The sequence below is a fragment of the Pseudomonas sp. HP_14 genome, from assembly GCF_055283875.1.
Map to the genome: position 1 here is coordinate 1 of NZ_JBTOQI010000033.1, position 57,671 is coordinate 57,671.

The window sequence follows — 57,671 nt, forward strand, 5'->3', positions numbered from 1 at the left end:
GCGGGGCCCGGCCTGGCCCCCCTCCCCTCCCCAACCCACTCGGGCCCCCCCCCCCCCCCCGCCGCCCCCCCCCCCGCTCCTACAGGTACAGGTTTGGCTTCAACGACGCTGAGTCAGAGCGCGGCGCTCGAACTCGACGATCCGCTGACGATAATGCTCGATGGTCTGCGCGGTCATGACGCTGCGCTGGTCATCCTTGAGTTCACCGTTCAGCTCATGGGCCAGCTTGCGAGCAGCGGCAACCATGACATCAAAGGCCTGCTTCGGATGACGCGGACCCGGCAAGCCGAGGAAGAAACTCACGGCACGGGTGCTGAAGTGGTCGATGTCGTCCAGATCAAACACGCCGGGCTTGACTGCGTTGGCCATGGAAAACAGGACTTCGCCGTTGCCTGCCATGCTTTCGTGGCGATGGAAAATGTCCATCTCACCGAAACGCAGACCGCTTTCCAGAATGTTCTGCAACAACGCAGGCCCCTTGAAGCCACTCTCGTCGCGACAGATAACACTGATAACCAGCACTTCTTCGACCGGCGCCAGGTCCTTGTCTTCAGTAATGCGCTGCGCAGGCTTGTCGTCCTGGAAATCATCGTCACGGCCGGTGAACAGGCTCGGGCCGTCCATGTCCAGGTTGAGGTCGCCTTGCTGCGGCTCATCCTTGCGTTTGTTACTGCGTTTGCCTTGCCGCGGTGTTGCGCTCATCGACGGCAGATCTTCCTCGTCGATTTGCGGCTCTTTGTGCGTATCCAGTACACGCGGCGGTCCCAACAACTCGGCGGACGAGCTTTCGTCGTCGTCCGGCAGGTTCGAGAAGCTGCGGTCCAGCCTGAATTTCAATTTCCCCTTGCCGCCGCGCATACGGCGCCAGCCGTCAAAAAGAATACCGGCAATGACAATTATGCCGATGACGATCAGCCACTCGCGCAGACCGATTTCCATGTAATCCAGTGCCTCTAGTAAAGAATGCTGAAAATAAGGGCCTAAACCCCTTTAAAACGTGGTGCCAAGTCTATGTTCTGACTAGCAATTTGCCCACGCGAAAAGAAAAAGTGGACATTAAACTAGCACGACCAAAGGTAACTTTACACCGTCTGTTACATCTGGTTCGCGCGCAAAGCGATATCTACCGCACAGAGTTGTTCACAGGGAGCCCTTAATCGGCCATTTCTGCCCCGTCCAACCGCTCATGATCAAGCATCAACCAACGCCATTGCCTCTTCGACATCAACCGCCACCAGCCTTGAACAACCTGGCTCATGCATCGTAACCCCCATCAACTGATCAGCCATTTCCATGGCGATTTTGTTGTGGGTGATGTAGATGAACTGCACGGTCTGCGACATCTCCTTGACCAATCGCGCGTAGCGTCCAACGTTGGCATCGTCCAGCGGTGCATCCACCTCATCGAGCATGCAGAACGGTGCAGGATTGAGTTTGAAGATGGCGAAAACCAACGCCAACGCAGTCAAGGCTTTCTCGCCACCTGACAGCAAATGGATCGTGCTGTTTTTCTTGCCCGGCGGGCGCGCCATGATTGTTACCCCTGTATCGAGTAAATCTTCGCCCGTCAGTTCCAAATAAGCTGAGCCACCACCGAAAACTTTTGGAAAAAGTGCCTGAATTCCACTATTTATCTGATCGAAGGTCTCCTTGAAGCGATTTCGAGTCTCTTTGTCGATCTTGCGAATAACGTTTTCGAGGGTTTCCAGCGCTTCCACCAAATCAGCGTTTTGCGCGTCCAGATAACGTTTGCGCTCTGACTGTTGCTGGTACTCATCAATGGCGGCAAGGTTGATCGCGCCCAGCCGCTGAATACGTCCGGCGATGCGCTCGAGTTCTTCTTCGGCGTCCTTTTCACTGGCTTCAGCAGTCAGTGTCGCCAGTACGCCATGCAGGTCATAGCCGTCTTCCAGCAACTGATCCTGCAAGGTGGTACGACGCACCGTGAGGGACTGCCATTCCATCCGCTGCTGTTCCAGTTGACCACGCAACAGCTGCGATTGCTGCTCGGCCTGGGTACGGCGCTTTTCGGCATCGCGCAATTCGCGATCAGCATCTTCCAGCGCATTCTTCGCGGTACGCATTTCATCGTCCACCGCCATGCGCCGCTCAAGTAATTCTTCAAGTTTCAGACGCAGCTCCTCCAGCGGAGCTTCGCCCTCCTCCAGATTCAGATCGAGCTGCTCACGCTTTTCGGTCAGGCGCTCGGCCTGCATCTCCAGACGCTCAAGGGCCTGCCGAGTGGAATCGTGCTGCGCCTTGAGAGAACCCAGGCGTACGGCCAACTGATGGGCGTGATCTTTATGTTGGCGGGCCTCCTGACGGACCCGGTCAAGCTGTTCGCGCAGGCTGTCACGTTGAGCCTGAAGCAGTTCACGCTGCTCGGTGTCCAGCGCCATGCTGTCCAGCGCGTCCTGCAGTTGCAGGCGTGATTCGCCCAACTGCTCGTGTTCCATGGCACGTTGCTCGCCCAGTTCGGCGAGTTCTTCATCCAGACGAGTGCGACGCAGCGTGAGCTGTTCGACCTTGACCTTGGCGGCAGACAACTGCGCCCGAAGCTCGCTTTGCTGACGGGTTTCATCCTGCACCCGGCGCCGTAGTTCTTCCCGGGCTTCTTCCTGTTTCGATTGCTGTTCGCGCAGGGTCAACAGTTGCTCTTCAAGCGTGGCCAGTGTGGCTTCACGCTCATCGCGCTCCTGCTCCAGCCGCTGCAACTCCTGACCACGCGCCAGCACACCGCTTTGCGCTTCACTGGCACGGCGCACCCGCAGGAAGTGCCGCCCCACCCAGTAACCGTCGCGACTGATCAGGCTCTGCCCGGCAGCCAACTGGCTGCGCTGGGCCAATGCTTCGTCGAGGCTTTCCACGGGGCGAACCTGGCCGAGCCATGGGGTCAAATCCATGTCGCTGTCGACTTTATCCAGCAGACTGCCTGGGATCCGTGCGCCCTCAATGCTGGCGCTGATCAGGCGCAGATCGCCCTGTTGAAAACCGGCCAGATCCAGACCGTTGAGATCATCCACCAACACCGCTTGCAGATCGGCGCCCAGCACCGCTTCCACGGCCAACTCCCAGCCTGGCTCAACCCGCAAGCCTTCAGCCAGGCGGGGACGCTCCGCCAGATCATGATCGCGCAGCCATTCGGCCGTGCCGGTGTCGGGGTCAAGCGCGGCCTGCTGCAAGGCTTCAAGAGAAGCAAGACGTCCGTTTAACCGTTGCAATTCGCCCTGAGCCTGCTGCTGCGCCTGATTGGCCTGCTGCAGTTCGTGGCGCAGTTGCTCCAGACGCTCGATCGCTTGCTCCTCGCCAAGATGCAGCTCTTCGAGAGACATTTCCCGGGTAGCCAGGTCTTCGTCCAGTTGCAGAATCGCCGCGTCTTCCGGGTCCGCCTTGAGCAATTGCAATTCTTCGCCCAACCGTCGCTGGCGTTCAGCCAGGCGCTCAAGGCTTTGTTCCAGTTGCTGGATGCGCGACTGCTGAACTTCTGCCTGACGGCGAGGCTCGGCGGACTTCAGGTTGAAGCTGTCCCACTTCTCCTGCCAGCCATGCATCGCGTTTTCAGCATCTTCCAGCGACGCAGCGGACTCCTCGGCGGCGGCGCTGGTCATCTCCTGCTCCGGCTCAAGCATTTCCAGCTCTTCGCCCAACGTCGCCAGCAGTGTGCGGTCGTGGCCCAGATGCGATTCGGTTTCCTGGCGGGCACGCTCGGCTTCACGCAGGTCGTCCTGCAATTGCCGCAGCCGTTGCTGGCCGTGCTGGATACTCTGCTCGACACGGGCAATATCACCGCCCACCGAATAGAAGCGCCCCTGAACAACATTGAAGCGTTCCGACAGATCGTGATGACCGTCGCGCAAGCGCTCGATGCTGGCGTCGGCATTACGCTGATCAGCAACCAATGCTTCGAAACCGATTTCCTGATTGCCGATCACCGCTTCGCGCTGACCCACTTGCTCGTTCAGCGCCTGCCAGCGTAACGCCGACAGCTGGGCCTTGAGCTGACGCTCTTCGGCTTTGTATTCCTGATACTTCTCGGCAGCCTGAGCCTGACGATGCAAGCGCTCCAGTTGACGTTCCAGTTCTTCACGAAGGTCGGTCAGGCGTGCGAGGTTTTCGTGGGTACGACGGATACGGTTTTCAGTCTCACGACGGCGCTCCTTGTACTTGGAGATGCCCGCCGCCTCCTCGATGAAATTACGCAAGTCTTCAGGCTTGGCTTCGATCAGCTTGGAGATCATGCCCTGCTCAATGATCGAATAGCTGCGCGGGCCCAGACCGGTGCCGAGGAAAATATCGGTAATGTCGCGCCGACGGCATTTGGTGCCGTTCAGGTAATAAGTGTTCTGGCTGTCGCGGGTGACTTTGCGGCGAATTGAAATCTCCGCATAGGCGGCATACTCGCCAACCAGGGTGCCGTCGGAGTTGTCAAAGACCAACTCGATGCTCGCCTGGCTGACCGGCTTGCGGCTGGTGGAGCCGTTGAAGATGACGTCGGTCATCGACTCGCCGCGCAGGTTCTTGGCCGAGCTTTCGCCCATGACCCAGCGCACGGCGTCAATAATGTTGGATTTGCCGCAGCCGTTAGGGCCGACAACGGCCGCCATGTTACTGGGGAAGTTCACCGTGGTGGGGTCGACGAAGGATTTGAACCCCGCCAGCTTGATGCACTTCAGCCGCATGGGATCAGCCCGCTTCCAGAGCCGAGAGCACCAACTGACAACTGCGTTGGCCGTAATCGGTCAGTACGCTGCGAACCCGCGCCGTATCACGAGCAACCACCGCCTCAAGCAGTTGCTCGAACAACGTCAGGTAGTCGCGCATCTCGGCTTTGCGCTGGTCGAGCGCCAGATAGTAGCTGCGGCTCATGGACGGCTGCAGGTTATCGACGGTTTCTTGCAGATACGGATTGTCGGCAAACGGATAGGCCGCACGCATTACGTTGAAGCTGTCCTCAACGAAGGCTTTTACGTCCTGACGATCATAACTGCCAATCAGACGCTGCTGGATTTGCAGGAAGGTGGCCAGATCGCTCTGATGCTGCCACTTTTCAGCCACCGCAATGCCCAGCAGCACATACAATTCCGTCATCAGCGTGCACAGGCTTTGCACGTTGTGCGCGTTGAGCACTGTAACCTGCGCGCCACGACGCGGCAGGATCGCCACCAGATGACGGCGCTCGAGAATCAGCAATGCTTCACGCACCGAGCCACGGCTGACGTTCAACGCCTGCGTGACTTTTTGTTCCTGAATGCGCTCCGCGGGCTTGAGTTCGCCACGAATGATGCGCTCGGCAAGGTGGTGAGCAATTTGCTCGGCGAGGCTGTCCGGAGCCTTGAACGTCATGTTGATCCCAAATGCTGGTTATAACCAAGCGGCGCAGTGTATCTCAACGAAGGCCAATGGCGCAGGGCCATACGGGTGGAAACTGGCACGAAATAAGCAAAACGTTCAACAGATCATGTCAGTTCGTCGCATTTTCAACGCGTTATAACCGGCACCCGATCTAAAAACGACACTTCCTGACCTAAGAGTCAGAAACAAATTGACCGAAAAGTCAGACCTGATAAATTCGACCTTATGTTCGATGACAAGCAGTAACGCGTAGAGGACCTTCCGTGATCCAATTTCTCTTGAACAATGAGCTGCGCACCGAACATAACCTGGACCCTAATCTGACGGTTCTGAACTACCTACGCGAGCATCTGCACAAATCCGGCACCAAAGAAGGCTGCGCCAGTGGCGATTGCGGTGCCTGCACGGTAGTTATTGGCGAACTGCAAACCGCGCAGAACGGTCAGGACAGCTTGCGTTATCGTAGCTTGAACTCGTGCCTGACCTTTGTTGCGTCATTACACGGCAAGCAGTTGATCAGCGTTGAAGACCTCAAGCATCAAGGCAAGCTGCACAGCGTTCAGCAAGCCATGGTCGATTGCCATGGTTCGCAGTGCGGCTTCTGCACGCCCGGCTTTGTGATGTCGTTGTTCGCCCTGCAGAAGAACAATGAACACGCTGACAGTCATAAAACCCATGAGGCACTTGCCGGGAATCTCTGCCGCTGCACGGGTTACCGCCCCATTCTGGAGGCTGCCGAGCAGTCGTGCAGCCAACGCCAGCCCGACCAGTTCGATGCGCGCCAGGCACAAACCATCGCCCGGCTGCGCAGCATTGCCCCCACGCAAACCGGCGAGTTGAACGACGGCGACAAGCGTTGCATGGTGCCGCAGACCGTCGCTGACCTCGCGCAGTTATATGAAGCCAACCCGCAGGCGCGGCTGCTGGCTGGCGGTACTGATCTGGCACTTGAGGTCACGCAATTTCATCGTCCCTTGCCGGTGATGATATACGTCGGCAACATTGCCGAGCTGAAACGCATCGAGCATTTCGACGATCGACTGGAAATCGGCGCAGCCACGCCGCTGACCGATTGCTACGCGGCCTTGAACGCGCAGTACCCGGACTTTGGCGAACTTCTGCAGCGCTTCGCCTCTCTGCAGATCCGTAATCAAGGCACGCTGGGCGGCAACATCGGCAACGCATCACCGATTGGCGACTCTCCTCCCCTGTTGATCGCATTGGGCGCGCAGATCGTGCTGCGCAAGGGCAACACTCGCCGCACCCTGGTGCTTGAAGACTACTTCATTGATTACCGGGTCACGGCACGCCAGCAAAGTGAGTTCATTGAAACCGTTATTGTGCCCAAACCTGGAGTCGGTCGAACGTTCCGCGCCTATAAGCTTTCCAAGCGCCTGGATGACGACATTTCAGCCGTGTGCGCAGCCTTTAACCTGCAAATAGAGGACGGCATTGTTGTCGACGCGAGGGTTGCCTTTGGTGGCATGGCGGCGACTCCCAAACGCGCATCGGCCTGCGAACGGACACTGATTGGCGCACCCTGGACATCTGCAACCATCGAAGGCGCGTGTAAAGCTCTGGCCGAGGATTTCACGCCCCTGTCTGACTTTCGCGCCAGCAAGGAATATCGCCTGCTCAGCGCGCAAAACCTGTTGCGCAAATACTTCATCGAGTTGCATACACCCCACCTCCAGATGCGGGTGACGGCTTATGTCTAATCATTCAGTCATCAAGTCACAGGCCGAAATGATCGCCCTGTTTCAACAGGACCTGACCACTGGCGTCGGCCGCAGCGTCAAACACGACAGCGCCGATAAACACGTGTCCGGCGAGGCTGTGTACATCGACGACCGTCTCGAATTCCCTAATCAGTTGCATGTGTACGCGCGCCTTTCGGACCGTGCTCATGCCCGGATCATCCACGTCGATACTGCCCCTTGCTACGCGTTTGATGGCGTACGGATTGTCATCACTCACGAAGACATTCCCGGCCTGAAAGACATCGGCCCTTTGTTGCCCGGCGACCCACTGCTGGCCATGGACAAGGTGGAATTCGTGGGCCAGCCGGTGCTCGCCGTCGCGGCTCGCAGCCTCGACATCGCGCGTCAGGCAGCCATGGCCGCCGTGATCGAATACGAAGACCTGGAGCCGGTGCTTGATGTGGTTCAGGCACTGCGCGCCAAACATTTCGTGCTCGACAGCCACACTCACAAACGTGGTGACTCATCTGCTGCACTGGAGACTGCCGAGCATCGCCTGCAGGGCAATTTGCACATCGGCGGCCAGGAACACTTTTATCTGGAAACCCAGATATCGTCAGTAATGCCCACCGAAGACGGCGGCATGATCGTGTACTGCTCGACCCAGAATCCCACTGAGGTGCAGAAACTGGTCGCTGAAGTGCTGGACGTTTCGATGAATAAAATCGTCGTCGACATGCGCCGCATGGGCGGCGGTTTTGGCGGCAAGGAAACCCAGGCGGCGAGCCCCGCCTGCCTGTGTGCAGTGATCGCGCGCCTGACCGGGCAACCGACCAAAATGCGTCTGCCGCGTGTTGAAGACATGCTGATGACCGGTAAGCGCCACCCGTTCTACATTGAGTACGACGTCGGCTTCGATGACGATGGCCGTTTGCACGGGATTGAGCTGGACCTGGCAGGTAATTGCGGTTACTCGCCGGACCTCTCCGCCTCGATTGTTGACCGCGCGATGTTTCACGCGGACAACGCTTATTACCTGGGTGAGGCGACGATCAATGGCCATCGCTGCAAGACCCACACAGCGTCAAATACGGCCTATCGCGGCTTCGGCGGCCCGCAAGGCATGGTCGCTATTGAAGAGGTCATGGATTCCATCGCCCGCTACCTGGGCAAGGATCCGTTGGCTGTGCGCAAAGCCAATTACTACGGCAAGACCGAGCGCAACGTCACCCACTACTACCAGACTGTCGAGCACAACCTGCTGGAAGAAATGACTGCCGATCTGGAAGAAAGCAGCCAATACAACGAGCGCCGGGAAGCAATACGGGCCTTTAACGCCAGCAGCCCGATCCTGAAGAAAGGCCTGGCGCTGACCCCGGTCAAATTCGGCATTTCCTTCACCGCCAGCTTTCTCAATCAGGCTGGGGCGCTGATCCATATTTACACCGATGGCAGCATCCATCTGAACCACGGTGGCACCGAGATGGGTCAGGGCTTGAACGTCAAAGTCGCACAAGTAGTCGCCGAGGTGTTTCAGGTCGACATTGAGCGAATTCAGATCACCGCGACCAATACCGACAAAGTGCCCAACACCTCGCCAACGGCGGCTTCCAGCGGTGCAGACCTGAACGGCAAGGCAGCGCAGAACGCGGCAGAAATCCTCAAGCAGCGCCTGGTGGAATTTGCTGCAAAGCACTTCGAGGTCGAAGCGACAGACATAGAGTTTCGCAACGGGCACATTCGGGCTGGCGAACAGATTGTGTCGTTCCAGGCATTGGCACAACTCGCATGGATGGGGCAGGTGTCGCTGTCCAGTACCGGTTACTACAAGACGCCAAAAATCTTCTATGACCGCAGTCAGGCACGGGGTCGGCCGTTTTACTACTTCGCCTTCGGCGCCGCCTGCAGTGAAGTGATCGTCGACACGCTGACCGGCGAGTACAAGATGCTGCGTACGGACATCCTCCACGACGTGGGCGCATCCCTGAACCCGGCGATTGATATCGGCCAGGTCGAAGGCGGCTACATTCAGGGCATGGGTTGGCTGACGACTGAAGAGCTGGTGTGGAACGATAAAGGCAAGCTAATGACCAACGGTCCTGCGGGTTACAAGATTCCGGCAGTCTCTGATATGCCGCTGGACCTGCGCGTCAAACTGGTGGAAAACCGCAAGAACCCGGAAGACACCGTGTTCCACTCCAAGGCTGTGGGTGAACCGCCGTTCATGCTCGGCATCTCGGCCTGGTGCGCGATCAAGGATGCAGTGGCAAGCCTGGCTGATTATCGCCATCAACCGCAGATCGACGCGCCTGCCACGCCGGAACGGGTGTTGTGGGGGTGTGAGCAGATGCGTAAGACCGAGTCGCCTCAATCGCGAGCAAGCTCGGCTCCCACAGGGGACCGTATCCCCCTGTGGGAGCCGCCGGGGTCGCGCTCGACCTTGCTCGCGATAAGTTCGACACCGGTGGTAAGCCCGGAGGTAAACCATGAATAACTGGATCAGCGCCCTCGCGGACCTGCAAACCCGGGGTGAAGCCTGCGTGCTGGTCACCATCATCGAAGAGCGTGGTTCAACGCCGCGCAATGCCGGTTCGAAGATGGTGGTCAGTGCAGAGCAGATTTTCGACACCATTGGCGGCGGGCATCTGGAATACAAAGCCATGGAAATCGCCCGTGAAATGCTGGTCAGCGGTAACCAGAATACTCGACTGGAGCGCTTCAGCCTCGGAGCGAGCCTTGGCCAGTGCTGCGGCGGCGTAAACGTGTTGCTGTTTGAGCCCATGGGCCAGCCCCAGGCGCAGATCGCGGTGTTTGGTGCCGGTCATGTGGGCCGGGCGCTGGTGCCTTTGCTGGCCAGCCTGCCCTGCCGGGTGCGCTGGATCGACTCCCGGGAGCAGGAGTTTCCCGCGCAGCTCCCCGCTGGCGTGCGAAAGGTCCTGGCAGAAGACCCACTGGATGAAATCGATGAACTGCCCAGAGGCAGTTATTGCATCGTCATGACCCACAACCATCAACTGGATCTGGAACTGACTGCCGCGATTCTCAAGCGTGGCGACTTTGCCTACTTCGGCCTGATTGGCTCGAAGACCAAGCGGGTCAAATTCGAGCATCGACTGCGGGATCGCGGCATTGATCCAGCATTGGTCCAGCGCATGCGTTGCCCGATGGGCCTTACCGAAGTCAAAGGCAAGTTACCCATCGAAATCGCGGTATCGATTGCCGCCGAAATCATCGCCACCTACAACGTCAATTTCGGCCAGCACGGCGCGAGCGCCGAACCCGTTGCCAAACTGCTGCCGGTTTCACGCCGCAGCCAGGCGCAATGACAGCCGTGCTGTTGCGCTGCACGCTCCCCTGTAAGAGCGCACGAGCAGCGCGAGGCCGCAATTGCGTTCTACCTGACACACCGCCATCGCGGCCTCGCGCCGCTCGTGCGCTCCTACAGAAAGTATTTCAAATCAAGATCGCTGCGTTTTGTTTGACAGGACCTCTATGAACCCGAGTAAAAAAGCCTACCGCGCCGCCATCCTGCACAGCATCGACGATCCGGCTGAAGTCGGCATCGAGGCGTCTTACCAGTACTTCGCTGATGGCCTGATGCTGGTCGAGGACGGCAAGATTTGCGCCCTTGGAGACGCAACCGAACTGCTGAAAACACTCGGTGACGACGTCGAAGTGACTGAGTACAAGGACGCGCTGATCACCCCGGGCTTCATCGATACCCACATCCATCTGCCCCAGACCGGCATGGTCGGCTCCTACGGCGAGCGCCTGCTGGACTGGCTCAACACCTACACCTTCCCCTGTGAGAAACAGTTTGCCGACCCGGTCCATGCAGCCGAGGTCGCGGACATTTTCCTGAAGGAACTGCTGCGTAACGGCACCACCACCGCACTGGTGTTTGGCAGCGTGCACAAAGAGTCGGTCGAGGCATTCTTTCAAGCCGCAGAAAAACTCAACCTGCGGATGATCGCAGGCAAGGTGATGATGGATCGCAACGCCCCGGACTACCTCACCGATACAGCAGAATCAGGCTACGCCGACAGCAAGGCACTGATCGAGCGCTGGCACGGAAAAGGCCGTTTGCACTATGCGGTCACGCCCCGTTTTGCGCCGACCAGCACCCCGGAGCAACTGACGCTGGCGGGGAAACTGCTCGCCGAGTATCCCGACGTGTATATGCAGACTCACATCAGTGAGAACGTCGAGGAAGTGCAGTGGGTCAAGGCCCTGTTCCCCGAGCGCAGCGGCTATCTGGACGTGTATGACCATTTCAAACTGCTGGGCGAACGCTCGGTGTTTGCCCATGGCGTACACCTGTGCGACGCCGAATGCGCACGCCTTGCCGAGACCGGTTCAGCCATTGCCTTCTGCCCTACTTCAAACCTGTTTCTGGGCAGTGGTCTGTTCAATCTGCCCATGGCGGAAAAACACAAGGTCAACGTCGGCGTTGGCACTGATGTCGGCGGCGGCACCAGCTTCTCGATCCTGCAAACCCTCAACGAAGCCTACAAAGTCATGCAGATGCAGGGCGCCAGACTGAGCCCGTTCAAATCGCTGTATCTGGCCACTCTGGGCGGCGCTCGGTCGCTGCGTCTCGATGATAGGGTTGGCAACTTGAAAGTGGGCAACGAAGCGGATTTTCTGGTGCTGGATTACCACGCTACGCCGCTGCTGTCCTACCGCCTGAAACAGGCCACGGACATCGCCGAGACGTTGTTTGTGCTGATGACACTGGGGGATGACCGAACGGTACGCGAAACGTACTCGGCCGGGGAAATGGTGCACAGCGCACGAACGTCCTGAGTAGCGAGGGGCTGACATCGCGCCGGCACGACGCGATGTCCCGTACCTCAGGTCATTCAGCGTGTGCTTATCGAGAAGTCATCGGACAGGCGGATGACGAAAACCTGCGTGCCATGGCTGGACTGGCTGACAACATTGGTTCCGCCCATGAGTTTGATGACTTTGCCTTGTTGCGCAGCCTGCTCAAGGGTCTGCGCGATGGGTTGACCGGCGTAACTTGCCGTCAGGAGCCCCACCAGACCGTCTCCTTGCGCGGAGCTGAAAGGCTCTGCGGCTGAGACTGTCGTCAGCGTCGAGTTTTGCGCGCGGCGAAGATAAAGCAGGTAAACCTCATCCTGCCCGGCTCGCCGAAAGGCAATGAAATCACGTCCACCCGCTTTCAATTCGTTGTGAAGAATTGCGTAGCCGTTACGGCCCAATACGTCGCTCATCAACCCCCTAAGCCCCGTCGAACCTGCTCCGGGTCCCGAATCGGAAATGAGCCTGATCAGCCACTCGACGGTCACGGGATTATCGGTCGCAAAATCAAGACGCTCAAAAGTATGCAGCGAGCTCTCGTAGCTGATATTCCAGCGCCAACGCACGCCACTGTCCACGACCGGCTGGGCTTTGTTAAGCATCAGCAGCGGGTCGTTCAAATGCGCCAGTGGGGCGCCATGGCCTGCTCGCCAGGCATTCAGGGTTGCCTTCAGGTTGATCATCCGCGTTGCAGTGATAGCCGAGGTGGAAGTGTCGGCCAGTTCGTACAGCTTTTGCGCCAGGACAACATTTGTTATGTCGGTAAACCCCGGGCGCGCTTCAGCGACGTAGGTCTCGATTTTCCTGTTGAACAGCGGCCCTTCAACCGCCCACTGGCCAGTCGTGGGCTGATACTTTGCCATTAATGGCTGAGCGTTGGGGTTACGCCGAATAACTTCACCGAGTTCCGCAAAGTTGCGGCAAGGAGCCTGAGTGGACGGGTTACGAATGAACGCGGTGTTAGTCCGGCGTTGCCCGCCTGCTGGGAGTATTTCGTAGAACTTCTGGCCGATACGGATCAGGTCATAGTCGTGAGTGAAGTCGAGCCGATAAATAGGCGGGTTGAAGCTGACCTGGTCCATGAGACTCATGTTATCGACTGTTTTTTCCCAGCCCTTCCATGCATCCACGCTGGTGTCAGGCCGCGACGGGCCGGCAACAGGTTGTGGCGGACGACGGTCAGGTTCGACCTGCGGTGAATCAGGCTCCTTGCGCTTGACCGGTGCAGTGGCTGCAATGGGCTCTGGCGGTCGGCGGTATGGCTCAGCCCAGTCAGGCAGGGCCTTGGTCTTGCGGTAATGCTCAGCCACCAGCAATTCCATACGCTGTTGTTGATCGGCAGGAAAAGCAAACTGATCCAACAGTTCTCGGGCACCCTTGCGGTTAGAAACGTCACCACGGGCTTCGACAAGCAGTATTTCAGCGACGAACGAACGTCCGCCCGCCCTGAGGCCGACATCGGTGTGGTAGACCCATTGTCCCCCAAGCTGCCGCACAGGCGCTTCGTAGCCATGCGCCGCGCTTTTCTTGAGGCGCAATGTCTGTTCGCCCGGTCGTCGGTAGACCTGATAGGCCTTGCCCTGGCGATAGATAAAAAGCTCACCGTCTTTCAGCCAGGTACCGGCATCGCGCCCCCCTTGAGGCACTGCGTTGAGCAGGGATATATCAGTTTCGTAGCCGATGAAGGGTTTGACGACATAAGAGCGGCGGGCCATTAAGGGCAGCGGGCGGGTCAGCCCGGCGGCCTGACGCAAGCGGGTGGCACGACGCGCCAGGGTTGCGAGCGCGGTCACGGTAGAGCCTGCCGGGATGACTGAAAGCAACACGTCCAGCACTGAAATCAAGGTGCTCCCTGCCAGCAGCAGGCCCTCATCAAGATGGCCTTCACGAAAAGCCTTCGCCGAGGCGTGACCATCGCTCCAGCCGTCCTGCACGCTGAACAGCACACCAAGCCCCGGAACGAAGGAAATCACGCCTCTGAAAAACAGCAGATACACCCCGTTGCGGCGCTCGTTGGCCTCGCCCTTGAGATCATGATTGCTGCGCGCTACCCGGCGGGAGTGCTCATACAGCAGGTCTTCACGTAAATGCAGCTGCTGTTCACTGAGCAACAGGTCGAGGGCAGGCACTATCGCGATGAAACCCTCGAAGCCGCGCCGCAATGCCTCATGGATGTAGCGTTCTGCGGCCTTATGCTCGCTGGCCTCTTCAACGCAGGAGGCCAACCATGCGACCCGGGCAGGCAGACGTAGCAAGCTGCTGATCAGACGTTGGCGAGCATCCTGCACACTGTCGGTCTCTATGAAGCATTCACCGTCCGGCACGTTCGGCAAATAGACCAGAACCTTGCCGCTAGCCGGATGTTCGATGACGCTCAAGCCTTGCAATGTCCGGGTGCTGCGCGCTCCTGTGACGGCCTGACCGGGCTTGAACACCAATCGACTGACATAAACCCCGGCAACGCTCAGTGCCGACGTGGATCTGGCACGCGCGGCCTGGGTCAGTAGCGCATACCCCGCCACACTCAAACGCCCGCGCTGTCGGGCGCAAAAACCGTCAAGCACGATTTGCTGCTCGTACGCGTCGAGCATCAATCCAGCATCGCTGGCAGAGGCCGGTGAACGCAGGCGGAACACAGAGCGGAGCAACGTGCGGTATTGCCCGGCGACGTCAAGCTGCGGCACGACCCTGAGCAGGTAATCACCGTTGATTCGTTGCAAGCCTGACAGTGTTGGCGACGGCGGATAAGACACTCGTACCATGCTCATACGGGCTTTGGTGTATTCGTCCTTGCCATCGAAATTCTGAAGGGCCAACTCTGACAGGCTCGACTGAACCCGTGCCTCGCTGGCCGTCCAGGGCTTGTGATGCAACGGGCTGCCATACTGCGGATCGATGTCGACTTGCTTGTAGACGCTTTTCGGGAGATCGATCACCAGTAGATCCGAATCGATTTCCAGCCCCAGATCCTCTTTGACTCGCGCATTCAAGCACCGCGCGGTAAACACCTCGAAGGTCGGCAATCGCGACTCGAGAGTGGATTCCAGCCGCGCCGCAGCAGCGTGAAATGCGACCAGCTTCTGTGCATAGTCCTGCCGGACGTCCAAAGATGCGTTGAGCAACCAGGCGGGTAACTGCGCCACCAGCTCGGCCGTTCTCTGCTGCTCGGCAACCAGGTCGATGGCTCGCTCGCGCGTTTCATCGAGCGCAACGCCCATGGTGTGGACCAGCTCCCGATGCAAGCTGGCCAGCGTCATCGTGCCTCCCTCCTGATGCTGCTCTGACTGCTGAGCGCCCTGGACGCCTGCTCCAGCCACCTTGAGTTGGCGGCTCACGCCATAGAGAACAGGCTGCATCGTAATGACTCGGGTAGTCAGCTTGATCGGGGCGGCCATCGCCGATGCACGCTGTGCGTCACTGACATGCTGCCAAAGACTGACTTCATCGCCCGCCCCCAACGTGAATACCAGTTGCTCCTTCAAGCCTTGCAACGAGGCAAATTTTTGCAGCCCACCCTCCAGCCCCGGCACGAACAACAAGGCAGGCTCGTCAAGCGCGGGATTCTTCAGGGACTGTTCTGTGCTGACAATAAACGCACCATTAAAAACGACAGGTTCCTCCGGATCACCCAGGCCGACCTCAAGGTGTACCACGTTGTCTTCGGGCTCATCGGCAAGCCCCAGCGCATATTGAAGCGCCTGCAAATCAACCGGGCTCAGTGTGCCCTCGCAGACCTGCAATTGCGCTTGAGCCAGCAACGCGGCCTGACGCTGTTCAACCAGTTGTGGTGTGACTGCCAGGAGCCCTTCGCTGCCGATGTGATCCGCTCGATCCAGCGCCTCCAACAGACTGTTGACTGCCCGAGCAGCGGCGTGAAAGCGGCTGCGCCAGCTTTGGTAGGTATCAAGGGCATCGAGCTGCTCACACGCGCTCCCCACGTAGTTCAAAATACGCTGAAGATGCTCAGTAATCCGGGATTGATTCAGGTCTTCGGAGAAGCTCGGCGGGAGGCTGTCGAACACCACCAGGTCGCGGACCAGGCCGGTCCATTCGTCACTGGTTACAGGGCTGGCTGTCGTTTGTGAGTCATTCACTGGGTCATGCTCCATTGATCAAAGTCGCTGGAGCTTGAAGAAGCGCGGGCCTGCAAAGGCACTACATATTTATCGCGTGTTGACCGAAGTGCATTTTAAAAAATCAACAGCGTCACCACGAAGGGGGCATTGCGGAGCCAAAGCAAATCCCGCTGAATCCAGCAAGTGGTCAACTGCCGCGATAGGTCGAATAGCTGTAAGGGGAAATCAGCAGTGGCACATGATAGTGCTCCTGCTCCGCGTCGATCCCGAAGCGCAATACCACCACATCCAGAAACGCAGGTTCAGGCAGCGTTACGCCCCGCGCCCGGTAGTAATCGCCGGCATGAAACTGAAGTTGATAGACCCCGGACCGGTACGCGTCCCCTTGCAACAGCGGCGCATCGCAGCGGCCATCGGCATTGGTTGTGGCAGAAGCCACCTTCACAAGGTTCAAGCCCTCGACCCGGTAGAGTTCGATGTCTATGGAGCTGCCGGGACAACCATGAGCAGCGTCCAGAACATGCGTCGTCAATTTACCCATTGCAGATCAGCGCTCCATCCTGAGAAATGAAATCCGGTGACCGCACCATTTGAGTGCCCGCGCCCCCAGAGAGATACCGAATTAAGACACTTTCGTAAAAAGCTGTACACAATTAAAAGCACTGCGCTCATGCACAGCACCACTCAGACCCTGCGCGATCCCGATTCAACGGGACTCAAGGAATTAATTGGAGTTTTCCACGATATTCTGACCAGTCAGGCAAGTTTCTTGCACGTCTCTTGCAAAGTAATCAAGGCCACCGGCCTTTAGAACAGAGTGACAAACGGCCAGATGCTTTGTATACAATCCCGTTATCGTCTCTGTCCCCCCGTCCATAAGGAAGACTGCAGTGAGCGCTGACTATCCTCGCGACCTGATCGGTTACGGTAGCAAACCGCCCCATCCACGCTGGCCGGGTAATGCGCGCATCGCGCTGTCTTTTGTGCTCAATTACGAGGAAGGTGGCGAGCGCAACATCCTGCACGGTGACAAGGAGTCCGAAGCGTTCCTGTCCGAAATGGTCTCCGCTCAACCGCTGCAGGGCGAGCGTAACATGAGCATGGAATCGCTTTACGAGTACGGCAGCCGCGCAGGCGTGTGGCGCATCCTAAAGCTTTTCAAACAATTCGATATCCCGCTGACGATCTTTGCGGTGGCGATGGCTGCCCAGCGTCATCCGGACGTCATTCGCGCGATGGTTGCCGACGGTCACGAGATCTGCAGCCACGGTTATCGCTGGATCGACTATCAGTACATGGATGAAGCCAAGGAGCGCGAGCATATGCTCAAGGCGATCCGTATCCTCACCGAGATCACCGGCGAACGCCCATTGGGCTGGTACACCGGCCGCACCGGCCCCAACACGCGACGGCTGGTCATGGAAGAAGGCGGTTTCCTTTACGACTGCGACACCTATGATGACGACCTGCCCTATTGGGAGCCGAACAACCCGACTGGCAAAGCGCATCTGGTGATCCCGTACACCCTGGACACCAACGATATGCGCTTCACCCAAGTGCAGGGTTTCAACAATGGCGATCAGTTTTTCCAGTACCTCAAGGACGCTTTCGACGTGCTGTACGCCGAAGGCACCGACGCGCCGAAAATGCTTTCCATCGGTTTGCATTGCCGCCTGATCGGTCGCCCGGCACGGCTGGCCGCTCTCAAACGCTTCATCGAATACGCCAAAAGCCACGAGCAGGTCTGGTTTACTCGCCGGGTCGACATTGCCCGTCACTGGCACGCAGAACACCCTTATCAGCCGGAGAACGGACAGTGAGCCGCTTCCAGTCACTGCGACCTTCAACGCTGAGTCGGGATCAATTCATTGCCGCGTTTGCCGACATCTATGAGCATTCGCCGTGGGTCGCTGCCGCCGCTTACGATCAGGGTCAGATCAACGAACTGGACGATATCGACACACTGCATGCGCGCATGAGCCGGATACTTCTTGACGCCGACAGCGCGCAGCAACTGGCGCTGATCAATGCTCACCCGGATCTGGCCGGTAAAGCCGCTGTGCAAGGCCAGTTGACCGAAGCCAGCACCAGCGAACAGGCGGGGGCTGGCATTCATCAGTGCACAGCTGAAGAGTTTCAGAGATTCACCGCACTCAACAACGCTTACAAAGCCCGATTCGCCTTCCCGTTCATCATGGCGGTCAAAGGCAGTAACCGGCATCAGATACTCGCAGCATTTGAAACCCGCATTGATAATCCGGCCGACGCCGAATTTGCGTGCGCGCTGGCCGAGATCAACAAGATAGCCCTGTTTCGTTTGCAAGCCCTCTAACCGCCCACCCAGGCCACTGATCAAAAAGGCAGACCTAAAAGAATGAAAGCTTACGCCGCACCCTTCGAGAAGTTCGTCAACCTGGCCGATGCGCGCCTGGGCACTAAAATCCTGTCCGTGACCGACGACTGGTTCGCCGACGCCAACCGCCTTTTCCAACCCACCCCTGCGGTGTGGAAAGAAGGTGTATTTGACGACAACGGCAAATGGATGGACGGCTGGGAATCGCGTCGCAAGCGTTTCGAGGGTTATGACAGCGCAGTGATCCGACTCGGCGTGCCGGGTTCGATCAAGGGTGTGGATATCGACACGTCGTACTTCACCGGCAACTACCCGCCTTCTGCCTCGCTGGAAGCGTGCTTCCTGGCCAGCGGCGATCCGGACGAGAACACTCAGTGGACTGAAATCCTGTCCGCCGTAGAACTGAATGGCGACAGTCATCACTACCACGCAATCAACGCCGAACAAGCCTTCAGCCATCTGCGTTTCAACATCTATCCCGATGGCGGCGTTGCGCGTCTGCGCGTGTACGGCGTGCCGTTCCGTGACTGGTCAGCCGTAGGCGAAACCGAACAGATTGATCTGGTCTCTGCCCTTAACGGCGGTCGCGCCCTGGCATGCTCGGATGAACATTACGGCAGCATGAGCAACATCCTCAACCCAGGTCGTGGTGTGAACATGGGCGATGGCTGGGAAACCGCGCGTCGCCGTACGCCAGGTAACGATTGGGTGATCATCGCTCTGGGCCATGCCGGTGAAGTGGAAAAAGTTGTCGTCGATACCCTGCACTTCAAAGGCAACTACCCGGATAGCTGCTCCATTCAAGGCGCATTCGTCAAAGGCGGCACCGACAGCCAGATCGAAACCCAAAGCCTGTTCTGGCGTGAACTGCTGCCAAGCCAGAAACTGAGCATGCACGCCGAGCACGAGTTCGCCGAGCAGATCAAGGCGCTGGGCCCGATCACCCATATCCGGTTGAATGTATTTCCGGACGGTGGCGTGAGTCGTCTTAGAGTGCTGGGTAAAGTTTCGAAGTAACGCATTACCTGTAGGAGCTGCCGAAGGCTGCGAAAGCGGTGTGTCAGTTGAGTCGCCTTCGCAGCCTTCGGCAGCTCCTACAGGGCCTTGATCAATTCCAAAAGAACAGAAGACCCAGCATGCGCACACTGACCATCGAACCGTTAACCAAAGAAGCTTTTGCCCCTTTCGGTGATGTCATTGAAACCGACGGCAGCGATCATTTCATGATCAATAACGGCTCGACCCAGCGTTTTCATCGTTTGGCAGAAGTGCAAACTGCAACGCCGGACGACAAGGCAATCATCAGTATTTTCCGCGCTGAAGCGCTGCAGATGCCGTTGATCATCAGGATGCTGGAGCGCCATCCGCAGGGCAGTCAGGCGTTTGTGCCGCTGCTCGGCAACCCTTTTCTGATCGTGGTCGCGCCCATTGGCGATGAACCTGAATCAGAGCTGACCCGCGCTTTCGTTACCAACGGCAGGCAGGGTGTTAATTACCATCGCGGCGTCTGGCACCACCCGGTGCTGACGATCGAAAAGCGGGATGACTTCCTGGTGGTTGATCGCAGTGGAACTGGCAACAACTGCGATGAGCATTTTTTCGCTGAGAGCCAGAAGCTGGTTCTCGACCCCCACCCGTAAGGGCCTGAACGTCCGACAAGTGACGCAAGGCGAAAGGTAAGCACCGTGGAAGCACATTTGATGGAATGGCTGAATCTCAGCGTGCGCTGGATTCACATGATTGTCGGCATCGCCTGGATCGGCGCATCGTTCTACTTTGTCTGGCTGGAAAACAACCTGAACCGGGTCAACCCGCGCGAGGGTCTGTCCGGGGATTTATGGGCCATTCACGGTGGCGGCATCTACCACCTGGAAAAATACAAACTCGCCCCGCCGACCATGCCGGAGAACCTGCACTGGTTCAAATGGGAAGCCTATTTCACCTGGCTGTCGGGCGTTGCACTGCTGTGCGTGGTGTTCTACGCCAACCCAACCCTTTATCTGCTTGCACCGGGCAGCAGCCTGTCTGGTATTGAAGGCGTTACGTTAGGGCTGGGTTCGCTGTTCGTCGGCTGGTTCGTTTACAGCTTTCTCTGCGATTCCGCGCTGGGCAAACGCCCCGCCCTGCTCGGCCTGATTCTGTTTGTGCTGGTGATCGCTGCGGCCTACGGTTTCAGCAAAGTGTTCAGCGGTCGCGGGGCTTATCTGCATGTCGGCGCGATCATCGGCACGATCATGGTCGGCAACGTGTTCCGCATTATCATGCCCGCTCAACGAGCCCTCGTTGCAGCGATTGCCGAGAACCGCACACCGGATCCTTCATTGCCCGCCAAGGGCCTGCTGCGTTCACGCCACAACAACTACTTCACCTTGCCGGTGCTGTTCATCATGATCAGCAACCATTTTCCGAGCACCTACGGCAGTCCTTACAACTGGCTGATCCTGGCCGGGATCGGTGTGCTGGCGGTGCTGGTCCGCCATTATTTTAATACGCGACACAACAGCCATAAATTTGCCTGGACCCTGCCCGTCGCCGCTCTGGGCATGATCTGCCTGGCGTATGTCACCGGTCCCGCGCCCATGCCCCAACCCGCTCAAGCCGCGAAGATCGAATATCAGCCACTCCCAGGCACCGCCATTGGCGGCTATCGACATGATGAAGTGCGGCCTGCGCCGCCGGAACCGATTGCCGAGGTTGCCGTGGCCGGTCCAGGTGTGGACTTCGGGAAGGTGCAGAGCGTGATTCATGAACGCTGCACCGTCTGCCACTCTGCCAGGCCCACCAGCCAGCTGTTCAGCACTGCACCTGCCGGTGTGATGTTCGACACTGCAGAGCAGATAAAACAAATGGCGCCGCGCATTCAGGCTCAGGCCGTCACCTCGCAGATCATGCCGCTGGGCAACATTACCCAGATGACTCAGCAGGAACGGGAGTTAATTGGAGCGTGGGTGACTACAGGTGCGCAGACACACTGATCTCTGGCCGAACTAACTGTAGGAGCTGCCGAAGGCTGCGATGGCAATCTTCCTGGTACACCGCCATCGCAGCCTTCGGCAGCTCCTGCAGTGAGTGCATACAACCTCCATCCACGCCCCACAATTGTTCGCCCTGCCCTGTCCCAGAGCACTTGCACGAAACTTCCCCAGCCAATATCCTCCGCCGCCGCGTTAAAACCAGCCACGTTGCAATGCTGACTGAACAGACAACTAACTGACCGACCGGTCAAGAGTCATGTTTTCTGAAAAAAGCCTCCATTGACTGCAAAAAATGCAGCCGATAGCGCTTTTGTGCGCTTTTCAATCAGCGTTGGCTCAGCTCTTGCTATGTAGTCAAAGTTGACCAAACAGACATGTTTTAACTGCGGAAAAGGTGCCTACAAAAGAGCACCCAAAAAGACCATATCGATCCATCAGGGGAGCATTGAATGAACCGTATTATTTCCAGCGCGATAGTTGCCGGCAGCCTGCTGGCGTCCGGGCAAAGCATGGCCGACGGCTTGCTGCAATGGCAGAGCAACAGCCTGACTTATCTGAACGGTCGCGACTTCGCAGTCAACCCGTCAAACCAGCAAACCTTCACTTTTGAACATGCTGACGGCTGGAAATACGGCGATAACTTTCTGTTCATCGACAAGATTTTCTACAACGGTAAAGGCGACGCCACCAACGGCGACAACACCTATTACGGCGAAATCTCCCCGCGCCTGTCCATGGGCAAGATCTTTGGTCAGAAATTCGAGTTCGGCCCGATCTCTGATGTCTTGCTGGCGGCCACTTACGAGTTCGGCGAAGGCGACAACGAGTCCTACTTGATCGGTCCAGGCTTTGACCTGAATATCCCGGGCTTTGATTACTTCCAGTTGAACTTCTACAAGCGCTACACCGATGGTCACCGCGCAGGCTACGGCGCCTGGCAGGTCACTCCCGTCTGGTCCTACACCATCCCGGTGGGTAAATCCGACATCCTGATCGATGGTTTCATCGACTGGGTGGTAGACAACAAGTCCGATCACAACGGCGAATACAAATCCAACGTGCACTTCAACCCGCAGATCAAATATGACCTGGGCAAGGCAATCAATTTGCCTGAGCGCCAACTGTATGTAGGTATCGAATACGATTACTGGTCAGACAAATACGGCATTGAAGACACCAAGTACTTTGATACCAACCAGAACACCGCAAGTTTGCTGGTGAAAGTGTTCTTCTGATAAACATCCGAAATCTGTAGGAGCGAGCTTGCTCGCGATAAATGATAACGCGGTATGTCTTATGGCTGCGTCTCATGCATCGCGGGCAAGCCTCGCTCCCACACAGTCTGCACAGGAATCTCGTGAGCCCAGGGTTTTGCGTACCTACTCCCACGGCAACGGCTTGCCGGCCCGCACTTTCGCATTGATCGAACGCAACAATTCCAATGGATCACGCTCGGTTTGCGCGTGGCTTTGCTCATCGACCCAGGTCGAGACCTGCTTGCGATCCAGATTGGGCCGCAAATGCAGGATCTCTACCAACTGCCGCTCACATTGCTGGGCGTACGCGACAACACTTGAAAACAGTGGGCTATTCATTCAAGTCGACCAGCCATTCAGGCCCTGATAAGTTTCCAGACTTTCCCCGCCGCCGTGACCAGCAGCAGGACCAACGCACCAGCGATGATACCGGCGACTGCGTCCAGCAGAGTAGGCACAACCATCGAAAAACCACCGACCGCTTGCGCCGCATGCTCGGTTACGCCCTCAATCCAGTGATGGGCAACAGGCACACCATGGGTGAGAATCCCGCCGCCGACCATGAACATCGCGGCGGTCCCTACAATCGACAGAATTTTCATCAACACAGGTGCCAGCCAAAGCAGGCCTGAACCAATACGTTGAACGGCCGTTTTGGCACTTTCCTTCAGATAAAGGCCAAGATCGTCCAGCTTCACAATGCCCGCCACCAAACCGTAAACGCCGACAGTGATCAAGACTGCAACGATCACCAGCACGCCAACCTGATCAAGAAACGGTCGGGTGGACACGACGCCAAGCGCCAGCACGATGATTTCTGCGGAGAGGATGAAGTCAGTGCGAACCGCACCTTTGATGCGCTCCTTCTCAAATGCAACCATGTCCACGTTTTCATCAGTCGCAGCTTCTTTACGTTGTTGGCGCTGCTGCTCGGTCTCCGGATGCAGCCATTTGTGGGAGATTTTCTCGAAGCCTTCGAAGCACAGGTAGGCGCCGCCAATCATCAACAATGGCAAGATCGCCCACGGTGCGAAGGCGCTGATCAACAGTGCTGCAGGCACCAGAATCGCCTTATTGATCAGGGATCCCTTGGCCACTGCCCATACCACGGGCAATTCACGGTCGGCAGAAACACCGGTGACCTGTTGCGCGTTGAGTGCCAGATCATCCCCAAGCACCCCGGCGGTTTTCTTTGCAGCCAGAGAGACATCGTCGAGCAGCGTCGCGATGTCATCCAGAAGGGTCAGCAAGCTTCCAGCAGCCACGGTCAATATCCTTGAGCAATCGTAAGTGATCACTATAGAGGTGCCGTAGCGCAATTGATTCACCGTCAACATTGCGCAAATGGCTAATCTTGAGAGGCCCGTGAAGCCGGTGCTACCATGCGCAACCGCCTATCGGGCAAGGAAACCTCTGGTTTATGAGCAGTATTCGCGAGCGCAACAAAGAGCTGATCCTGCGTGCAGCCAGTGAGGAGTTCGCCGATAAAGGCTTTGCCGCCAGTAAAACCAGCGATATCGCAGCGAAAGCTGGCGTACCCAAGCCCAACGTCTATTACTACTTCAAGTCCAAGGAAAACCTCTACCGCGAGGTGCTCGAAAGCATCATCGAGCCAATCCTGCGGGCCTCCACGCCCTTCAATCGCCATGGCGTACCTGCCGAGGTGCTCAGCGCTTATATTCGCTCGAAGATACTCATTTCTCGCGACCTGCCCTTCGCCTCCAAAGTGTTTGCCAGCGAAATCATGCATGGCGCGCCACACCTGTCTGCGCAGCAGGTGGAGCAACTCAACGGCCAGGCCAAACACAATATCGAGTGCATCCAGGGCTGGATCGACGACGGGTTGATCGCCCCCGTTGACCCTCATCACCTGATGTTCACGATCTGGGCCGCGACCCAGACCTACGCCGATTTCGACTGGCAGATATCGACCGTCACGGGCAAGACGAAGCTGGAAGACAGCGACTACGAAGCCGCCACCCAGACGATTATCCGGCTGGTGCTAAAGGGCTGCACCCCGGATTGAATAGTTCTTGTAGGAGCTGCCGAAGGCTGCGAAGGCACTGCTCCTGACAGACTGCTGTTCGCAGCCTTCGGCGGCTCCTACAAAGGAATGTACGAAAGACAACTCCATTTCTCGCAGACAACAAAAAACCCGCCGAAGCGGGTTTTTTGCATGACCATTCCAACATCCTGTCAGTAGCCGTCCTGGCAATGGTCGATCATCCCTGATCCCGAAGCGGTTCCTTCGCTGCGGTGATGGATCCAATGTACTGCGCAAATGTGACCGTTAAAAGAGCAGAACTCCCCTCTTCGTGTAAGCCTTTGGCTATACCTGGACCCAATACGAGAAATATCCTGCAGACCGCTCAGGTTTATCCTTTCAGCGCCGACATCCACTTTAGTAGCGATAGGCTAGACGGCAAGCATCAAAAGGCTATCATCGGCTCAGGACTCGCCTTCACTGCGAACCCATGGCGCAAAGCGTTCGAAACAATAAAAAAATAAAACGGAGCAACCGGTCATGACTATGCGCAGCTTATCCATCAGCCGAAGACTCTGGCTGATCCTCGTCGTCTCCGTACTGATGCTGTTTATCCTGGCAGCCGCCATGCTCAAACAGGTGCATACGGATCTTTATGCCGCCAAGGCGGAAAAGACCATGCACGTGGTGCAGAGCGCCAGTGGCATCCTGGAGTATTACCAGGGATTGGAAACAGCAGGCACGCTAACCCGCGATGCGGCGCAGAAACAGGCGCTGGATGCTATTCGGGGCATGCGCTACAACAAGGACGATTACTTCTGGATCAACGATATGCGTCCAGTGATGATCATGCACCCCATGAACGCCAAGCTGGTCGGTCAGGATTTGTCGGCGATAAAGGACCCGGACGGTTTCGCGGTGTTCAACGAAATGGTTGCCGTGGCCAAGGAAAAAGGCGCAGGCATGATCCAGTATCGCTGGCCCAAGCCAGGCGCCAGTGAGCCAGTGCGAAAAATCTCCTACGTCAAACTGTTCGCGCCTTGGGGCTGGATTCTGGGCTCAGGTGTGTACGTCGACGACGTTAAAGCAGAATTTCAGCAGCAGACAATCAATGCAGCGCTGTTCAGCCTGGCAATCATCGCGGTCATGGCCCTGTTGGTGATCCTCATCGCACGCAGCATAGTCCGCCCTCTTCGCGATTCAGTGCAAGCCATGGCCAATATTGCCAGTGGTGAAAGTGATCTGACGCGCACCCTGCAAACCCAGGGCAACGACGAAATCACTCAACTGGCCAGACATTTCAACGCCTTCACCGCCAAGCTGCGCGGCGTCGTCACCCAATTGCAAGCGTCTGCCAACGGCCTCGAAAAGGCATCCTCCGACCTGGGCATCAACGCTGAACAAGCTCAGGCTCGCAGCCAGCAACAGTCGCAGCAAATGGAGCTGGTGGCCACCGCCGTCAACGAGGTGACCTATGGCGTTCAGGATGTAGCCAAGAATGCGGAGCATGCCGCCAACGAAATGCGCGACGCCGAATCTCAGGCACATCAGGGCCAGGTCAACATCGACAGCAGCCTGCGCCAGATCGATCATTTGTCCGGCACGATCAATCAAGCGGTGGAAGTGATTCGCACGCTGTCTTCGGAAAGCACCCAGATTGGTGGCGTCCTTGAAGTGATCAGCTCGATCGCCGAACAGACCAACCTGCTGGCGCTGAACGCCGCGATCGAAGCGGCTCGGGCCGGGGAACAGGGTCGTGGCTTCGCAGTGGTCGCCGATGAAGTCCGCCTGCTGGCTCAGCGTACCCAGAAGTCGACCGCCGAAATTCAGGGGATGATCGAGCGCTTGCAGACTCATTCTGATGCAGCGGTAAAAGTCATTGCCGACAGCAGTCGTTCATCACAACTGACCATTGAGCAGGCCAATCAGGCCGGGCAAAGTCTGACGTCGATCAGCCAGGCGTTGCGTAATCTCAACAGCCTCAATGCATCGATTGCCAGCGCGACATTGCAGCAATCCCATGTGGTTGAAGACATCAATCAGAACGTTACGCAAGCGGCACAACTGTCCCAAAGCACCGCCATCGCGGCTGAACAGTCGACCGGGGCCAGCGTGCACCTGAGGGAGATGAGCGAGCAGTTGAATGGTTTGCTGAGGCAGTTCCGGGTTTAGAAGGGGCTTATAAATCTGTGGGAGATTCCAGGTCCTGCAAGCTTGATCTTGATCTTGTAGGACCGGCTAAAGCAGGTCCTACGGAAAGAGCGCTCCCACAGGTCCTGCGCTTCCAATACAACATTGCAATCCGGCCCCTGAAATCTGCGTAGACTGCTCCGATCTTCAATTCGGAATCCACCATGGACAGCACCATCAGCCGCCGCGAACAGTTACGCATTGTCATCTTCCAGACCGATACCCCTGCCGGGAGGCGCTTTGACAAGACGTTGCTGGTGGTCATCCTTTGCAGTCTGATTGTCGTCGTTCTCGACAGCATTCCCGCCGTCCATACCCACTACGGAAACTGGCTGGCATACGCGGAATGGGCGTTCACTGCGGTATTCATCGTTGAATACCTGCTGCGCCTGTATTGCTCGCCACAGCCAATGAAATACGCATTCAGCTTCTACGGGCTGGTGGACCTGCTGGCTATCGTGCCCGGCATCCTCGCGATCTATTACAGCGACGCCCAATACCTGCTAATCGTACGGGTAATCCGGATGCTGCGGATTTTCCGGGTACTCAAACTCAGCCCTTATCTGAAACAGGCCAATTACCTGCTGTCGGCACTGCGTGGCAGCAAACAGAAGATCATCGTGTTTCTGCTCAGCGTCTCTACACTGGTGGTGGTGTTTGGCACGTTGATGTATGTGATCGAAGGGCCCGAGCATGGCTTTACCAGTATCCCGAAAGGCATCTATTGGGCCATTGTCACCCTGACCACTGTGGGCTATGGCGACATTGTGCCCAAAACTGCAATCGGCCAGATGCTCTCGGCACTGGTGATGATTACCGGTTACTCGATCATCGCCGTACCCACCGGGATCTTCACTGCCGAGCTGGCTACGGCCATGCGCGGCGAACAGCTCAAGCACGATTGCCCGGTGTGTGCCAAGAACAGCCACGAACACGGCGCGGCGTTTTGCTCGCGTTGCGGCAATGCGCTGTTCCCGCGCGTAGAAAATAATGCATAAGCAAATGCCTTTTTAGTCTTTAAGGGCGTATGCCTGCCCGGCTATAGTCGCGGGCATTACGCCATCAATATCTGGCCATCAATGTCTGTACATCCACAAAAAGGAATTGCGCAGTGAACAAACTTTTCGCCGCTTCGTTACTCGCCGCTGGCTTGGCTTTCGGCAGCGCGGCCCAGGCCGCCCCGACCCTGCTCAACGTGTCGTATGACGTAATGCGTGACTTCTACAAGGACTACAACGCTGCGTTCCAGAAGCACTGGCAAGCCGAACACAAAGAAAACATCACTGTGCAGATGTCATTTGGTGGCTCCAGCAAACAAGCACGCTCGGTGATCGACGGCCTGCCTGCTGACATCATCACCATGAACATGGCTACCGACATCAATGCTCTGGCCGACAATGGCGAGCTGGTTCCCAAGAACTGGGTGACCCGCCTGCCGAACAACAGCGCACCATTCACCTCGGCCACCGTGTTCATCGTCCGCAAAGGCAATCCAAAAGCGTTGAAGGACTGGCCCGATCTGATCAAGGACGGCGTAGAAGTCATCGTGCCAAACCCGAAAACCTCGGGTAACGGCCGCTACACCTACCTCTCGGCATGGGGCTACACCCTGAAAAATGGCGGTGATGAAGCGGCTGCCAAGCAGTTCGTGGGCAACCTGTTCAAACACGTCCCGGTTCTGGACACGGGCGGCCGTGGCGCAACCACGACCTTCATGACCAACCAGATCGGCGACGTGCTGATCACCTTTGAAAACGAAGCGGAAATGATCGCCCGCGAGTTCGGCCGTGACCAGTTCGAAGTGGTCTACCCTAGCGTGTCCGCAGAAGCCGAACCGCCAGTAAGTGTGGTCGATAAAGTCGTCGACAAGAAGAACAGCCGTGCTGCAGCCGAGGAATACCTGAAATACCTGTGGTCCCCGGAAGGTCAGGAAATCGCCGCCAACAACTACCTTCGTCCACGCGACCCAGCGGTATTGGCGAAATACACTGATCGCTTTCCGAAGGTCGACTTTCTCTCTGTAGAGAAGACCTTTGGTGACTGGCGCACCGTGCAGAAAACCCACTTCAATGACGGTGGGGTGTTTGATCAGATTTATCCGGGCAAGTGATTTATCTGCATTGAAAACGGCGACCCTCGGGTCGCCGTTTTTTTGTTGGAGCGAGGCTTGCCCGCGAACCAGTCGACCTTCGCGGCGTCTGACACGGCGCTGTAACCCCGCAAACATTGGACCTACAAGACCGGGGTCAATCTAGATGATTGCAGTGTGTTAAACAGGAGCCTTGATAGCTCAATTACCGAACTGCTTACCCAAGCCAGCCGGAACACCACTGGAATCAGTCTCCTGCCAAGGACCATTGCGGCTCGTTGACCAGGTCCAGCCGTTGTTCCAGCGGTAGTAGGTGCGCTGGCGGTAGAAGGTGTCTGTCTCATCGTCCAGCACATGTACACCCAGGCGTGCGTCCCAGTGACTGTTGCCACCCGGCGGCGGGGCGAAATTGCTGGAAGTCTTCGGGCCTGCTGCCGGGGCTTTCGGGACCGGCGTGGGTGTTGGCGTGCTCGGCGTACCCGGCTGCGACTTGCCCGGCAACGTCGGGATCGGCTCCTGACTGCGCGGGCCGGTGGGCTGAACCGCACAGGCGCTCAAGCCCATAACCAGACCCAACAAGGTAATACGTGCGGCTGCGCGATACATAGGCGTGCTCTCTACTGATCAGGGCTGTCGATGGTCAGCGCCTGCAAGGCCGTAATGTTACTGGCCAGAGGCTTGCTGCGGCCGATCCACTCGCCGGTGGTCGGCTGACCAGCGCGGGATATCCGCGCCACGAGTTGGACTTCCGGAAAGTTCGACAGTTTCAGTTGCGGCATCATGGCGTCGGCATCGCCCAATGCGACTTCAACGGGCAAGTCGGCGACGGTCACCCGTTTCACCGCCAGAGGCGCAGGAGGCCCGCCGACTGCGCGAGCGAAGATGAATACGCTATCGCCCGGCGCTACTTTAGCTTTGAGATCAGCGGACAGATCCACGCGCACCTTGATCGATGCTGTCTTCTCGGGAGCTATGGCAGGCTGATTCGTGTCGGCAGCGCTTTCGCCAAGTTTTTCACTGGCCCGGGCTATGCCACCTTCCAGCGCTTGCCGGGATGGATCCTGCGACGGCAGCACGGCCAGCAGGCGCTTCCAGTAATCTACCGCCTGCTGATAGTGCTGGCTTTCGAAAGCGGCAATCCCCAACAGGCCGAGGCTGGTGACTTCCTTCGGGTCAGCCTGCAGCGCTTCGTTAGTCAATGCCTGTACTTGCGGGCTGAATTTCTTGCCACCGGCGAAGTACAGCGCCTGCGCCCACTGGCCGAGCAACTCAGCCTGACGACCTGCCAGCGCAACTGCACGCTCGAACATTGCAGCGGCATCAGCCGGGCGATCCTGAGCCATGTAGGTGCGAGCCAGAAAGTACAGGCCTTCCGCAGAGTCCGGCTGGGCTTTCACGGCGCGCTCCAGACGGTTGGTCATCTCGGCAATCGAACCGGGTGGCTGCGCGAATTCGCGGGTTAACTCGACCTTGTCACTGGCACCGAAGTGCAGATAAAGACCAATGCCCATCAACGGCACCAGCAATGCGGCGAGCAGAGGCAAGGTCTTGCCCAGGCGTGAAGTACGCAGTGGTTCAGCGCCCTCGGTATCAGCCAGCAACTCACGGGCAGCTTCAGCGCGACCGCTGTCCATCTGCGCCGGGGACAGCACGCCCTCCTCTTGCTGACCTTGCAACTCAGCGACCCGCTCCTGATACAACGCAACGTTGAGCGCAGTGCGGTCTTCTTCACTTTGGGCGCGACGGCCGCGCAGTACAGGAATCAGCAGGAAACTCATGGCCACCAGCAACAGCAGGCCGGCGGCTAGCCAGAAATCAATCATTCGCGGTTTTTATCCAGCAGATTTGCGAGGCGCTGACGCTCCTCGTCGGAAAGCACGTCGTTTTCCTCGCGGCCCTGGCCACGACGACGCACGACAATCACACCAATCACAACCATGCCGCCCAGCAGAAGCCCGGCAGGGCCGAACCACAGCAGCCAGGTTTTGGCGGTCAGCGCAGGCTTGTAGCGCACGAAGTCGCCATAACGATCGACCATGAAGTCGATGATCTGCTGATTGGTCCGCCCTTCGCCCAGCATGCGGAAAATCTCTTTGCGCAAGTCAGCAGCGATGGGCGCATTGGAGTCGGCAATGTCCTGGTTCTGACACTTGGGGCAGCGCAGCTCTTTGGTCAACTCGGCGTAACGCGCACGCTCAGCGTCGTCACGAAACTCGTAAGCGTCGATCGCGGCATGCGCCACGCTGGCAAGACCGAGGCTTAAAACAAAAGCGGCAAACAGGCGCTTCATTGTTTAGCCTCATCAACTAATCCCTGATACAAGCCGGCCAATTGCTCACGCCACACGGTCTCATCCACGACACCGACGAACTTGTGACGAATGATGCCTTTGCTGTCGATCAGGAAGGTTTCCGGAGCACCGTAAACACCAAGGTTCAGGCCCAGGCTGCCTTCGTCATCACGAATATTCAGTTGGTACGGGTTGTGGAAATCCTTGAGCCACTTCAAGGCGTCGGCATTGACGTCCTTGTAGTTGATGCCATAAATCACCACGCCCTGCTGCGCCAGCTTGTTCAACACCGGATGTTCGACACGGCACGCCACGCACCAGGTGCCCCAGACGTTGACCAGCGCAGGCTTGCCCAGCAGATCGGCACGGGTCAGGACTTTATCGCTCTGCACTTCACGCAGGGAAAACTCCGGAAACGGCTTATTGATCAATGCGGACGGCAGTTCAGCAGGGTCAAGATACAGACCGCGATACAGGAAGACCGCGACGCCAAGAAAGATTGCCAACGGCAACAGCAAAACCCAGCGCTTCATACCGCAGCCTCCAGGCCCAGGGCATCACGCACCTTGCTTTTGACCTTGACCCGATAACGCTTGTCCATCGCCGCCAATACGCCACCCAATGCAGTGATCAACCCACCGAACCAGATCCAGCGCACGAAGGGTTTGACGTGGACACGTATTGCCCAGGCGCCATCCCCCAGTGGTTCCCCCATGGCCACGTACAGGTCGCGAGTGAAACCGGCGTCGATACCCGCCTCGGTCATCATCGATTGCTGCACGGTGTACAGGCGCTTTTCAGGATGCAGGATGGTCACTTGTTTACCGTCCTCAAGCACACGAACGGTGCCGCGATCAGACGTGAAGTTCGGGCCCTGATAATGCCGGGCACCTTCGAACACAAACATATAGCCGCCCAGCTCCATGGACTCACCCGGCGAAAGGCGCAAATCACGCTCGGCGCTGTTCTGACTCGACAACACGACGCCGAGAGCACAGACCGCAATGCCAATGTGGGCAAGCTGCATGCCCCAGTAACTGCGGGTCATGCTGCGTGAGCCTTTGATCAGACCTTTATGACGCGTCTTGTCGAGCAGATCGCGCACGCCCGCCAGCAATACCCAGGCAGCCAGCATGAAGGTGGCCACGACAGCCCAATGGAAATCATCCATGGCGAACCCGGCAACCACCGCCAGTACGGCGCTGCCGATCAACACCGGCGCAAGCATGCTGGCCAGCCATTTGACCGGGGTGTCTTTCCAGCGCACCAGTACACCAATCGCCATGACCGCCATGAGCAGGCCCATCAACGGCACGAACAGCGCATTGAAATACGGCGGGCCTACCGACATCTTCGCCCCACTCATGGCATCGAGTACCAGCGGATACAGGGTGCCCAGCAGAATCATCGAAGCGGCCACTACCAGCACCAGGTTGTTACCCAGCAACAGGGTTTCCCGGGACCACAGGCCAAAGCCGACATGGCTCTTGACCACGGGCGCGCGGAAGGCGAACAGGGTCAACGAACCACCGACCACGAACAGCAGGAAGATCAGAATGAACACGCCGCGCTCCGGATCGGAAGCGAAGGCATGCACAGAGGTCAGCACCCCGGAGCGCACCAGGAATGTACCCAGCAGGCTCAGGGAAAACGCTGCGATAGCCAGCAGGACCGTCCAGCTTTTGAACACGCCACGCTTTTCGGTCACGGCCAGCGAATGGATCAGCGCAGTGCCCACCAGCCATGGCATGAACGAGGCGTTTTCCACCGGGTCCCAGAACCACCAGCCACCCCAGCCAAGTTCGTAATACGCCCACCATGAACCCAGCGTGATGCCAATCCCCAGGAATGCCCAGGCGACGATGGTCCATGGACGTGACCAGCGTGCCCAGGCCGCATCAAGACGCCCGCCAAGCAAAGCAGCAATGGCAAACGCGAAGGCCACCGAGAACCCGACGTAGCCCATGTACAGCATCGGCGGATGGACGATCAGACCAATGTCCTGAAGCAGCGGATTAAGGTCGCGACCGTTGGCAGGCACTTGCGGCAGGATCCGCGAAAACGGATTGGAGGTCAGGATCAGAAACAGCATGAAGCCGACGCTGATCATGCCCATCACGGCCAGTACACGAGCCAGCATCACTTGCGGCAGCTGACGGGAGAACACCGAAACAGCGAAAGTCCAGGCGCCCAGAATCAACGCCCACAGCAACAGCGAACCTTCGTGGGCACCCCACACCGCGCTGAACTTGTAATACCAGGGCAACGCACTGTTGGAGTTTTCAGCCACATAAGCCACGGAAAAATCATCGGTCATGAACGCGTAAGTCAGGCAACCGAAGGCGAAAACCAGGAAGCTGAACTGCCCCCACGCCGCGGGTTGCGCCAGGCTCATCCACATGCGGTCGCCGCGCCATGCGCCCACCAATGGCACGCTGGCCTGCACGACGGCGAAGCAAAGCGCCAGAATCATGGCCAGATGGCCGAGTTCAGGAATCATGATCAGCCCTGCTTCGATGGTGTTGAGGAAATCGGCGCTGGTTGACCGCTTTCCTTGAGCGCCTTGGTGACTTCAGGCGGCATGTACTTTTCATCATGCTTGGCCAGCACTTCATCGGCGACGACCACGCCGTCTGCATTGAGCTTGCCAAGGGCAACGATGCCCTGCCCTTCGCGGAAAAGGTCCGGCAGGATGCCGCGATAGGTGATGGTCACGGCCTTGTTGAAATCCGTCACGACGAACTTCACGTCCAGCGAGTCAGTGGAGCGCTGCAAGGACCCCTTCTCCACCATGCCGCCCGCACGAATACGCGTATCCAGCGGCGCTTCGCCATTGGCGATCTGGGTCGGGGTGTAGAAAAGGTTGATGTTCTCTTTCAGGGCGCTCAAGGCCAGAGTGACGGCGATGCTGACACCGGCGAGGATCGCCACGATGATCAACAGGCGCTTTTTACGCAGCGGATTCACTTCTGTTTCTCCCAGCGCAGGCGACGCGCCTCTTGTTGCAGGTAACGCCGACGTGCCAACAACGGCAACGCCACATTGATCGCCAGCACCACGAAACAGATGCCATAGGCTGACCAGACGAACAGGCCATGATGACCCATGGCCAGAAATTCACCGAATGAATCAAATTTCATTGTGCCGCTCCCTTTACCGGTGGCTGCCCGAGGGATTTGAGCACCTCAGCCTTGACCCAACTGGCCCGAGCCTCGCGCTTGAGCACTTCGAGGCGCATGCGCAGCAGAACCACGGCGCCAAAGAAGCAGTAGAACCCCAGCACCGTGAACAGCAGCGGCAACCACATTTCGGCAGGCATGGCCGGTTTTTCGGTCAGGCTGAACGTCGCGCCCTGATGCAGGGTGTTCCACCATTCAACTGAATATTTGATGATCGGAATATTGATCACGCCAACGATTGCCAGCACCGCGCAAGCCTTCGCGGCGCTGTCACGATTACTGATGGCGTTGCCCAGGGCAATCAGACCGAAGTATAGAAACAGCAGAATCAGCATCGACGTAAGGCGTGCATCCCAGACCCACCAGGAACCCCAGGTCGGCTTACCCCAGATGGCCCCGCTGACCAGCGCCAACGCCGTCATCCAGGCACCGATGGGCGCTGCGCTTTGCAGCGCGACATCGGCAAGCTTCATTTTCCACACCAGCCCCACCACGCCGCAGACCGCCAGCATCACATAGCAGGACTGCGCGAGCATGGCCGCCGGAACGTGGATGTAAATAATCCGGAAACTATTGCCCTGCTGGTAGTCCGGTGGCGCGAAGGCCAGCCCCCAGACAACACCGATGCCGATCAGCAATACCGCGGCGATACTCAACCACGGCAGCAGACGCCCGCTGATGCCATAGAACCATTTTGGAGAACCGAGCTTGTGGAACCAGGCCCAACTCAATCCGCTTTTAGCGTTTTCTTTCATGACGCTGCCTTTCATCAAGCTGCCTTCTACGGTGTCGCTCGGGTTTGCTGCTGGCCAAATACAGCCATTCAGACAAACCTCATTTATTCGCCGACGCTAATCTTCAGGCCAGCGGCTATTGCAAAGGGTGTCAGGGTCACGGCAAGCGCGGTCAGGCTACCCAGCCAGAGCAGGTAGCCGGTTGCAGGCATACCTTGCAGCGCTGCTTGCAACGCGCCACTTCCCAGGATCAATACCGGGATGTACAACGGGAGGATCAACAGCGCCAGCAGCAGACCGCCGCGCTTCAAACCCACCGTCAACGCCGCGCCCACAGCACCGAGCAGGCTCAATACCGGTGTGCCCAATAGCAAGGACAACAGCAACACGGGCAGGCATTGAGTCGGCAAGCCGAGCATCAGCGCCAGCAGCGGCGCCAACAATACCAGCGCAAGACCGGAAAAGGTCCAATGTGCCAGCACTTTCGCCAGAACCAGTAGCGCCAGTGAATGCGAGGACAACACCCACTGCTCCAGCGAACCGTCCTCGAAATCGCTACGAAACAGGCCATCCAGCGAGAGCAGCACTGACAACAGGGCCGCTACCCAGACTAACCCCGGGGACAAGGTTTGCAACAGTTGCGTCTCCGGACCGACAGCCAGCGGGAACAAGGCGATAACAATCGCAAAGAACACCAGCGGGTTGGCCAGTTCGGCGGGACGCCTGAACAACAGACGCGCCTCGCGTGCGACCAGCAGGGTAAACACATGACTCATACGGCCCATTGCCCCAGATCAATATCGCGATAACCGGGCGGTGTGCGACTCAAGGTGTGGTGAGTGGTCAACACAATCATGCCGCCTCGCTCGCAATGCCCGGCCAGATGTTCTTCCAGTTGAGCAACGCCTTGTTTGTCGAGCGCAGTGAAGGGCTCGTCGAGAATCCAGACTGGCGGGCTTTCCAGATACAGACGCGCCAGCGCTACGCGCCGCTGTTGCCCGGCCGATAACGTATGGCACGGTACATCTTCAAATCCCCGCAGCCCGACAGCCTCGAGTGCTTGCCAGATTGCCGCTGATTCGGCTGGACGATGCAGGGCGCACAGCCAGGCAAGATTTTCCACCGGCGTCAGCAAATCCTTGATGCCGGCAGCATGACCGATCCAGAGTAAATTGCGCGCCAGTTCGACACGCTGCTCGCTTAACGGCAAACCGTTAACGAGTACCTGTCCGGCAGTCGGCTGCATGAGCCCACACAGCAGGCGCAACAGGCTGGTTTTGCCACTGCCGTTGGGACCGCTGATCTGCAGCATGTCACCTGCATTGACTTGCACCTCTAGGTGCTCGAAAAGCATTCGCCAGTCGCGCTCACACGCCAGGTCGCAGGCTTGCAGAAAAGGTATGGAACGAGTCATCCAGGGTTCCCGGTGCTGCGCAGGTCGCATCAGAACACAGCAGAGAACGTGCGGTCTGAAGAAATGGCTGTTCAAGTCAGCTTTAAAACGGCCGTTACATTGTGCAACTACCGCTCTACGATGGGCGCGCATTATACATGGCACGCCCGCCACGAGAGGGCATTTTCAACAGGTCGCGATTCCATGACAGGTGATATCACCAGCCTCCAACCGACAACAGCCGCTGCCGCTCTGGGCCGCGCAGGGCTTTCCCCGGCTCAGGTGCTTCAGTTACTGCAGCCGCTGGAAAACCTTATACAGCCGGGAGAGACTGTCGCGGCCGAGGTGATAACCCTCAAGCAGTTGCAACAGAACTTTCAATTGTTGATAAAACTGGCCCTGAGCAACGGTGGCCAGACGAGTGTCAACGTCACCAGCCCTCTGCCCCTGACGCCCGGCACCACGCTTTCGGTGTCTCAAGCTTCGCCTAGCGCGCTGACCATGACCTTGCAGCAGGTCAATACTGCTTTAAATAATCTGCAAACCAGTATCGACACCGATCAGTTGCCGCAAGGCACCTTGTTGCAGGCCCGGGTGCTCACCACTCAGGTGGTCGCCAACGCAGTCAGCCAGTTGACCGGTCAGGGAGCGCCACAAGCCGGTGCGCCCACAACTGCGACGTTACCGGGCACCCAGCCCGGTACTCAGCAGACTGCACAGCCGGCGCTTTATCGTTCTATCGTGATCCTGCTCAATACCGCGCTGGTTGGCACCAGCCTGAGTATCGAAAGCCCTCAACCATTGCGCCCGGGTGCACTGCTGAGCGCTCAGGTCCAAGGCAGCCAGAGTGTTAATTTCGTACCGCTGCCGAACAACCTCGATCAATTGGCAGTAACCCAGCAACTCACCACCCAGCAAAACCGCCAAGGCTCTCTGGACGTGCTGCTTAACGCGCTGCGTAACCTTCCACCTGCAAGCACGACGAGCTCAGCGCCCTCCTCGCCGCTCCAGGCGAGTATCCAGCAGTTGCTGGCAGACTTGCCGGACATCGAGCAGATGAGCAACCCGCGTGTCGTGGCTCAGGCGATCAACGCCAGCGGCCTGTTCATGGAGTCCAGATTGCTGGCCGGTCTCAACCCCATGGCGATGCCGGACATGAAGGCAAACCTGCTACAACTCATTACTCAGTTGCTGCCCGGCCTACCCGCCAATGCCAGCTACGACGCGGCCGCAGCCTCCAACATGCTGACCCGCACGATGCCAGGCGTTTTGCGCAGCGCCTTGGGCACCATGGGGCTGGTTGCACCGCCTCCCCTGCCGATCCACTTTCCGTTACCTTCGCGGGCAGTGAAAGGCGGCAAAGAAGATGATCTGGAAATTTTACTGAAATTCGCAGCAGCGGCAGTTTCGCGGGTTCAAAGCCATCAGTTGGCGAGCCTGGAACAGACCCGAAGCACCGCAGAAGGCAATCAACTGACCACCTGGCAGATGGAAATCCCGATGCGCAATGGTCAGGAAATCGTGCCCATGCAAGTCAAGGTGCAACGCGAAGACACGCCTGAAAAGGAAAACAGCAAGGACAAGGATGACAGCGAGCCCAAAGAAGCCATGGAAAAACTCTGGAGAATCGATCTGGCCTTTGACCTGTCTCCTCTCGGCGCACTCCAGGTCCAGGCGCAATTATTGCGCGGCAAGCTATCGAGCCAGCTCTGGGCAGAGCGTGCTGACAGTGCGGCATTGATCAGCAAGGAACTGGGTTACTTGCGCGAGCGATTGATTGCCTCCGGCCTTGAGGTGGGTGACTTGGCGTGCAGTCAAGGCGTGCCGCCTCAAGGCCCGCGTACTACTCTTCAACAACGCTGGATCGACGAGAACGCCTGATGAGCCAAGCTGACCAAAACCCGCGTCAGGCTATCGCGCTGACTTACGACGGCACGCACACGCCGACCTTGAGTGCCAAAGGTGATGATCAGTTGGCCGAGGCCATTCTGGCCATCGCCCGGGAATATGAAGTGCCTATCTATGAGAATGCCGAGCTGGTCAAGTTACTGGCGCGCATGGAGTTGGGCGACAGTATTCCGGAGCCGCTGTATCGTACCATTGCGGAGATCATTGCGTTTGCGTGGCATTTGAAGGGCAAGTTTCCGGTGGGGCAGGATCCGGATGCGCCGCCGGTGGAGCGGGATATTACGCCGAAGTGGTGAGGATATAGGTGGTGGTGCGTACATATCCGTTTTAGCGGTCAAGGCTGCTAATGGTTGCGCCCTTACGGCGCGTCACTTTCGAAGAGCGCGAAAGTAACCCATGTGGTTGATCCGTACATGCCCCACCACTTGGTGCCTCGCTGTCGCTCGGCATACCCGTAATCCGACATTGCTGCGTGGGGCCGCCGCCACCGGCCATCCATGGCCTGAGGCGGCTAAACTGGCATCCCTGCCGCCCCCTCATTTAGCAAGAGCCCCCACGCAGCAATGTCGAATTCCGGCCGGCGTGGTTTAACGGGGCGCCTGAGATCAAAATCTAAAGCAGATCAAAAGCAGCGGTTTCACCTCGGACCGGTAGGAGCGAACTTGTTCGCGAGACGTCAGCACATCCAACACAGGTTTCGTCTGACACACAGCATCGCAGCCTTCGGCAGCTCCTACAGAAAATCGGTAAGTTCACAAATCAGGTCGGCTGTCAGGCCGCCGCGCTTTTGATTTTGATCTTAGGCGCCCCGTTAGACCACGCTGGCCGAACGCAGATTCTGAAGCGTGGGACGCCCTTGAGTTGAAGAGTGGCAAGGATGCCGGGTTAGCCGCGCCGGGCCATGGACGGCCCATTGCGGCGGCCCACGGTTCGGGATCTGCGGGCGGGTACACCGAGCGACAGCGAGGTGCCGAGTGGTGGGGCAAGAGCGTTTTCGTTACTTTTGTCTGGGCCGGCTTCCGGATCTATCAAAAGTGACCCGCCGTAAGGGCGGAGCCATAACCCCAGCACACTCCAATAATGGATATGTACTCAGCACCAATGGTGCCCGCGCGAGCGAGCACCACCATCACCCCTGATTATGACTATGCAACTTGCTCATCAACTGAGCCTCTGCCTGAGTCAAACCACAGGCCTGGGTGAGTTCGTCGACGCTGGCACCCATGCCGACCAGCCGCGCTGCCTGAGCAAAAGACAACGTCGACGGATCGCGCTGTTCCAACGCAGTGAGTTTGTCAGGCAAAGGCCCGACAGTTGCCCGCAACTCGTGCAAAGCCTCACCCATCTTGACGGTACCGCTCTGGAAATGATCCACACGCCTGGCCAGCTCCCGAAAGCGCTGATCACGCAAAGCGTCCAGCTCTTCCCTCTTCAGGTCGAGCTGGCGCTGGCGCTTCGTGTACGTGATGAACAAACCCAGGGTCACTACCCAGAGAACCCCCAGGAAAATGACAGCTACCTCAAGAATCAATCAGATGTTCTCCAGCTCGGACCACTCTTCTTCAGACATCATCTTGTCCAGTTCAACAAGGATCAACAACTCACCGTTCTTGTTGCACACGCCCTGAATGAACTTGGCGGACTCGTCGTTACCGACGTTAGGTGCGGTTTCCACCTCAGACTGACGCAGATAAACCACTTCAGCAACGCTGTCGACCAGAATCCCGACCACTTGCTTGTCGGCTTCGATGATCACGATACGCGTGTTGTCGCTGACTTCAACCGGGTCCAGACCAAAACGCTGACGCGTGTCGATCACAGTCACGACGTTACCGCGCAGGTTGATGATACCCAGCACGTAGCTTGGAGCACCCGGTACTGGCGCGATCTCGGTATAGCGCAGCACTTCCTGGACCTGCATCACGTTGATGCCGTAAGACTCATTATCCAGGCGGAACGTAACCCACTGCAGAATAGGATCTTCGGAACCTTGTGCGGACGACTTCTTCATAACCCCAACCCCTCGCGTGTGTGCTGTGCAGGAGACGTGCTCTACGCCCCCTCTTGATTATTTGGTTTTGTGCATCTGCTTGACCGCGCCACTGGCTATCAACTCGGCCAACTCTGAAACATCCAGCAAGGCGCACATGTGCTCTATCACTGTGCCCGCCAACCAGGGACGTTGCCCTCGCTGGGTACGCCATTTGATCTCGCTCGGGTCAAGACGCAATGAGCGGCTGACTTGATGCACCGCCAACCCCCATTCATAACCCTGAACCGAAATTACATACTGCAAGCCCTGACGAAAATCGTCGCGGTACCGGTCCGGCATGATCCAGCGCGCGGTATCCAGGACTTTCAGGTTGCCACTCTGGCTCGGCAGGATTCCGAGGAACCATTCCGGCTGACCAAACAGCGGCGTCAAATCATGTCCGGCCAGGGGATAAATCGACCCCAGACAAACCAGCGGCACGGCCAACGTCAAACCGGCCACATCAAACAGCAGACATTCGAACGGCTCCTCTGCCCAGGCAGGCCGACCGTCGCTGGTAGGCGGCGGCGTGGGTGTGCGCTGGGCGGTTGCCAGATGAACATCGGCAACCGGCTCGATCAATTCTGCTGTCGGTACCGAAACCACCTTTGCAACTTCCGGCACGACTTCAACTTCAACCCGCGCCACCAAGGGGACGGCGACCGGGACCTGCACCGGCGCAGCAACCGCAACGGGTACGGCAACAGGCGCAGGTGCAGCAACGGCCACGGCAATCGGTGTCGCCAGAGCCTGCATGCGCTTGTCATGCTCCTGCTCTTCACGCACCGCTGCTTCAAAATCATCTTCCGCGAGCTTCGGCTCGTCCGGCAATACTTCGGGCAGATCTTCAGTGGCGTCCTGAAGCAGCGCATCCAGATAAGACTGCAGCGCCAACTGCGGTCGTGTTGCTATCTCTACAGGCCGATTCAGGTTCATACAGGTGCCACACAATGATTGACGCGATTACCGCTTGAATGAGTTATCGGCCAATGTAAGCCCCGACTTGAATGGTTCTGCGTGCCTGTCGAAAATAAAGACTGCGTGCTCATCTCAAGCCACCTGCGCCACGAGCTGCTCGGACAACAAATGCTTGAGCAAAGCCCGATAGGCCAGTACCGCACGGCTTTTGTTGTCGAACTGAGAAGGCGTGACACCCTTGCGGCTCGCATCGCGCAAACGGGTGTCCACGGGCACATAAGCTTTCCAGACATGTTCGGGAAAGCTGTCACGCAACAATTTAAGGGTCCCCATGGACGCCTGTGTGCGCCGGTCAAACAAGGTGGGCACGATGGTGTAGGGCAACGGGACTTTACGTGAGCGGTTGATCATCGCCAGGGTGTTGACCATGCGCTCAAGACCTTTGACGGCAAGGAACTCAGTCTGCACCGGGATCACCAACTGCTGACTCGCCGCCAATGCATTGACCATCAAGACACCCAACAAGGGTGGGCTATCGATCAAGGCGTAGTCGAAATCCTGCCAGAGCTGCGCCAGGCTTTTGGCGATTACCAGCCCCAGGCCACTCTGGCCGGGTGACTGGCGCTCAAGCGTGGCCAGTGCAGTGCTCGAAGGCAGCAGGGAAATGCGTTGATCGCTGGTCGGCAATAACAACTGGCCGGGCAGGCCATCGGGGATATTGCCTTTATTCAGGAACAGGTCAAAGACGCTGTGTTCAAGCAGGTCAGGGTCGTGACCGAAGTAACTGGTCATCGAGCCATGGGGGTCGAGATCGACCACAACCACGCGCTTGCCGGCATCGGCCAACAGCCCCGCTAACGCGATGGTCGAAGTGGTTTTACCCACGCCACCTTTTTGATTGGCTACTGCCCAGACTCTCATGTGTGCTCTTCCTCCCGTAATGGCGTGGCCATACCGAGAAACGACTATCGTACGGGTGACGAAGAATTGACGGTATTGCTGCGAACCGCCGGGTTGACAGGCGCAGGTGCAGTTTGTGTGCCAGCACGGCGCAAGGCAGCATCCGGTTGCGCATTGGCCGAGCCTGAAGCGGTCAGGCTACGGCGCACGTCCAGATTACGGGAGATCACCAGCACCACCCGACGATTGCGACCACGCCCTTCGGCCGTCGCATTGGAAGCCACTGGCTGGAATTCGCCATACCCTACCGAGGCCATGCGGGCGGGGTTAAGCCCTTCCATCGCGAGCATCCGCACGATGCTCGACGAACGCGCCGAAGAGAGTTCCCAGTTGGTCGGAAACTGCGAGGTGCTGATCGGCTGGTCATCGGTAAAACCTTCGACGTGAATCGGGTTGTCGAATGGCTTGATGATCTTCGCGACTTTTTCAATGATCGTGAACGCCTTGTCGCTCGGAATAGCGTCACCGCTACCGAACAGCAAGCCTGAGCTGAGTTCGATTTCAATCCACAGCTCGTTGCCGCGCACCGTCATCTGATTGGATTTGATCAGGTCGCCGAAGCCCGCACGTACATCGTCGGCAATTTCCTTGAGCGGATCAGTGGTGTTCTGGCCGATGCCCGCGTCGACTTGCTCGCTGTCCCTGACCAGGGGCTCGGCCGGTTTGACCGACAGTGGGCGCTGCTCACCGATGGGGATCGGCTTCATGCTGCGCTCGGAGTCGTTGAATACACCGACCAAGGCCTCGGAGAGGATCTTGTACTTGCCTTCGTTGATAGACGAAATCGAATACATCACGACAAAAAAGGCAAACAGCAGCGTGATGAAGTCCGCGTAAGACACCAGCCAGCGCTCGTGATTTTCGTGCTCTTCGGGTCGACGACGTCGAGCCATGGCGTATTACTCCATGAAGCCTTGCAGCTTGAGTTCAATGGAGCGCGGGTTCTCACCCTCGGCAATGGACAGCAGACCTTCGAGCAGCATTTCCCGATAACGCGACTGGCGCAAGGCAATGCCCTTGAGCTTGTTGGCAACCGGCAACAGAATCAGGTTGGCCGAGGCCACGCCATAAATAGTGGCTACGAACGCCACGGCAATACCGCTGCCCAACTGACTCGGGTCGGCCAGATTGCCCATGACGTGAATAAGGCCCATCACCGCACCGATGATGCCGATGGTCGGCGCATAGCCGCCCATGCTTTCGAATACTTTGGCGGCCTGGACATCACGATGCTCCTGGGTCAGAAAATCGACTTCCAGGATGCTGCGAATCGCTTGTGGCTCAGCCCCATCCACCAGCAGTTGCAAGCCTTTGCGAGCGTAGGTATCAGGCTCGGCGTCGGCAACCGACTCAAGCCCCAGCAAACCTTCCTTGCGTGCGGTCATGCTCCAGTTGACCACCCGGTCGATGCCGCCCGCCAGATCAATGCGCGGCGGAAACAGAATCCAGATACCGATCTGAATAGCCCGTTTGAAAGCGCTCATGGGCGACTGCAGCATTGATGCTGCCAAGGTACCGCCAATGACGATCAATGCCGCAGGACCATTGAGCAAGGCGGACAAATGTCCACCTTCCAGATAGTTACCGCCGACAATTGCAATGAACGCGAGGATGAGACCGATCAGACTCAGAACATCCATCAGACACACGCCTCCACCAGGTGCCGGCCGATATCGTCCAGACTGTAAATCGCGTCCGCCAGGTCAGCTTTGACAATCGCCATTGGCATGCCATAGATCACGCAGCTTGCTTCGTCCTGAGCCCAAACGTGACTGCCACCTTGCTTGAGTAAACGCGCGCCCTCACGACCATCCGCGCCCATGCCGGTAAGCACGACCGCCAGCACCTTGTCGCCATAGGATTTGGCCGCCGAACCAAAGGTGATATCCACACAAGGCTTGTAATTCAGACGCTCGTCGCCCGGCAGGATTTTCACTGCACCGCGACCATCGATCATCATCTGCTTGCCACCTGGAGCCAGGAGCGCAAGACCTGGGCGCAGGATGTCACCATCCTCCGCTTCCTTGACGCTGATCTTGCACAGCTTGTCCAGACGCTCGGCGAAGGCCTTGGTGAATGCTGCGGGCATGTGCTGAATCAGTACGATAGGCGCAGGAAAATTGGCAGGCAGCTGAGTCAGCACACGCTGCAAGGCGACCGGGCCGCCCGTCGAGGTGCCGATAGCGACCAGCTTGTAAGCCTTGCGCTTGGGCGTACCCGACAACGGCGGGTGCGAACCGCTTGCCGCCGGAGCGGGCGCAGCTGCCGCACGCGGAGTTATCGGGCGCGCTGGAGCCGGGCTGGCCGTTCTGCCGGTGGCAGGGGCCGCAGTTGATGTATGAGTCGGGGCATGAGCTGGAGATGAAACCGGGGCGACTGCAGGCGCTGCCACCGGAGCCGAACCACTCAAGCCACGGCGATTACTGCGCGAGATGCTGTGGACCTTTTCACACAGCAGTTGCTTGACCTTCTGCGGGTTACGCGAAATGTCTTCGAAATTCTTGGGCAGGAAATCCACCGCACCGGCGTCCAGGGCATCCAGCGTAACGCGGGCACCTTCGTGGGTCAGCGAGGAGAACATCAGCACCGGGGTTGGACTGCGCTGCATGATTTGGCGAACAGCAGTGATGCCGTCCATCATGGGCATTTCGTAGTCCATGGTAATCACGTCAGGTTTGAGCGACAGCACCAGATCAATCGCTTCCTTGCCGTTGCTCGCGGTACCGACAACCTTGATGTTTGGGTCTGAAGAAAGAATTTCCGTGACGCGGCGGCGGAAGAAACCGGAGTCATCCACCACCAATACCTTGACTACCATAAACACTCCATTACAGGCTGCACGGAAACTGCTGCGCTATGCGACGCGCCGTTGAAGCAAGCTTCACCCAACGACAGAAAAACCGATCGAAGCAGGCCTCAAAAGGTCACGGGACGCACACGCTCTTTTGCCAACTGCGTCTGCGACTCGTCATTGTTATTGCCTCGCATCCATTTGCAGCGTTTTCGACACCGCCTGACCAGGCGTCACGGACAGTTGTCTGCCCGTGACACCAGAATCAAATACGCCGTGCGGCGTACCGCTTGAGCATACTCGGCACATCGAGAATCAAGGCAATGCGACCGTCACCAGTGATGGTGGCGCCAGACATGCCAGGTGTCCCCTGCAACATTTTACCCAGCGGCTTGATGACCACTTCTTCCTGGCCCACCAACTGATCGACAACGAAGCCGATACGCTGGGTGCCTACCGAAAGAATCACCACATGCCCTTCATGCTGCTCTTCGTGGACGGCCGAGCTGACCAGCCAGCGCTTGAGGTAGAACAGCGGCAGTGCCTTGTCACGCACGATCACCACTTCCTGACCATCAACAACGTTGGTAGTCGAGAGGTCCAGGTGGAAGATCTCGTTCACGTTGACCAGCGGGAATGCGAAGGCCTGATTGCCCAGCATCACCATCAGGGTCGGCATGATTGCCAGGGTCAACGGCACCTTGATGACGATCTTCGAGCCCTGACCCTTGGTCGAGTAGATGTTGATCGTACCGTTGAGCTGGGCAATCTTGGTTTTCACCACGTCCATGCCCACACCACGGCCCGACACGTCGGAGATCTCGGTTTTGGTCGAGAACCCTGGGGCGAAAATCAGGTTGTAGCAGTCGGTATCGCTCAGGCGATCAGCAGCATCCTTGTCCATCACGCCACGCTTGACCGCAATCGAGCGCAAGACGTTAGGGTCCATGCCCTTGCCGTCATCTGAAATCGACAACAGGATGTGGTCGCCTTCCTGCTCGGCAGAGAGAATGACCCGTCCGCCACGCGGCTTGCCTGATGCCTCACGCTCTTCCGGGGTTTCTACACCGTGGTCGACCGCGTTACGCACCAAGTGGACCAGTGGATCGGCAAGCGCCTCTACGAGGTTCTTGTCCAGATCGGTCTCTTCACCGACCAGTTCCAGGTTGATCTCTTTCTTGAGCTGGCGAGCCAGGTCACGTACCAGTCGCGGGAAGCGACCGAACACTTTCTTGATCGGCTGCATCCGGGTCTTCATCACCGCGGTCTGCAAGTCAGCTGTCACCACATCAAGGTTGGAAACCGCCTTGGACATGGCTTCGTCGCCACTGTTGAGACCCAGGCGCACCAGACGGTTACGCACCAGCACCAGTTCGCCGACCATGTTCATGATCTCGTCCAGGCGCGCGGTATCAACCCGTACGGTGGTTTCCGCTTCCGAGGCGACCGGTTTCTCGGCCGGTGGCGCAGCTGGCTTGGCTGGCGCAGGAGCAGGTGCAGCAGCCTTGGCGGGCGCTGGCGCGGCTGCCGGTTTGGCCGCTGCAGCCGGAGCAGGCTTGGCCGCCGGTGCTGCTGGCTTGGCAGGCGCAGACACGGCCGCAGCAGGTGCAGCAACCGCCGCAGCTACGTCAGGCTCGAACTTGCCTTTGCCATGCAACTCGTCAAGCAGTGCTTCAAATTCGTTATCGGAGATTTCGTCGCCTTTACCGGCCGGCGCGCTGGCAGCAGGTGCCGCCGCAGCAGGTGCAGGAGCCGCTGCGGCGGAAGGATCGAACGAACCCTTGCCGTGCAGCTGATCGAGCAACGCTTCGAATTCATCGTCGGTGATGTCGCCGCTTTCCGCTTTGCCAGCGGGTGCGGCAGCTGGAGCGACGGCAGCAGGCGCTGCACTGTCTGCAGCAAACTGGCCTTTGCCGTGTAACTGATCGAGCAGCGATTCGAATTCCGAATCGGTGATCTCATCGGATGCCGCTGCGCCAGTGGTCGGCGCGGCAGCAGCCGCTGGCTGCTCTTTCGCGGAATTGAGCTGATCAAGCAAGTGCTCGAATTCGGTATCAGTGATCTCGTCTGAAGCGGCTTCAGCGGCAGCTTCAACAGGTGCCTCTTCTACTTCTTCCAAGGCTTCAGCCGCAGGAGCTTCGTCAGCCGATGCTGGCTCAGCCAGCCGCGCCAGTGCCGCGAGCAGTTCCGGTGTAGCCGGAGTGACTTCGCTACGTTCGCGCACCTGGCTGAACATCGCGTTGACCGCATCCAGCGCTTCCAGGACCACGTCCATCAATTCCGAATCAACGCGACGCTCACCCTTACGCAGGATGTCGAAGACGTTCTCGGCGATGTGGCAGCACTCCACCAGCTCATGGAGCTGGAGGAAGCCGGCGCCCCCTTTTACAGTGTGAAAACCGCGAAAAATTGCATTGAGCAGATCTGCGTCATCCGGTCGGCTTTCCAGCTCGACCAACTGTTCAGACAACTGCTCCAGAATTTCGCCGGCCTCTACCAGAAAATCCTGAAGGATCTCTTCATCGGCGCCGAAGCTCATTGGGGTGCTCCCTAAAATTAACCGTCAACAGACCAGACTTAGAAGCCCAGGCTCGATAGCAGATCGTCTACATCGTCCTGTCCGGACACAACGTCTTCCCGTTTATCGGCATGAATCTGCGGACCTTCACCCTGTTTGAGATGTTTTTGTGGATCTTTTTCTGCGCGGATGGATTCGTCGTCATGTTCGATGCCCGCAAAGCGGTCGACATGACTGGCCATGAGCACCAGTTTGAGCAGATTGCTCTCCACTTCAGTGACCAATTGCGTGACGCGCTTGATCACTTGACCGGTAAGGTCCTGGAAGTCCTGAGCCAGCAGAATATCGTTGAGGTGGGAGGAAACCTTCTGGGTATCCTGTTCGCTGCGCGTCAAGAAACCATCGACACGCCGCGCCAGCTCACGAAACTCTTCTGCGCCGACTTCACGGCGCATGAAGCGCCCCCAGTCAGCACTCAAGGCCTTGGCCTCATCGTTCAGACTATGGATCAGCGGGGTGCTTTCCTCGACCAGATCCATGGTGCGGTTAGCTGCGTTTTCCGTAAGCCTGACAACATACGACAGGCGTTCGGTGGCATCCGTGATCTGGGACACTTCTTCAGCTTGCGGCATGTTCGGGTCAATTTGAAAATTGACGATCGCACTGTGCAGCTCGCGAGTCAGCTTGCCGATCTCTTGATAGAGACCGCGATCCCGAGCCTGGTTAAGCTCGTGGATCAATTGCACCGCGTCGCCGAAACGGCCTTTTTCAAGGCTCGTCACCAGCTCGCTAGCGTGTTTCTTCAGGGTCGCTTCAAACTCGCCCATTGACGTTTCGTTGTTCTCCATAGAGCCCTCGCGGCATACATCAGCTATTGACGCGCTCGAAGATCTTGTCGATCTTTTCTTTCAGCGCCTGAGCCGTGAATGGCTTGACGACATAACCATTGACGCCGGCCTGAGCCGCTTCAATGATCTGGTCGCGCTTGGCTTCTGCGGTCACCATCAACACCGGCAGGTGCTTGAGGCGCTCATCGGCACGTACTTTACGCAGCAGGTCGATACCGGTCATGCCAGGCATGTTCCAGTCCGTTACCAGAAAGTCAAAAGAACCGCTTTCCAGCATCGGCAACGCGGTAAGCCCGTCATCGGCTTCGGACGTGTTGGTGAAGCCCAGATCACGTAGCAGGTTTTTAATGATCCGCCGCATCGTTGAGAAGTCATCAACGATGAGGATTTTCATGTTCTTGTCCAATTCGACCTCCAAGCAGTCTTTGACGCGTTCAGCACCTGAACGCGCTGTTCAATCAATACCGGCACAGCTCACATCGGCTGTGCGAAAACGACGACGGGCTTGGTATATCAACAACTATGGAAACCGCACAGCAAATCCACGGGCTGCATTAAAGCTATTGCTTCTACAGTCCGTGGAGCGAAATACCTGTACGGCTCCAGCCTTGTCCACTGTCCCACGTAACGCTTTGCACAGCCTGCTCACACGCGACACGCCATCACCAAGGACGCATACCGCCTGTCAACGCGCTCGCCACTCTCCCAAACGCCCCCGCAAACGAGCGGCGCACTGGCTGTGTAACTGGCTGACTCGCGATTCACTGACCCCCAGGACCTCACCGATTTCCTTGAGGTTCAGCTCCTCGTCATAGTACAGCGCCAAGACCAGACGTTCACGCTCAGGCAAGTTGGCAATTGCATCTGCCAACGCAGCCTGGAAGCGTTCATCCTCCAGGTCGCGCGACGGCTCAAGCGAACCGCTTGCGCCATCCTCATGCAGCCCTTCATGTTCGCCGTCCTGTAGCAGGTCGTCAAAACTGAAGAGGCGACTGCCCAAGGTATCGTTCAAAATCCCGTAATAATCATCGAGACTCAATTGGAGTTCGGCCGCAACTTCGTGATCTTTAGCGTCGCGACCTGTTTTAGCTTCAATTGAGCGAATTGCGTCACTGACCATGCGCGTATTGCGGTGAACAGAGCGTGGCGCCCAGTCCCCTTTGCGCACTTCATCAAGCATCGCACCGCGAATACGAATCCCGGCATAAGTCTCGAAACTCGCGCCCTTGGTGCAATCGTACTTGGTGGACACTTCCAGCAAGCCGATCATGCCCGCCTGAATCAGGTCTTCGACCTGAACACTGGCTGGCAGACGCGCCAGCAAGTGGTACGCAATGCGCTTGACCAGCGGAGCATACCGCTCGATCAACTCATATTGCGAGTTTCTGGAAGCCTTGCTGTACATCTGGTAGCCGCTCGCGGTCATTGAACAGGCCCTGCGCTTGTCTGGTAAACCAGTCGCTCGACGAAGAACTCAAGATGCCCGCGAGGGTTGGCAGGCAGTGGCCAGGTATCGACCTTCTGCGCAATAGCCTTGAACGCCAGTGAGCATTTAGAGCGTGGGAAAGCTTCGTATACGGCACGTTGCTTCTGGACGGCCTTGCGAACACATTCGTCGTAAGGCACGGCGCCAACATATTGCAAGGCAACGTCAAGGAAACGGTCGGTCACCTTGGTCAGCTTGGCAAACAGGTTGCGACCTTCCTGCGGACTCTGGGCCATGTTGGCCAGAACCCGGAAACGGTTCATGCCGTAGTCGCGATTGAGCAGCTTGATCAGCGCGTAGGCGTCGGTGATCGAAGTAGGCTCGTCACAGACCACCAGCAACACTTCCTGAGCAGCGCGGACGAAGCTGACCACTGACTCGCCAATCCCGGCTGCGGTGTCAATCACCAGCACATCCAGATTGTCGCCAATGTCGCTGAACGCCTGGATCAGGCCGGCATGTTGCGCCGGGCTCAGATGAACCATGCTCTGGGTGCCGGAAGCGGCAGGCACGATTCGAATCCCGCCCGGACCTTGCAACAAAACGTCGCGAAGCTCACAACGGCCCTCGATCACATCAGCAAGGGTGCGTTTAGGCGTCAGGCCAAGAAGGACATCGACATTCGCCAGGCCAAGGTCGGCGTCCAGCAGCATGACGCGCCGGCCGAGCTCGGCCAAGGCCAGCGAAAGATTCACTGACACGTTAGTCTTACCGACGCCACCCTTGCCGCCGGTCACCGCGATCACCTGTACGGGATGCATGCTGCCCATGTTATTTCTTTACCTTGTCTTGCGTAGACCGTAGCCAGATTGCGGGCGACACGCTCAGTGAAGAGCCATGCCGGGCAGACCATCGATGCAGGTAACGTCCAATAGTTCGCTTCACTTAACCGACCCGTTTGTTGGGGTTGTGGTAAAGGTCGGCGAACATGTCCGCCATGGCCTCTTCGCTTGGCTCTTCTTGCATCTGCACATTGACCGCACGCGACACCAGTTGGTGCCTGCGAGGCAGGTGAAGATCATCAGGAATTCGTGGGCCATCAGTCAGATAGGCCACTGGCAGCTCATGACTGATCGCAAGGCTGAGCACCTCACCCAGGCTGGCAGTTTCGTCCAGCTTGGTCAGGATGCATCCCGCCAGACCACAGCGCTTGTAGCTGTGATAGGCCGCAGTGAGCACCTGTTTCTGGCTGGTGGTTGCCAGTACCAGATAATTACGAGACTTGATGCCGCGCCCTGCCAGACTTTCCAGCTGCATGCGCAACGCCGGATCACTGGCTTGCAGGCCGGCGGTATCGATCAACACGACACGCTTGCGCAGCAGCGGATCAAGCGCCTGCGCCAGCGACTGGCCAGGATCGACATGAGTCACCGGCACATTGAGGATGCGACCCAATGTCTTGAGTTGCTCCTGAGCACCGATACGGAAACTGTCCATGCTGACCAAAGCGATATTCTGTGCGCCGTACTTGAGTACGTAGCGCGCCGCCAGCTTGGCGAGCGTGGTGGTCTTGCCCATGCCGGCAGGGCCGACCATGGCAATCACACCACCCTCTTCCAGCGGCTCCACGTCAGGCACTTCAATCATGCGCGCCAGGTGCGCCAAGAGCATACGCCAAGCCTGACGCGGCTCGTCGATATCAGGGATCATTTCCAGCAGGTCGCGCGACAGCGGGCCGGACAAGCCGACACGTTGCAGACGGCGCCACAGATTGGCCTGTGCCGGACGGCTGCCTTGCAACTGGTTCCATGCCAGGGAGCCAAGCTGGACTTCCAGCAGCTCGCGCAGGCCGTTCAATTCAAAACGCATCGAGTCGTAACCGCGCTGATTACCTGCTGGCGCAGCCGGTGCGGCCTGTGGCTGCACAAAGGGACGCGGCGGCTCTTCCAGAGTCGGCTCGATGTGAGTGTCAGCGGCGCTCAATGGCAAACCGGCAAACAACTGGCGATTGGTCGCGCCGTCGCTGTCACCACGATTGTTCAGTTCTGCCTGAGCCGAGACGATGCGCGACTGGGTTTTGCGCAACTCGTCCTCAAGCTCGATATTCGGGACGCGAGGCGCCAGCGCGGACAGCTTGTAATCCAGGGCAGCAGTCAGCTCGACGCCACCGGCAATTCGCCGGTTGCCGATGATGGCCGCTTCAGCGCCCAGCTCATCACGAACCAGTTTCATGGCTTGACGCATATCGGCGGCGAAAAATCGCTTAACTTGCATGACTCACTACCTCAGCCGTTAGGCCCGACAGTCGCTACGATGGTTACTTGCTTGTTGTCAGGAATTTCCTGATACGCCAACACGTGCATATTCGGTACAGCCAGCCGCCCAAACCGCGACAGCATCGCCCGAACCGGGCCGGCTACCAGCAGAATCACTGGCAAGCCTTGCATCTCCTGACGCTGGGCGGCATCGATCAGCGAACGCTGAAGTTTCTCTGCCATGCTCGGCTCGAGAAGAACGCCTTCTTCCTGACCCTGACCAGCCTTCTGCAGACTATTGAGCAATATCTGTTCCAACCTTGGCTCCAGCGTGATAACTGGTAGCTCCGGCTCAATGCCTACAATGCTTTGCACGATGGCGCGACTCAAACCGACCCGAACAGCAGCCACCAATGCGGCGGTATCTTGACTCCGTTGAGCGTTGTTGGCGATAGCCTCGGCAATCGTCCGGATATCCCGAACCGGTACCTGTTCAGACAGCAACGCCTGCAATACCTTGAGCAACGCCGACAACGAAAGGATGCCCGGTACCAGCTCCTCAGCGAGTTTAGGCGAGCCTTTAGCCAGCAATTGCATCAATTGCTGCACTTCTTCATGGCCAATCAGCTCGTGCGAGTGCTTGTAGAGAATCTGGTTAAGGTGGGTCGCGACCACGGTACTGGCATCAACCACGGTATATCCAAGCGACTGAGCCTGACTGCGCTGGCTGATTTCAATCCAGACAGCTTCCAGACCAAACGCCGGGTCCTTGGCGGTAATACCATTGAGCGATCCGAAGACCTGGCCAGGGTTAATCGCCAGTTCGCGGTCCGGATAAATCTCTGCTTCTGCCAACGTGACGCCCATTAGCGTCAAACGATAGGCACTTGGCGCCAGGTCCAGGTTGTCGCGAATATGGACGGTCGGCATCAGGAAGCCCAACTCCTGGGAAAGCTTCTTACGCACGCCTTTGATTCGCGCCAAGAGCTGACCACCCTGATTGCGGTCCACGAGCGGAATCAGGCGATAGCCTACTTCTAGACCGATCATGTCGATAGGCGTCACGTCATCCCAGCCCAGCTCTTTTGAGTCCTGCGCACGGGTTGGCGACGGCAACATCTCTTGCTGACGTTTGACCTCCTCCAGCGCCATGACCTTGACCCTGTCCTCTTTCTTCCACAGAACGTAAGCGATGCCGCAAGCAACAAGGCCAAGGCTGATGAAAGAAAAATGCGGCATGCCTGGCACCAGGCCCATCACAATCATGATCGCGCCCGATACACCCAATGCTTTCCACGAGGTGAACATCTGACGGTTGATCATCTTGCCCATTTCTTCCGAACCGGAAGCACGGGTCACCATGATTGCTGCGGCGGTGGACAACAGCAGTGATGGCAATTGCGCCACCAAACCGTCACCGATGGTCAGCAGCGTGTAAATCCTGCCAGCGTCGGCGAAGGTCATGCCGTGCTGCAGCATGCCAACCAGCATGCCGCCGATGAGGTTGATAAACAGGATCAGCAAACCAGCGATGGCGTCACCACGAACAAACTTGCTCGCACCGTCCATGGAACCGTAGAACTCGGCCTCCTGGGCCACCTCAAGACGGCGACGCTTGGCTTCAGGTTGATCAATCAGGCCGGCGTTCAAATCGGCATCGATTGCCATTTGCTTACCGGGCATCGCGTCCAGAGTGAAACGCGCGCTTACCTCGGAGATACGCCCGGCACCTTTGGTGATTACCACGAAGTTGATGATCATCAGAATGGCGAAAACCACGATACCGACAACGTAGTTACCACCAATCACCACCTCACCAAAGGCCTGAATCACCTTACCGGCAGCGGCATGACCGTCCTGACCATGAAGCATCACCACGCGGGTAGAGGCTACGTTGAGCGCGAGACGCAACAGCGTGGCAACCAGCAGAATGGTCGGGAATACCGAAAAATCGAGTGGGCGCAGCGCGTATACGCAGACCAGCAGGACCACGATGGACAACGCAATGTTGAACGTAAAGAACACGTCCAGCAGGAACGGCGGGATGGGCAACATCATCATTGCCATCATGACCAACAGCAACAACGGGACGCCCAGCTGGCCACGGCCCAGGCCTGCCAGATTGCTGCGTGCGCTACTGATTAACTGAGAGCGATCCACCGATTGTTCACCTGCGCACTAAATCAAAACTTTGACGCCGATGGCGACCTGACATGACCTATTGCAAGAAGCTTTCCAACTGTTGAATCGGTGATGAAATAGAGGGCGGGGTCTGTAAGAAAGTGTGAGGCTGCGTGGTTGTGTGGTGGCGATCGACGTTCAGCAGTCGCAGCCATGCGTCGCTCGTGCGCGCCTGCACAGTCAGATGCTTGCCGCATGACGTCGAAGACGGAATGGTCGCGCCTGCAGAAAACGCATTTCAAATCAGAAGGATAGTATTTTTTGAAAGGAGATCGCCTTGCGTGCCTGAACTGACGTCATCGCGAGCCAGCTCACTCCTACAGTCAAATCAGCCCTGTAGGAGTGAGCTGGCTCGCGATGACGCCGGTGCAGTCACAGCAGCAATCAAGCATCCCGCTGCAGATCCGGCGGAATGGTGATATCCCCCAGCGGGTCCGGGCGCTTGCCCTGACCTGCATGGTACTGACGGATCTGATAGACATAAGCCAGCACCTGAGCAACCGCCAGGTACAAACCACCCGGGATCTCCTGATCAAGCTCGGTACTGTAGTAGATCGAGCGCGCCAGGCCTGGCGACTCAAGGATCAGAATCTGGTGATGCGCGCCGATCTCACGAATTTTCAACGCGATGAAATCGGTACCCTTGGCGACCAGCATCGGCGCCCCGCCCTGCTCAGGATCGTATTTGAGCGCGACGGCAAAGTGCGTCGGGTTGGTGATGATTACATCAGCCTGCGGAACGGACTCCATCATGCGCCGCTGGGACATTTCGAAGCGTAACTGACGAATCCGCTGCTTGACCTCAGGACTACCCTCAGCATTTTTATGCTCGTCGCGCACTTCCTGCTTGGTCATCAGCAGTTTCTTGTGCGCTTCCCACAACTGGAATGGCACATCCACTGCAGCGATGAAAAACAGACCGGCAGACATCCATAACGAGCTCCAGCCCACCACCTGCAGGCTGTGAATGATCGCCCTTTCCAACGGCTCATGCGCAATAGAGATCAGCGCATCCTTCTCCATGTCGAGCACGAACAGCGCAACGATCAACACAATGACGAATTTCGCGAAAGACTTGACCAGCTCAATCAGCGCAGTAGGAGAAAACATGCGCTTGAGGCCGGACAAAGGATTCATGCGGCTGAACTTGGGAAAAAGCGACTTGGTGGTGAACAACCAACCGCCCAATGAGATAGGCCCAATGATCGCCGCGGCCAGCATGACTAACAAAAATGGCGTCATGACTGTCAAAGCAAGCTTGCCGGTCGCGAGCAGCATGCGCCCCATGGAACCCTGATCCATCAGCACTTCACGGGTAATCGTGAAGTTCGACGTCATCATGTAGGCCATCGCTTCTGCGACCTTCCCCCCCTCCATAATCAAGCCAATAGCGCCCGCCAGCATCACAACCAGGGTATTCAACTCCTTGGAGCGCGCAATCTGGCCGTCATTTCGGGAGTCCTGGCGCTTTTTGTCCGTGGGGTCTTCTGTCTTGTCCTGACCATTCTCGTTCTCGGCCATTTAGCGAGCCCTCACCATATCGCGGAAGGTCTGCAACGCCTGCACCGCCAATGGCTGGTACTGGTTAAGAATATCGCCCAGGGTAATCCATAGAATGACCATGCCCAGAACCAGCGTCAGCGGGAAACCGATAGAGAAGATATTCAACTGCGGCGCGGCACGGGTCATGATTCCGAAGGCAATGTTGACCACCAGCAGCGCAGTGATCGCTGGCAGAACCAGCCTGAGCCCGGCACTCATGACCCAGGTCAGACCGTTGGCCAGCCCCCAGAAATTGGACACCTGCAAACCGCTCCCCACCGGCATGGTGGTAAAACTCTCGATCAGGGTTTCAATCACCACAAGGTGACCATTCATGCCCAGGAACACCAGCGTAACCAGCATCGTAAAGAACTGGCCGATCACGGCAGAAGAGACCCCGTTGGTAGGGTCGACCATAGAGGCGAAGCCCATACCCATTTGCGTCGAAATGATCTGCCCGGCAACCACGAAGGCATGAAAGAACAACTGAAGGCAAAGCCCCAGGCCCGCACCAATGATGATCTGCTCACCAATCAGCAAAAGGGCTGAGAGGTCCAGCGCATTGACCTCCGGCATGGGCGGCAGAACCGGAGCCACAACCACCGTAATAGCCAGAGCAAAATAAAGACGGACACGGCCTGGGACCAGCGTCGTACCGATGATCGGCATGGTCATCAACAGCGCAGTAATGCGGAACATCGGCAGCATGAAGCTCGCGACCCACGTGCCAATCTGCCCATTGGTCAGGGCCAGAACCGGTTCCATGGGGTTAGCCGATCACAGTCGGGATGCTGGTATAGAGCCCAATGATGTATTCCATGAACACCTTGAGCAGCCACGGACCGGCGATAATCAAGGTGATCAGCATCACGATGAGACGCGGCAGAAAGCTCAACGTCTGTTCGTTGATCTGGGTGGCTGCTTGAAACATTGCGACCAGCAAACCACACAGCAGGCTGGGAATAACCAGAATTGCCACAAGCACAGTGGTCAACCACAACGCCTCGCGGAACAGGTCGACAGCTACTTCTGGCGTCATCGCACAGACTCCTGATCAAGACGGGTCATACACCACCAAAACTGCCCGCAAGGGTGCCGACGATCAACGCCCAGCCATCCACCAGCACAAACAGCATGATTTTGAACGGCAAGGAAATGATCAGCGGCGACAGCATCATCATACCCATCGCCATCAATACGCTGGCAACCACCAGGTCGATGACCAGGAACGGAATGAAGATCATGAAACCGATCTGAAAGGCAGTCTTGAGCTCGGAAATAACAAAAGCCGGGACCAGAATCGTCAGCGGCGCCTGATCCGGAGAGGCAATGTCAGTGCGCTTGGACAGGCGCATGAACAGCTCAAGATCGCTGGTACGGGTTTGCGCCAGCATGAAATCCTTGATCGGCACTTGTGCGCGAGCCACTGCATCCTGCGCCGTCAGCGTTTCAGCCAGATACGGCTGCAAAGCGTCCTGATTCACCCGATCAAACACCGGCGCCATGATGAACATGGTCAGAAACAGCGCCATGCCAGTCAGGATCTGGTTGGACGGCGTCTGCTGGAGACCAAGGGCCTGACGCAAAATCGAGAAAACAATGATGATTCGGGTAAAGCTGGTCATCAGCATGACGAACGCTGGAATAAAGCTCAGCGCCGTCATGATCAGAAGAATTTGCAGGCTGACCGAATACTCCTGCTGGCCGTCCGCACCGTTGGACAGGGTAATCGCCGGGATCGACAACGGATCGGCGGCGAACGCCAAAGGCGCTGCCAGCACCAGCACAAGCGTCAACAGAATGCGCAGCATTACTTCTTATCCTTCTGAACCTTGTTGCCCATCAAGTCCATCAAACGCTGTGCAAACTCGGAATTCACTGGCTGACGCTCGGGCAC

At 57.7% G+C, this 57,671-nt stretch carries 52 protein-coding genes (1 of these 52 running past the window's edge); 16 read left to right on the plus strand and 36 right to left on the minus strand.

Features of this window, described 5'->3' with window-relative positions; genetic code table 11:
- Positions 1-99 precede the first annotated feature (99 nt).
- From zipA to ACYASS_RS17695, 3 genes are all read right to left on the minus strand, one after another.
- On the minus strand, positions 100-939 hold the full coding sequence (zipA, locus tag ACYASS_RS17685) for a cell division protein ZipA (protein ID WP_463587067.1): 840 nt from the start codon (positions 937-939) through the stop codon (positions 100-102).
- A gap of 251 nt (positions 940-1,190) precedes the next feature.
- Positions 1,191-4,679: a chromosome segregation protein SMC gene (gene smc / locus ACYASS_RS17690; protein ID WP_463587068.1), complete on the minus strand. Its 3,489-nt coding sequence runs from the start codon at positions 4,677-4,679 to the stop codon at positions 1,191-1,193.
- A gap of 4 nt (positions 4,680-4,683) precedes the next feature.
- Positions 4,684-5,343 carry a GntR family transcriptional regulator gene (locus ACYASS_RS17695; protein ID WP_463587069.1) on the minus strand — a complete coding sequence of 220 codons (660 nt, stop codon included), beginning with the start codon at positions 5,341-5,343 and terminating at the stop codon, positions 4,684-4,686.
- Between the two features lie 272 nt (positions 5,344-5,615).
- Between ACYASS_RS17695 and xdhA the strand changes: the two genes are divergently transcribed.
- The 4 genes from xdhA (at position 5,616) to guaD (ending at position 11,858) form a co-directional block, all read left to right on the plus strand.
- Positions 5,616-7,070 (plus strand): xanthine dehydrogenase small subunit, encoded by a 1,455-nt coding sequence (gene xdhA / locus ACYASS_RS17700; RefSeq protein ID WP_463587070.1) that lies wholly within the window; start codon positions 5,616-5,618, stop codon positions 7,068-7,070.
- Positions 7,063-9,546, plus strand: coding sequence for a xanthine dehydrogenase molybdopterin binding subunit (gene xdhB / locus ACYASS_RS17705; RefSeq protein WP_463587071.1), 2,484 nt, complete (start codon positions 7,063-7,065; stop codon positions 9,544-9,546). Before xdhA ends, xdhB begins: the two co-directional genes overlap by 8 nt.
- Complete coding sequence (gene xdhC / locus ACYASS_RS17710) at positions 9,539-10,378, plus strand: xanthine dehydrogenase accessory protein XdhC (RefSeq protein ID WP_463587072.1); 840 nt, start codon at positions 9,539-9,541, stop codon at positions 10,376-10,378. Before xdhB ends, xdhC begins: the two co-directional genes overlap by 8 nt.
- Before the next feature lie 166 nt (positions 10,379-10,544).
- Positions 10,545-11,858 carry a guanine deaminase gene (guaD, locus tag ACYASS_RS17715; RefSeq protein ID WP_463587073.1) on the plus strand — a complete coding sequence of 438 codons (1,314 nt, stop codon included), beginning with the start codon at positions 10,545-10,547 and terminating at the stop codon, positions 11,856-11,858.
- 56 nt (positions 11,859-11,914) lie between these two features.
- On the opposite strand, the gene ACYASS_RS17720 is transcribed toward guaD, so the two are convergent.
- Positions 11,915-15,970 carry a dermonecrotic toxin domain-containing protein gene (locus ACYASS_RS17720; RefSeq protein WP_463587074.1) on the minus strand — a complete coding sequence of 1,352 codons (4,056 nt, stop codon included), beginning with the start codon at positions 15,968-15,970 and terminating at the stop codon, positions 11,915-11,917.
- A gap of 169 nt (positions 15,971-16,139) precedes the next feature.
- Positions 16,140-16,493, minus strand: a complete 354-nt coding sequence (gene uraH, locus ACYASS_RS17725; protein ID WP_463587075.1) for a hydroxyisourate hydrolase — start codon at positions 16,491-16,493, stop codon at positions 16,140-16,142.
- 349 nt (positions 16,494-16,842) lie between these two features.
- Between uraH and puuE the strand changes: the two genes are divergently transcribed.
- The 6 genes from puuE to ACYASS_RS17755 all read left to right on the plus strand — a co-directional run bounded on the left by puuE (position 16,843) and on the right by ACYASS_RS17755 (position 22,515).
- Positions 16,843-17,772 (plus strand): allantoinase PuuE, encoded by a 930-nt coding sequence (gene puuE / locus ACYASS_RS17730; RefSeq protein WP_463587076.1) that lies wholly within the window; start codon positions 16,843-16,845, stop codon positions 17,770-17,772.
- Complete coding sequence (gene uraD, locus ACYASS_RS17735) at positions 17,769-18,284, plus strand: 2-oxo-4-hydroxy-4-carboxy-5-ureidoimidazoline decarboxylase (RefSeq protein WP_463587077.1); 516 nt, start codon at positions 17,769-17,771, stop codon at positions 18,282-18,284. Before puuE ends, uraD begins: the two co-directional genes overlap by 4 nt.
- A 42-nt stretch (positions 18,285-18,326) precedes the next feature.
- Positions 18,327-19,322, plus strand: coding sequence for an allantoicase (gene alc, locus ACYASS_RS17740; RefSeq protein WP_122665627.1), 996 nt, complete (start codon positions 18,327-18,329; stop codon positions 19,320-19,322).
- 119 nt (positions 19,323-19,441) lie between these two features.
- Positions 19,442-19,945 carry an ureidoglycolate lyase gene (locus ACYASS_RS17745; RefSeq protein WP_463587078.1) on the plus strand — a complete coding sequence of 168 codons (504 nt, stop codon included), beginning with the start codon at positions 19,442-19,444 and terminating at the stop codon, positions 19,943-19,945.
- Between the two features lie 45 nt (positions 19,946-19,990).
- The gene (locus ACYASS_RS17750; RefSeq protein WP_463587079.1) at positions 19,991-21,280 is read left to right on the plus strand and encodes a urate hydroxylase PuuD; all 1,290 of its coding nucleotides are present in this window, start codon (positions 19,991-19,993) and stop codon (positions 21,278-21,280) included.
- Between the two features lie 449 nt (positions 21,281-21,729).
- On the plus strand, positions 21,730-22,515 hold the full coding sequence (locus ACYASS_RS17755) for an outer membrane protein OmpK (protein WP_463587080.1): 786 nt from the start codon (positions 21,730-21,732) through the stop codon (positions 22,513-22,515).
- 144 nt (positions 22,516-22,659) lie between these two features.
- Here the strand turns inward: ACYASS_RS17755 and ACYASS_RS17760 are convergent, their stop codons facing one another.
- Together ACYASS_RS17760 and ACYASS_RS17765 are read right to left on the minus strand one after the other, a co-directional pair.
- Positions 22,660-22,875 (minus strand): hypothetical protein, encoded by a 216-nt coding sequence (locus ACYASS_RS17760; protein ID WP_243248133.1) that lies wholly within the window; start codon positions 22,873-22,875, stop codon positions 22,660-22,662.
- Positions 22,876-22,892: 17 nt separating this feature from the next.
- Positions 22,893-23,801 carry a DUF808 domain-containing protein gene (locus ACYASS_RS17765; protein ID WP_463587081.1) on the minus strand — a complete coding sequence of 303 codons (909 nt, stop codon included), beginning with the start codon at positions 23,799-23,801 and terminating at the stop codon, positions 22,893-22,895.
- A gap of 155 nt (positions 23,802-23,956) precedes the next feature.
- On the opposite strand from ACYASS_RS17765, the gene ACYASS_RS17770 reads away from it, so the two are divergent.
- The 4 genes from ACYASS_RS17770 to ACYASS_RS17785 all read left to right on the plus strand — a co-directional run bounded on the left by ACYASS_RS17770 (position 23,957) and on the right by ACYASS_RS17785 (position 28,820).
- On the plus strand, positions 23,957-24,562 hold the full coding sequence (locus ACYASS_RS17770) for a TetR/AcrR family transcriptional regulator (RefSeq protein WP_463587082.1): 606 nt from the start codon (positions 23,957-23,959) through the stop codon (positions 24,560-24,562).
- Between the two features lie 498 nt (positions 24,563-25,060).
- Positions 25,061-26,692: a methyl-accepting chemotaxis protein gene (locus ACYASS_RS17775; RefSeq protein ID WP_463587083.1), complete on the plus strand. Its 1,632-nt coding sequence runs from the start codon at positions 25,061-25,063 to the stop codon at positions 26,690-26,692.
- Between the two features lie 182 nt (positions 26,693-26,874).
- Positions 26,875-27,708, plus strand: a complete 834-nt coding sequence (locus ACYASS_RS17780) for an ion transporter (protein WP_463587084.1) — start codon at positions 26,875-26,877, stop codon at positions 27,706-27,708.
- 113 nt (positions 27,709-27,821) lie between these two features.
- Entirely contained in the window at positions 27,822-28,820 is a 999-nt protein-coding gene (locus ACYASS_RS17785; protein WP_463587085.1) for a sulfate ABC transporter substrate-binding protein, read from the plus strand.
- A 180-nt stretch (positions 28,821-29,000) separates the two neighbouring features.
- Here ACYASS_RS17785 and ACYASS_RS17790 read toward each other — a convergent pair whose 3' ends face one another.
- The 10 genes from ACYASS_RS17790 to ccmA form a co-directional block, all read right to left on the minus strand.
- Positions 29,001-29,405 carry a hypothetical protein gene (locus ACYASS_RS17790; RefSeq protein WP_122665636.1) on the minus strand — a complete coding sequence of 135 codons (405 nt, stop codon included), beginning with the start codon at positions 29,403-29,405 and terminating at the stop codon, positions 29,001-29,003.
- Between the two features lie 11 nt (positions 29,406-29,416).
- On the minus strand, positions 29,417-30,622 hold the full coding sequence (gene ccmI / locus ACYASS_RS17795; RefSeq protein ID WP_463587086.1) for a c-type cytochrome biogenesis protein CcmI: 1,206 nt from the start codon (positions 30,620-30,622) through the stop codon (positions 29,417-29,419).
- Positions 30,619-31,089, minus strand: a complete 471-nt coding sequence (locus tag ACYASS_RS17800; RefSeq protein WP_463587087.1) for a cytochrome c-type biogenesis protein — start codon at positions 31,087-31,089, stop codon at positions 30,619-30,621. Before ACYASS_RS17800 ends, ccmI begins: the two co-directional genes overlap by 4 nt.
- Positions 31,086-31,622 (minus strand): DsbE family thiol:disulfide interchange protein, encoded by a 537-nt coding sequence (locus ACYASS_RS17805; RefSeq protein WP_243248141.1) that lies wholly within the window; start codon positions 31,620-31,622, stop codon positions 31,086-31,088. The genes ACYASS_RS17800 and ACYASS_RS17805 overlap by 4 nt, the downstream gene beginning before the upstream one ends.
- On the minus strand, positions 31,619-33,589 hold the full coding sequence (locus tag ACYASS_RS17810) for a heme lyase CcmF/NrfE family subunit (protein ID WP_463587088.1): 1,971 nt from the start codon (positions 33,587-33,589) through the stop codon (positions 31,619-31,621). Before ACYASS_RS17810 ends, ACYASS_RS17805 begins: the two co-directional genes overlap by 4 nt.
- Before the next feature lie 2 nt (positions 33,590-33,591).
- Positions 33,592-34,056 carry a cytochrome c maturation protein CcmE gene (gene ccmE, locus ACYASS_RS17815; RefSeq protein WP_243248143.1) on the minus strand — a complete coding sequence of 155 codons (465 nt, stop codon included), beginning with the start codon at positions 34,054-34,056 and terminating at the stop codon, positions 33,592-33,594.
- Complete coding sequence (gene ccmD / locus ACYASS_RS17820; protein WP_027898026.1) at positions 34,053-34,229, minus strand: heme exporter protein CcmD; 177 nt, start codon at positions 34,227-34,229, stop codon at positions 34,053-34,055. The genes ccmE and ccmD overlap by 4 nt, the downstream gene beginning before the upstream one ends.
- Positions 34,226-35,023, minus strand: coding sequence for a heme ABC transporter permease (locus ACYASS_RS17825; RefSeq protein WP_463587266.1), 798 nt, complete (start codon positions 35,021-35,023; stop codon positions 34,226-34,228). The genes ccmD and ACYASS_RS17825 overlap by 4 nt, the downstream gene beginning before the upstream one ends.
- An 83-nt stretch (positions 35,024-35,106) precedes the next feature.
- The gene (gene ccmB / locus ACYASS_RS17830; protein ID WP_087267367.1) at positions 35,107-35,778 is read right to left on the minus strand and encodes a heme exporter protein CcmB; all 672 of its coding nucleotides are present in this window, start codon (positions 35,776-35,778) and stop codon (positions 35,107-35,109) included.
- Positions 35,775-36,416 carry a cytochrome c biogenesis heme-transporting ATPase CcmA gene (gene ccmA, locus ACYASS_RS17835; RefSeq protein WP_463587089.1) on the minus strand — a complete coding sequence of 214 codons (642 nt, stop codon included), beginning with the start codon at positions 36,414-36,416 and terminating at the stop codon, positions 35,775-35,777. Before ccmA ends, ccmB begins: the two co-directional genes overlap by 4 nt.
- A 183-nt stretch (positions 36,417-36,599) precedes the next feature.
- Here ccmA and fliK point away from each other — a divergent pair, with 183 nt between their 5' ends.
- Both fliK and ACYASS_RS17845 read left to right on the plus strand, forming a co-directional pair.
- Positions 36,600-38,276 (plus strand): flagellar hook-length control protein FliK, encoded by a 1,677-nt coding sequence (gene fliK, locus ACYASS_RS17840; RefSeq protein WP_463587090.1) that lies wholly within the window; start codon positions 36,600-36,602, stop codon positions 38,274-38,276.
- Positions 38,276-38,599 carry an EscU/YscU/HrcU family type III secretion system export apparatus switch protein gene (locus tag ACYASS_RS17845; RefSeq protein WP_122665645.1) on the plus strand — a complete coding sequence of 108 codons (324 nt, stop codon included), beginning with the start codon at positions 38,276-38,278 and terminating at the stop codon, positions 38,597-38,599. The genes fliK and ACYASS_RS17845 overlap by 1 nt, the downstream gene beginning before the upstream one ends.
- 833 nt (positions 38,600-39,432) lie before the next feature.
- Here the strand turns inward: ACYASS_RS17845 and ACYASS_RS17850 are convergent.
- The 19 genes from ACYASS_RS17850 to fliO all read right to left on the minus strand — a co-directional run.
- Positions 39,433-39,834 carry a DUF2802 domain-containing protein gene (locus tag ACYASS_RS17850; RefSeq protein ID WP_122665647.1) on the minus strand — a complete coding sequence of 134 codons (402 nt, stop codon included), beginning with the start codon at positions 39,832-39,834 and terminating at the stop codon, positions 39,433-39,435.
- The gene (locus tag ACYASS_RS17855) at positions 39,835-40,314 is read right to left on the minus strand and encodes a chemotaxis protein CheW (protein WP_027898780.1); all 480 of its coding nucleotides are present in this window, start codon (positions 40,312-40,314) and stop codon (positions 39,835-39,837) included.
- A 57-nt stretch (positions 40,315-40,371) separates the two neighbouring features.
- Entirely contained in the window at positions 40,372-41,271 is a 900-nt protein-coding gene (locus ACYASS_RS17860; RefSeq protein WP_463587091.1) for a CheW domain-containing protein, read from the minus strand.
- Positions 41,272-41,385: 114 nt separating this feature from the next.
- Complete coding sequence (locus ACYASS_RS17865) at positions 41,386-42,174, minus strand: ParA family protein (protein WP_122665649.1); 789 nt, start codon at positions 42,172-42,174, stop codon at positions 41,386-41,388.
- A gap of 44 nt (positions 42,175-42,218) precedes the next feature.
- The gene (gene motD / locus ACYASS_RS17870) at positions 42,219-43,106 is read right to left on the minus strand and encodes a flagellar motor protein MotD (RefSeq protein WP_243246818.1); all 888 of its coding nucleotides are present in this window, start codon (positions 43,104-43,106) and stop codon (positions 42,219-42,221) included.
- A 6-nt stretch (positions 43,107-43,112) separates the two neighbouring features.
- Positions 43,113-43,853 carry a flagellar motor protein gene (locus ACYASS_RS17875; RefSeq protein ID WP_243246817.1) on the minus strand — a complete coding sequence of 247 codons (741 nt, stop codon included), beginning with the start codon at positions 43,851-43,853 and terminating at the stop codon, positions 43,113-43,115.
- On the minus strand, positions 43,853-45,031 hold the full coding sequence (locus ACYASS_RS17880) for a protein-glutamate methylesterase/protein-glutamine glutaminase (protein ID WP_463587092.1): 1,179 nt from the start codon (positions 45,029-45,031) through the stop codon (positions 43,853-43,855). Before ACYASS_RS17880 ends, ACYASS_RS17875 begins: the two co-directional genes overlap by 1 nt.
- A 238-nt stretch (positions 45,032-45,269) precedes the next feature.
- The gene (locus ACYASS_RS17885; protein ID WP_463587093.1) at positions 45,270-47,543 is read right to left on the minus strand and encodes a chemotaxis protein CheA; all 2,274 of its coding nucleotides are present in this window, start codon (positions 47,541-47,543) and stop codon (positions 45,270-45,272) included.
- Positions 47,544-47,581: 38 nt separating this feature from the next.
- Positions 47,582-48,370: a protein phosphatase CheZ gene (locus ACYASS_RS17890; protein ID WP_243246814.1), complete on the minus strand. Its 789-nt coding sequence runs from the start codon at positions 48,368-48,370 to the stop codon at positions 47,582-47,584.
- A gap of 19 nt (positions 48,371-48,389) precedes the next feature.
- Positions 48,390-48,764 (minus strand): chemotaxis response regulator CheY, encoded by a 375-nt coding sequence (locus ACYASS_RS17895; protein ID WP_176469940.1) that lies wholly within the window; start codon positions 48,762-48,764, stop codon positions 48,390-48,392.
- 291 nt (positions 48,765-49,055) lie between these two features.
- A complete protein-coding gene (gene fliA / locus ACYASS_RS17900; RefSeq protein ID WP_027898771.1) occupies positions 49,056-49,796 on the minus strand; it encodes an RNA polymerase sigma factor FliA in 741 nt (246 codons plus the stop codon).
- Positions 49,793-50,626, minus strand: a complete 834-nt coding sequence (fleN, locus tag ACYASS_RS17905; RefSeq protein ID WP_087266807.1) for a flagellar synthesis regulator FleN — start codon at positions 50,624-50,626, stop codon at positions 49,793-49,795. The genes fliA and fleN overlap by 4 nt, the downstream gene beginning before the upstream one ends.
- 115 nt (positions 50,627-50,741) lie before the next feature.
- On the minus strand, positions 50,742-52,070 hold the full coding sequence (gene flhF, locus ACYASS_RS17910; RefSeq protein ID WP_243246813.1) for a flagellar biosynthesis protein FlhF: 1,329 nt from the start codon (positions 52,068-52,070) through the stop codon (positions 50,742-50,744).
- Between the two features lie 11 nt (positions 52,071-52,081).
- Positions 52,082-54,211: a flagellar biosynthesis protein FlhA gene (flhA, locus tag ACYASS_RS17915; RefSeq protein WP_463587094.1), complete on the minus strand. Its 2,130-nt coding sequence runs from the start codon at positions 54,209-54,211 to the stop codon at positions 52,082-52,084.
- Between the two features lie 405 nt (positions 54,212-54,616).
- Entirely contained in the window at positions 54,617-55,753 is a 1,137-nt protein-coding gene (flhB, locus tag ACYASS_RS17920) for a flagellar biosynthesis protein FlhB (protein ID WP_463587095.1), read from the minus strand.
- A complete protein-coding gene (gene fliR / locus ACYASS_RS17925) occupies positions 55,754-56,539 on the minus strand; it encodes a flagellar biosynthetic protein FliR (RefSeq protein WP_243246810.1) in 786 nt (261 codons plus the stop codon).
- A gap of 4 nt (positions 56,540-56,543) precedes the next feature.
- Positions 56,544-56,813: a flagellar biosynthesis protein FliQ gene (gene fliQ, locus ACYASS_RS17930; RefSeq protein ID WP_243246809.1), complete on the minus strand. Its 270-nt coding sequence runs from the start codon at positions 56,811-56,813 to the stop codon at positions 56,544-56,546.
- A gap of 25 nt (positions 56,814-56,838) precedes the next feature.
- The gene (fliP, locus tag ACYASS_RS17935) at positions 56,839-57,585 is read right to left on the minus strand and encodes a flagellar type III secretion system pore protein FliP (RefSeq protein WP_122665659.1); all 747 of its coding nucleotides are present in this window, start codon (positions 57,583-57,585) and stop codon (positions 56,839-56,841) included.
- A protein-coding gene (gene fliO, locus ACYASS_RS17940) for a flagellar biosynthetic protein FliO (protein ID WP_463587267.1) crosses the window boundary here: on the minus strand, positions 57,585-57,671 show its 3' portion. The gene runs 330 nt beyond the window's last position; only the last 87 of its 417 coding nucleotides appear in the window; its start codon lies off the right edge, out of view; it ends in the stop codon at positions 57,585-57,587. The genes fliP and fliO overlap by 1 nt, the downstream gene beginning before the upstream one ends.

Coding starts and splice junctions, on each gene's coding strand:
- ACYASS_RS17805 (WP_243248141.1), bottom strand. CDS start 31,622: ATGAAGCGCTGGGTTTTGCTGTTGCCGTTGGCAATCTTTCTTGGCGTC.
- xdhB (WP_463587071.1), top strand. CDS start 7,063: ATGTCTAATCATTCAGTCATCAAGTCACAGGCCGAAATGATCGCCCTG.
- ccmA (WP_463587089.1), bottom strand. CDS start 36,416: ATGACTCGTTCCATACCTTTTCTGCAAGCCTGCGACCTGGCGTGTGAG.
- ACYASS_RS17810 (WP_463587088.1), bottom strand. CDS start 33,589: ATGATTCCTGAACTCGGCCATCTGGCCATGATTCTGGCGCTTTGCTTC.
- ccmD (WP_027898026.1), bottom strand. CDS start 34,229: ATGAAATTTGATTCATTCGGTGAATTTCTGGCCATGGGTCATCATGGC.
- ACYASS_RS17865 (WP_122665649.1), bottom strand. CDS start 42,174: ATGAGAGTCTGGGCAGTAGCCAATCAAAAAGGTGGCGTGGGTAAAACC.
- fliK (WP_463587090.1), top strand. CDS start 36,600: ATGACAGGTGATATCACCAGCCTCCAACCGACAACAGCCGCTGCCGCT.
- ACYASS_RS17695 (WP_463587069.1), bottom strand. CDS start 5,343: ATGACGTTCAAGGCTCCGGACAGCCTCGCCGAGCAAATTGCTCACCAC.
- ccmI (WP_463587086.1), bottom strand. CDS start 30,622: ATGATTGATTTCTGGCTAGCCGCCGGCCTGCTGTTGCTGGTGGCCATG.
- ACYASS_RS17885 (WP_463587093.1), bottom strand. CDS start 47,543: ATGAGCTTCGGCGCCGATGAAGAGATCCTTCAGGATTTTCTGGTAGAG.
- motD (WP_243246818.1), bottom strand. CDS start 43,106: ATGGCTCGACGTCGTCGACCCGAAGAGCACGAAAATCACGAGCGCTGG.
- ccmB (WP_087267367.1), bottom strand. CDS start 35,778: ATGAGTCATGTGTTTACCCTGCTGGTCGCACGCGAGGCGCGTCTGTTG.
- ACYASS_RS17745 (WP_463587078.1), top strand. CDS start 19,442: ATGCGCACACTGACCATCGAACCGTTAACCAAAGAAGCTTTTGCCCCT.
- flhF (WP_243246813.1), bottom strand. CDS start 52,070: ATGCAAGTTAAGCGATTTTTCGCCGCCGATATGCGTCAAGCCATGAAA.
- ACYASS_RS17800 (WP_463587087.1), bottom strand. CDS start 31,089: ATGAAGCGCCTGTTTGCCGCTTTTGTTTTAAGCCTCGGTCTTGCCAGC.
- guaD (WP_463587073.1), top strand. CDS start 10,545: ATGAACCCGAGTAAAAAAGCCTACCGCGCCGCCATCCTGCACAGCATC.
- ACYASS_RS17860 (WP_463587091.1), bottom strand. CDS start 41,271: ATGAACCTGAATCGGCCTGTAGAGATAGCAACACGACCGCAGTTGGCG.
- ACYASS_RS17825 (WP_463587266.1), bottom strand. CDS start 35,023: ATGAAAGAAAACGCTAAAAGCGGATTGAGTTGGGCCTGGTTCCACAAG.
- ACYASS_RS17780 (WP_463587084.1), top strand. CDS start 26,875: ATGGACAGCACCATCAGCCGCCGCGAACAGTTACGCATTGTCATCTTC.
- ACYASS_RS17890 (WP_243246814.1), bottom strand. CDS start 48,370: ATGGAGAACAACGAAACGTCAATGGGCGAGTTTGAAGCGACCCTGAAG.
- fliA (WP_027898771.1), bottom strand. CDS start 49,796: ATGACCGCGAGCGGCTACCAGATGTACAGCAAGGCTTCCAGAAACTCG.
- ACYASS_RS17895 (WP_176469940.1), bottom strand. CDS start 48,764: ATGAAAATCCTCATCGTTGATGACTTCTCAACGATGCGGCGGATCATT.
- ACYASS_RS17875 (WP_243246817.1), bottom strand. CDS start 43,853: ATGGATGTTCTGAGTCTGATCGGTCTCATCCTCGCGTTCATTGCAATT.
- zipA (WP_463587067.1), bottom strand. CDS start 939: ATGGAAATCGGTCTGCGCGAGTGGCTGATCGTCATCGGCATAATTGTC.
- smc (WP_463587068.1), bottom strand. CDS start 4,679: ATGCGGCTGAAGTGCATCAAGCTGGCGGGGTTCAAATCCTTCGTCGAC.
- xdhC (WP_463587072.1), top strand. CDS start 9,539: ATGAATAACTGGATCAGCGCCCTCGCGGACCTGCAAACCCGGGGTGAA.
- fliQ (WP_243246809.1), bottom strand. CDS start 56,813: ATGACGCCAGAAGTAGCTGTCGACCTGTTCCGCGAGGCGTTGTGGTTG.
- ACYASS_RS17775 (WP_463587083.1), top strand. CDS start 25,061: ATGACTATGCGCAGCTTATCCATCAGCCGAAGACTCTGGCTGATCCTC.
- ACYASS_RS17790 (WP_122665636.1), bottom strand. CDS start 29,405: ATGTATCGCGCAGCCGCACGTATTACCTTGTTGGGTCTGGTTATGGGC.
- ACYASS_RS17760 (WP_243248133.1), bottom strand. CDS start 22,875: ATGAATAGCCCACTGTTTTCAAGTGTTGTCGCGTACGCCCAGCAATGT.
- flhB (WP_463587095.1), bottom strand. CDS start 55,753: ATGGCCGAGAACGAGAATGGTCAGGACAAGACAGAAGACCCCACGGAC.
- alc (WP_122665627.1), top strand. CDS start 18,327: ATGAAAGCTTACGCCGCACCCTTCGAGAAGTTCGTCAACCTGGCCGAT.
- fliP (WP_122665659.1), bottom strand. CDS start 57,585: ATGCTGCGCATTCTGTTGACGCTTGTGCTGGTGCTGGCAGCGCCTTTG.
- ACYASS_RS17845 (WP_122665645.1), top strand. CDS start 38,276: ATGAGCCAAGCTGACCAAAACCCGCGTCAGGCTATCGCGCTGACTTAC.
- ACYASS_RS17855 (WP_027898780.1), bottom strand. CDS start 40,314: ATGAAGAAGTCGTCCGCACAAGGTTCCGAAGATCCTATTCTGCAGTGG.
- ACYASS_RS17770 (WP_463587082.1), top strand. CDS start 23,957: ATGAGCAGTATTCGCGAGCGCAACAAAGAGCTGATCCTGCGTGCAGCC.
- ACYASS_RS17880 (WP_463587092.1), bottom strand. CDS start 45,031: ATGGTAGTCAAGGTATTGGTGGTGGATGACTCCGGTTTCTTCCGCCGC.
- fleN (WP_087266807.1), bottom strand. CDS start 50,626: ATGGGCAGCATGCATCCCGTACAGGTGATCGCGGTGACCGGCGGCAAG.
- uraH (WP_463587075.1), bottom strand. CDS start 16,493: ATGGGTAAATTGACGACGCATGTTCTGGACGCTGCTCATGGTTGTCCC.
- ACYASS_RS17755 (WP_463587080.1), top strand. CDS start 21,730: ATGAACCGTATTATTTCCAGCGCGATAGTTGCCGGCAGCCTGCTGGCG.
- fliR (WP_243246810.1), bottom strand. CDS start 56,539: ATGGAACCGGTTCTGGCCCTGACCAATGGGCAGATTGGCACGTGGGTC.